The organism is Delftia sp. ASV31 (genome assembly GCF_016428765.1).
GTDB classification, from domain to species: domain Bacteria; phylum Pseudomonadota; class Gammaproteobacteria; order Burkholderiales; family Burkholderiaceae_C; genus Comamonas; species Comamonas acidovorans.
In genome coordinates, this window is sequence record NZ_JAELTK010000035.1 from 1 (window position 1) to 57,442 (window position 57,442).

43 protein-coding genes, 6 tRNA genes and 2 pseudogenes are annotated in these 57,442 nt (G+C 67.5%); 21 read left to right on the plus strand and 30 right to left on the minus strand.

Annotated features, from left to right (window positions below; genetic code table 11):
* Nucleotides 1-68 precede the first annotated feature (68 nt).
* Nucleotides 69-662 (plus strand): annotated as a pseudogene (locus JHD82_RS14335) (GntR family transcriptional regulator); the annotation flags it as partial.
* A gap of 12 nt (nt 663-674) precedes the next feature.
* Here JHD82_RS14335 and JHD82_RS14340 read toward each other — a convergent pair.
* The 9 genes from JHD82_RS14340 to JHD82_RS14380 all read right to left on the minus strand — a co-directional run bounded on the left by JHD82_RS14340 (nt 675) and on the right by JHD82_RS14380 (nt 12,656).
* The gene (locus JHD82_RS14340; RefSeq protein WP_199137090.1) at nt 675-1,829 is read right to left on the minus strand and encodes an esterase-like activity of phytase family protein; all 1,155 of its coding nucleotides are present in this window, start codon (nt 1,827-1,829) and stop codon (nt 675-677) included.
* Nucleotides 1,830-1,945: 116 nt separating this feature from the next.
* The gene (locus JHD82_RS14345) at nt 1,946-2,944 is read right to left on the minus strand and encodes a tripartite tricarboxylate transporter substrate binding protein (RefSeq protein ID WP_016445190.1); all 999 of its coding nucleotides are present in this window, start codon (nt 2,942-2,944) and stop codon (nt 1,946-1,948) included.
* Nucleotides 2,945-3,040: 96 nt separating this feature from the next.
* Complete coding sequence (locus JHD82_RS14350; RefSeq protein ID WP_043819465.1) at nt 3,041-4,486, minus strand: malonyl-CoA decarboxylase; 1,446 nt, start codon at nt 4,484-4,486, stop codon at nt 3,041-3,043.
* Nucleotides 4,487-4,714: 228 nt separating this feature from the next.
* Nucleotides 4,715-5,560, minus strand: a complete 846-nt coding sequence (gene lgt, locus JHD82_RS14355) for a prolipoprotein diacylglyceryl transferase (RefSeq protein ID WP_225614206.1) — start codon at nt 5,558-5,560, stop codon at nt 4,715-4,717.
* Nucleotides 5,561-5,621: 61 nt separating this feature from the next.
* Entirely contained in the window at nt 5,622-6,086 is a 465-nt protein-coding gene (locus JHD82_RS14360; protein ID WP_034391791.1) for a MarR family winged helix-turn-helix transcriptional regulator, read from the minus strand.
* 109 nt (nt 6,087-6,195) lie between these two features.
* Nucleotides 6,196-7,986 (minus strand): acyl-CoA dehydrogenase, encoded by a 1,791-nt coding sequence (locus JHD82_RS14365; protein ID WP_199137092.1) that lies wholly within the window; start codon nt 7,984-7,986, stop codon nt 6,196-6,198.
* Complete coding sequence (locus JHD82_RS14370) at nt 7,983-9,353, minus strand: MFS transporter (RefSeq protein WP_199137094.1); 1,371 nt, start codon at nt 9,351-9,353, stop codon at nt 7,983-7,985. Before JHD82_RS14370 ends, JHD82_RS14365 begins: the two co-directional genes overlap by 4 nt.
* A 106-nt stretch (nt 9,354-9,459) precedes the next feature.
* Nucleotides 9,460-11,649, minus strand: coding sequence for an acetate--CoA ligase family protein (locus JHD82_RS14375; protein ID WP_199137095.1), 2,190 nt, complete (start codon nt 11,647-11,649; stop codon nt 9,460-9,462).
* 164 nt (nt 11,650-11,813) lie between these two features.
* The gene (locus JHD82_RS14380; protein ID WP_192368107.1) at nt 11,814-12,656 is read right to left on the minus strand and encodes a p-hydroxycinnamoyl CoA hydratase/lyase; all 843 of its coding nucleotides are present in this window, start codon (nt 12,654-12,656) and stop codon (nt 11,814-11,816) included.
* A gap of 262 nt (nt 12,657-12,918) precedes the next feature.
* On the opposite strand from JHD82_RS14380, the gene bfr reads away from it, so the two are divergent.
* The gene (gene bfr, locus JHD82_RS14385; RefSeq protein ID WP_012204605.1) at nt 12,919-13,395 is read left to right on the plus strand and encodes a bacterioferritin; all 477 of its coding nucleotides are present in this window, start codon (nt 12,919-12,921) and stop codon (nt 13,393-13,395) included.
* 353 nt (nt 13,396-13,748) lie between these two features.
* Here bfr and ilvD read toward each other — a convergent pair whose 3' ends face one another.
* Nucleotides 13,749-15,608, minus strand: coding sequence for a dihydroxy-acid dehydratase (gene ilvD / locus JHD82_RS14390; RefSeq protein ID WP_043781438.1), 1,860 nt, complete (start codon nt 15,606-15,608; stop codon nt 13,749-13,751).
* Nucleotides 15,609-15,779: 171 nt separating this feature from the next.
* Between ilvD and JHD82_RS14395 the strand changes: the two genes are divergently transcribed.
* The 5 genes from JHD82_RS14395 to JHD82_RS14415 all read left to right on the plus strand — a co-directional run bounded on the left by JHD82_RS14395 (nt 15,780) and on the right by JHD82_RS14415 (nt 23,887).
* A complete protein-coding gene (locus JHD82_RS14395; RefSeq protein WP_012204603.1) occupies nt 15,780-16,445 on the plus strand; it encodes a response regulator transcription factor in 666 nt (221 codons plus the stop codon).
* Nucleotides 16,442-17,917: a sensor histidine kinase gene (locus JHD82_RS14400; RefSeq protein ID WP_199137096.1), complete on the plus strand. Its 1,476-nt coding sequence runs from the start codon at nt 16,442-16,444 to the stop codon at nt 17,915-17,917. Before JHD82_RS14395 ends, JHD82_RS14400 begins: the two co-directional genes overlap by 4 nt.
* Nucleotides 17,918-18,005: 88 nt before the next feature.
* Nucleotides 18,006-19,256 (plus strand): efflux RND transporter periplasmic adaptor subunit, encoded by a 1,251-nt coding sequence (locus tag JHD82_RS14405; RefSeq protein WP_199137097.1) that lies wholly within the window; start codon nt 18,006-18,008, stop codon nt 19,254-19,256.
* Nucleotides 19,257-19,266: 10 nt separating this feature from the next.
* Entirely contained in the window at nt 19,267-22,458 is a 3,192-nt protein-coding gene (locus JHD82_RS14410; protein ID WP_199137098.1) for an efflux RND transporter permease subunit, read from the plus strand.
* Nucleotides 22,445-23,887 carry an efflux transporter outer membrane subunit gene (locus JHD82_RS14415; protein ID WP_199137099.1) on the plus strand — a complete coding sequence of 481 codons (1,443 nt, stop codon included), beginning with the start codon at nt 22,445-22,447 and terminating at the stop codon, nt 23,885-23,887. The genes JHD82_RS14410 and JHD82_RS14415 overlap by 14 nt, the downstream gene beginning before the upstream one ends.
* Before the next feature lies 1 nt (nt 23,888).
* Here the strand turns inward: JHD82_RS14415 and JHD82_RS14420 are convergent, their stop codons facing one another.
* A complete protein-coding gene (locus tag JHD82_RS14420) occupies nt 23,889-24,137 on the minus strand; it encodes a TIGR04438 family Trp-rich protein (RefSeq protein WP_180317577.1) in 249 nt (82 codons plus the stop codon).
* A 106-nt stretch (nt 24,138-24,243) separates the two neighbouring features.
* Between JHD82_RS14420 and JHD82_RS14425 the strand changes: the two genes are divergently transcribed.
* Nucleotides 24,244-24,549 (plus strand): c-type cytochrome, encoded by a 306-nt coding sequence (locus JHD82_RS14425; protein ID WP_099752378.1) that lies wholly within the window; start codon nt 24,244-24,246, stop codon nt 24,547-24,549.
* A gap of 101 nt (nt 24,550-24,650) precedes the next feature.
* Here JHD82_RS14425 and JHD82_RS14430 read toward each other — a convergent pair whose 3' ends face one another.
* Nucleotides 24,651-25,133: a hypothetical protein gene (locus tag JHD82_RS14430; protein ID WP_012204596.1), complete on the minus strand. Its 483-nt coding sequence runs from the start codon at nt 25,131-25,133 to the stop codon at nt 24,651-24,653.
* Between the two features lie 175 nt (nt 25,134-25,308).
* Nucleotides 25,309-27,309, minus strand: coding sequence for an acetate--CoA ligase (gene acs / locus JHD82_RS14435; RefSeq protein ID WP_012204595.1), 2,001 nt, complete (start codon nt 27,307-27,309; stop codon nt 25,309-25,311).
* A gap of 231 nt (nt 27,310-27,540) precedes the next feature.
* Between acs and JHD82_RS14440 the strand changes: the two genes are divergently transcribed.
* The 4 genes from JHD82_RS14440 to proX all read left to right on the plus strand — a co-directional run bounded on the left by JHD82_RS14440 (nt 27,541) and on the right by proX (nt 32,594).
* On the plus strand, nt 27,541-28,149 hold the full coding sequence (locus JHD82_RS14440) for a TIGR00645 family protein (RefSeq protein WP_012204594.1): 609 nt from the start codon (nt 27,541-27,543) through the stop codon (nt 28,147-28,149).
* Nucleotides 28,150-28,891: 742 nt separating this feature from the next.
* Nucleotides 28,892-30,226, plus strand: coding sequence for a glycine betaine/L-proline ABC transporter ATP-binding protein ProV (gene proV, locus JHD82_RS14445; protein ID WP_199137100.1), 1,335 nt, complete (start codon nt 28,892-28,894; stop codon nt 30,224-30,226).
* Nucleotides 30,223-31,437, plus strand: coding sequence for a glycine betaine/L-proline ABC transporter permease ProW (proW, locus tag JHD82_RS14450; RefSeq protein WP_199137102.1), 1,215 nt, complete (start codon nt 30,223-30,225; stop codon nt 31,435-31,437). The genes proV and proW overlap by 4 nt, the downstream gene beginning before the upstream one ends.
* Before the next feature lie 110 nt (nt 31,438-31,547).
* A complete protein-coding gene (proX, locus tag JHD82_RS14455; protein WP_012204550.1) occupies nt 31,548-32,594 on the plus strand; it encodes a glycine betaine/L-proline ABC transporter substrate-binding protein ProX in 1,047 nt (348 codons plus the stop codon).
* 57 nt (nt 32,595-32,651) lie between these two features.
* Here proX and JHD82_RS14460 read toward each other — a convergent pair whose 3' ends face one another.
* From JHD82_RS14460 to ptsP, 3 genes are read right to left on the minus strand one after another with little or no spacing between them, the layout of a single operon-like run.
* Nucleotides 32,652-34,382, minus strand: coding sequence for a PTS fructose transporter subunit IIC (locus tag JHD82_RS14460; protein WP_199137104.1), 1,731 nt, complete (start codon nt 34,380-34,382; stop codon nt 32,652-32,654).
* A gap of 23 nt (nt 34,383-34,405) precedes the next feature.
* A complete protein-coding gene (locus JHD82_RS14465; protein WP_199137106.1) occupies nt 34,406-35,371 on the minus strand; it encodes a 1-phosphofructokinase family hexose kinase in 966 nt (321 codons plus the stop codon).
* Entirely contained in the window at nt 35,368-37,911 is a 2,544-nt protein-coding gene (gene ptsP / locus JHD82_RS14470; protein ID WP_199137108.1) for a phosphoenolpyruvate--protein phosphotransferase, read from the minus strand. The genes JHD82_RS14465 and ptsP overlap by 4 nt, the downstream gene beginning before the upstream one ends.
* A 135-nt stretch (nt 37,912-38,046) precedes the next feature.
* On the opposite strand from ptsP, the gene JHD82_RS14475 reads away from it, so the two are divergent.
* A complete protein-coding gene (locus JHD82_RS14475) occupies nt 38,047-39,033 on the plus strand; it encodes a LacI family DNA-binding transcriptional regulator (protein ID WP_199137110.1) in 987 nt (328 codons plus the stop codon).
* A 21-nt stretch (nt 39,034-39,054) separates the two neighbouring features.
* On the opposite strand, the gene JHD82_RS14480 is transcribed toward JHD82_RS14475, so the two are convergent.
* Both JHD82_RS14480 and JHD82_RS14485 read right to left on the minus strand, forming a co-directional pair.
* Nucleotides 39,055-40,680: a SulP family inorganic anion transporter gene (locus JHD82_RS14480; RefSeq protein ID WP_199137112.1), complete on the minus strand. Its 1,626-nt coding sequence runs from the start codon at nt 40,678-40,680 to the stop codon at nt 39,055-39,057.
* Nucleotides 40,680-41,318: a ParB-like protein gene (locus JHD82_RS14485; protein WP_199137114.1), complete on the minus strand. Its 639-nt coding sequence runs from the start codon at nt 41,316-41,318 to the stop codon at nt 40,680-40,682. The genes JHD82_RS14480 and JHD82_RS14485 overlap by 1 nt, the downstream gene beginning before the upstream one ends.
* Nucleotides 41,319-41,457: 139 nt before the next feature.
* Between JHD82_RS14485 and JHD82_RS14490 the strand changes: the two genes are divergently transcribed.
* The 4 genes from JHD82_RS14490 to JHD82_RS14505 all read left to right on the plus strand — a co-directional run bounded on the left by JHD82_RS14490 (nt 41,458) and on the right by JHD82_RS14505 (nt 45,050).
* Nucleotides 41,458-42,144, plus strand: coding sequence for a DUF3334 family protein (locus tag JHD82_RS14490; RefSeq protein ID WP_088165317.1), 687 nt, complete (start codon nt 41,458-41,460; stop codon nt 42,142-42,144).
* A gap of 138 nt (nt 42,145-42,282) precedes the next feature.
* A complete protein-coding gene (locus JHD82_RS14495) occupies nt 42,283-42,792 on the plus strand; it encodes a MarR family winged helix-turn-helix transcriptional regulator (RefSeq protein WP_199137116.1) in 510 nt (169 codons plus the stop codon).
* A gap of 1 nt (nt 42,793) precedes the next feature.
* Nucleotides 42,794-44,020, plus strand: a complete 1,227-nt coding sequence (locus JHD82_RS14500; RefSeq protein ID WP_199137118.1) for a multidrug effflux MFS transporter — start codon at nt 42,794-42,796, stop codon at nt 44,018-44,020.
* A 130-nt stretch (nt 44,021-44,150) separates the two neighbouring features.
* On the plus strand, nt 44,151-45,050 hold the full coding sequence (locus JHD82_RS14505) for an alpha/beta hydrolase family protein (protein WP_199137120.1): 900 nt from the start codon (nt 44,151-44,153) through the stop codon (nt 45,048-45,050).
* A 67-nt stretch (nt 45,051-45,117) separates the two neighbouring features.
* On the opposite strand, the gene fumC is transcribed toward JHD82_RS14505, so the two are convergent.
* Nucleotides 45,118-46,509, minus strand: a complete 1,392-nt coding sequence (gene fumC, locus JHD82_RS14510) for a class II fumarate hydratase (RefSeq protein WP_199137122.1) — start codon at nt 46,507-46,509, stop codon at nt 45,118-45,120.
* A gap of 313 nt (nt 46,510-46,822) precedes the next feature.
* Between fumC and JHD82_RS14515 the strand changes: the two genes are divergently transcribed.
* From JHD82_RS14515 to murI, 4 genes are all read left to right on the plus strand, one after another.
* Entirely contained in the window at nt 46,823-48,376 is a 1,554-nt protein-coding gene (locus JHD82_RS14515) for a fumarate hydratase (protein ID WP_034391754.1), read from the plus strand.
* A gap of 100 nt (nt 48,377-48,476) precedes the next feature.
* On the plus strand, nt 48,477-49,109 hold the full coding sequence (locus JHD82_RS14520) for a class I SAM-dependent methyltransferase (protein WP_199137124.1): 633 nt from the start codon (nt 48,477-48,479) through the stop codon (nt 49,107-49,109).
* Nucleotides 49,106-49,693: a GNAT family N-acetyltransferase gene (locus tag JHD82_RS14525; protein ID WP_199137125.1), complete on the plus strand. Its 588-nt coding sequence runs from the start codon at nt 49,106-49,108 to the stop codon at nt 49,691-49,693. Before JHD82_RS14520 ends, JHD82_RS14525 begins: the two co-directional genes overlap by 4 nt.
* A gap of 58 nt (nt 49,694-49,751) precedes the next feature.
* On the plus strand, nt 49,752-50,642 hold the full coding sequence (gene murI / locus JHD82_RS14530) for a glutamate racemase (protein WP_199137126.1): 891 nt from the start codon (nt 49,752-49,754) through the stop codon (nt 50,640-50,642).
* A gap of 1 nt (nt 50,643) precedes the next feature.
* Here the strand turns inward: murI and JHD82_RS14535 are convergent, their stop codons facing one another.
* The 11 genes and pseudogenes from JHD82_RS14535 to JHD82_RS14585 form a co-directional block, all read right to left on the minus strand.
* Nucleotides 50,644-51,255 carry a M48 family metallopeptidase gene (locus JHD82_RS14535; protein ID WP_013803264.1) on the minus strand — a complete coding sequence of 204 codons (612 nt, stop codon included), beginning with the start codon at nt 51,253-51,255 and terminating at the stop codon, nt 50,644-50,646.
* Between the two features lie 32 nt (nt 51,256-51,287).
* Nucleotides 51,288-51,914, minus strand: a complete 627-nt coding sequence (locus tag JHD82_RS14540; protein ID WP_013803265.1) for a DUF6806 family protein — start codon at nt 51,912-51,914, stop codon at nt 51,288-51,290.
* A gap of 329 nt (nt 51,915-52,243) precedes the next feature.
* Nucleotides 52,244-52,334: transfer RNA gene (locus tag JHD82_RS14545), tRNA-Leu, on the minus strand.
* A gap of 98 nt (nt 52,335-52,432) precedes the next feature.
* Nucleotides 52,433-52,508, minus strand: a tRNA-Gly gene (locus JHD82_RS14550).
* A gap of 233 nt (nt 52,509-52,741) precedes the next feature.
* The gene (locus JHD82_RS14555) at nt 52,742-53,506 is read right to left on the minus strand and encodes a M48 family metalloprotease (RefSeq protein WP_199137127.1); all 765 of its coding nucleotides are present in this window, start codon (nt 53,504-53,506) and stop codon (nt 52,742-52,744) included.
* 382 nt (nt 53,507-53,888) lie between these two features.
* Nucleotides 53,889-53,962, minus strand: a tRNA-Cys gene (locus JHD82_RS14560).
* A gap of 43 nt (nt 53,963-54,005) precedes the next feature.
* Nucleotides 54,006-54,081 (minus strand) — tRNA-Gly (locus JHD82_RS14565).
* A gap of 59 nt (nt 54,082-54,140) precedes the next feature.
* Nucleotides 54,141-54,216 (minus strand) — tRNA-Gly (locus JHD82_RS14570).
* A gap of 67 nt (nt 54,217-54,283) precedes the next feature.
* Nucleotides 54,284-54,359: transfer RNA gene (locus JHD82_RS14575), tRNA-Gly, on the minus strand.
* 103 nt (nt 54,360-54,462) lie between these two features.
* Nucleotides 54,463-56,877, minus strand: coding sequence for an endopeptidase La (gene lon, locus JHD82_RS14580; RefSeq protein WP_012204531.1), 2,415 nt, complete (start codon nt 56,875-56,877; stop codon nt 54,463-54,465).
* A 120-nt stretch (nt 56,878-56,997) separates the two neighbouring features.
* Nucleotides 56,998-57,442: pseudogene (locus JHD82_RS14585) on the minus strand (ATP-dependent Clp protease ATP-binding subunit ClpX); the annotation flags it as partial.

Below are 57,442 nucleotides of genomic sequence, written 5' to 3' on the forward strand. Positions count from 1 at the left end.
CCCCCCCCCACCCCCGAGACCTACACTGTTCGCATTTCGTCGGCAGCGTCAGATGTGTATAAGAGACAGAGCCGGCCCTGTGCGAACGCTTCGGCGCCTCGCGCACCCCCGTGCGCGAGGCGCTGCTGCTGCTGGTGGCCAAGGGGCTGGTGGAGATCGTTCCGCGCTCGGGCATCTATGTGCGGCGGCTGGATGCGCGCGAGCTGGTGGCCATGATGGAAGGCCTGGCCGAGCTGGAAGGTGTGCTGGCCCGGCTGGCTGCCACGCGCATCCATGCGCAGCTGCGCGAGCGGCTGCAGGCGGCGCTGGCGCACACCGCCGCCTGCGCCCAGGCGCAGGATGCCGAGGGCTATGTGCAGGCCAACATGCAGCTGCACGAACTGATATACGAGGCCAGCGGCAACGACTTCATCGTGGAGCAGACGCGGCTGCTGCGGCTGCGCATCACGCCCTACCGGGGCCGCATGTTCGAGAAGCCCGGCCGGCTTGCGCGCTCGCAGCAGGAGCACGCCACCGTGGTGGCCGCCATCTGTGCAGGCCAGGCGGAGGTGGCCGCCGAGGCCATGCGCCAGCACATCTGCGCAGGCGGCAGCGCCTTCACCGACATGGTGCTGGGCGCGCCCGCGCAGGCGGGCTACGAACGCCCGCGCAAGTCAAGGTAGCCCGAAGAGGGCTCAGGGCCGCACTTCAAAGGCCAGGAACTGCGTGACCTGGTTGTCCGCGAAGTTGTTGTCGGCCACCAGCACCAGGGTGCGGTTGCCGTTGGCCAGGCGCGGACCCCAGGAGATGCCTTCGATGTTGTCGAGCTTGACGCCCTGGTAGGTCACGGGCATTTCCAGCAGCAGCTCGCGCTTCATGGGCTTGTAGCTGGCGCCCACCAGGCTCTTGAAGCTGCGCACGTCGGTGGTGTCCGGCTCGATGGTGGCGCGCGTCAGGCGGATGGTGTTGCCCACGCCATCGGCAAAGGCGCGCTCGATGGCGATGAACTCGTTGTTGGAGACCGCCAGCAGCTCGGGCAGGCCGTTGTCCGGCGGAAAGCTGCCGCTGGCGGCCTTGTCCAGGGGAATCTTCGGCAATGCGTAGGCATACTGCGCGCCCGACTTGCCCGTGGCCGGATCGAGCTTGAGGACGCGGATGACGCTGCCCGCCGCCAGCGTGGTGAGGGGGCCGTCTTCCACCAGCGCATCCTCGTTGGCCGTGAACACGCTGCCGTCGGGCGTGACGGCCAGGGCCTCGAACAGCTTGTTGTTGCGCCCTCCGCTGGTGGTGTTGTCCACATAGTTGAAGGCTGCAGGCGTCTCGAAGTCGCGCACGAAGCTGCCGTCGACCCTGATCTCGCGCACAAAGGGCTGGAACAGGCTGGCGGGGTCGGTGCTGAAGTTGCCCTCGCTGGACACGTAGAGGTTGCCGTTGGGCGCCACGCGGATGCCTTCGGGGTCCACGGTGCGGCGTGTGCCGGGCAGCGGCTGGCCGTCGCGGCCCTTGAGCGTGACCATCTTGCGGATGGTCACGGCCTGGATGGCCTTGTCATCGAACTGAATGCCCAGGTTGTAGAAGCGCGGCGTGCCACGCTCGCCGCCGCGCTCATCGGAGATGGCCCAGTAGCTGCCATCGGGCGCGCGGTCCAGGCCGGAGATGCCGCCGAACTCCACGCCGTCGAACAGTGTCTTGGTCTTGATGCTGTAGTCGCCGATCAGCCGCAGCGAGCCGATGGTCTCGGGGCCGTCGTCGCTGCCGCCGCAGCCTGCCAGGCCCGTGGCCGTGCCGAAAGCCAGGACCAGCGCGAGCAGCACGGATGCGGGCGAGCGGACCTTGTCTGCCTTGTTCATATTCCCTCCCAGGATGGATCTCAGAAGGGATGGACCGTAGCCAAGGCCCGTGACAGGGTGGTGACATGCACGCGCATGCCGCCGCCCTGCCCCTGCCCTGAGCGGCCCCTCGTCCGCTACTCCAGCTTGGCGCCCGACGCCTTGACCACCTGCGCCCAGCGCGCGATCTCGCCATGCACCATGGCCGCGAACTGCTGCTGGTTCATGCCGCCGTAGTCGGCGCCGTTGCGCGCCCAGATGGACTTGATCTCTTCGGCCGAGCCTATGCGCTGCACCTGGTCGATGACCTGGGCCTGCACGGCCTGCGGCGTGCCCTTGGGCGCCCACAGGCCGTACCAGGTCGTGACCGTGTAGTCGGGCAGGCCGGACTCGGCCGCGCAGGGCACGTCGGGGAAGGCGGGGTTGCGCTTGTCCCCCGAGACCATCAGCGCGCGGATGCGACCGCTCTTGATGTGCTGGGCCGACGAGCCCAGGCCGTCGAACATCATGTCCACATTGCCGGCGATCAGGTCCTGCAGCGCCGGGCCCGCGCCCCGATAGGGAATGTGGGTGATGAAGGTATTGGTCTGCAGCTTGAACAGCTCGCCGGCCAGGTGGTGCGAGGTGCCCGCGCCCGCCGAGGCGTAGTTGAGCTTGCCCGGCCGCTTGCGCAGGTCGGACAGCAGCTCCTGCACGGTCTTGTGCGGCACGTTGCGCGGGTTGACCACCAGCACCTGGGGCACGCTGGCCAGCAGGGCCAGTGGGATGAAGTCGCGCTCCAGGTCATAGTCCAGGCGCGGGTACATGGACGGCGCAATCACATGGTGGGTGCCGCCCATGAAGAAGTTGTAGCCGTCCGGCGCCAGCTTGGCCGCGTAGCTGGCGCCCAGGGTGCCGCCTGCGCCGCCGCGGTTGTCGATCACCAGGGTCTTGCCCGCGCTCTTGGCGAACTGGGCCGAGAACGGCCGGGCAAAGGCATCGGTGCCCCCGCCGGCCGGAAACGGCACGACCAGGTTCACGGGTTTGGACGGCCAGTCCGCCGCCGCGCGGGCTGCCATGGGCAGGGCCAGCGCGGCCATCGAGGCCCCGGCTGCGCGCAACACCGCGCGCCGCCCCGTGGGGTGGGAAGCTTGCATGACTTGTCTCCTTGTCGCCTCTTTGAGGCTGTCTTCGTTGTCAGGCGCAGCAGTCCCTGTGCAAGAAAAGGGGCACGGCCTGCGCCGCGCCCCTTTTCATTTGCACAGGGCTTCGATGTCCGAGGACACCGGTATGCGGCCCTGCGCCAGCAGGCCGCGATGCTTGTCCAGGCGCTTGAGGTCGTAGAGGTAGTTGACCATCAGCCCCAGCGACTGCTTGAGTCCCTTGGCCGACAGGTCGGCCGCCCAGTTGAGCCGCTCCACGCGCGCGCCGTTGCCCAGGTGAAAGCGCGCCACCGGGTCCAGCGGCCGGCCCTTGGCCGTCTCGCGCCCAAGATAGTGGGCGGCGCAGAACAGCAGGGCGCGGCGCACGGGTGCGTCGGGCTTGAGATCCTGCGGCGCATCCAGCGCCGCCAGCAGGTGCTCGGCGCCCATGCCGCCGGCCTTGAGCTCGAAGGCCTTGCGCTGGCGCTCGTCCATCTTCTCCAGGATGGCATCGCCGTGCTTGGCGATCCAGGCACGCAGGCCCGGAATGGGAGACAGCGTGGCGAAATGGCGCAGCCGGGGGAACTCGCCCGTCAGCGTCTCCACCACATGCTTGATCAGCGAGTCGCCGAAGCTCACGCCGCGCAGGCCGGCCTGGGTGTTGCTGATGGAGTAGAAGATGGCCGTGGTGGCGCGGCCCAGGTCGGCGGCCGCAGCCGTCTCGTCCAGCAGCGGGGCAATGCTGTCGGACATCCGGTCCACCAGCGCCACCTCCACGAAGATCAGCGGCACGGTGGGCATGCGCGGGTGGAAGAACCCGTAGCAGCGCCGGTCGCTGTCAAGGCGGTTCTTGAGGTCGGCCCAGCTGCGGATGTCGTGCACGGCCTCGTACTGGATGAGCTTTTCGATCAGCGAGGCCGGCGAGTCCCAGCTCAGGCGGCGCAGCTCCAGCAGGGCCACGTCGAACCAGTTGGCAAACAGATGCTCCAGCTCGGCGTCCAGCGCGGAAAAGCGCTGCTGCTCCGCCTTGGGCAGGGCCAGCAGTTCGGCGCGCAGGTCCACCAGAAAGCCCATGCCGCCCTGGGGCTGGGCAAAGCGCTGCAGCAGCCGCGTGCGCGGCGACATCAGCGCGCGGCGCAGGTCCATCTCGGCCTGGCCGCGCTCGGCATCGCTGGCCGCCGTGTCATAGCGCTTGCGCGCGGCCATCAGGGCTTCGGTATCGGGGCCGAACTGCTCGACGATCAGCGCCCAGAAATCCTTGTGCGCGGGCAGCTCGGCCTGGGCGTACCAGTCCATGAGCAGTTGCGCATGGCGGCCGCCCTCGACATCGCTCAGGCCGGCGTCGGCGGCAGCCTGCAGGTCTTCCATGAGCTTGCGCAGCTCGCGCGGGGACAGCACTTCCTGGCCGCGCCGCAGGGTGGCCTGCAGGCGCTGGGCCGTGCCGCGCGGCGCGGGTCCCTTGGCTGCCTCGCCCTCGGACTTTGTTGCAGGCGCAGCCGCATCGGTGCTGCGAAAGCGGGACACATTGCGGGCAATCCAGTCAGTAGCCAGACCCATTCAGAAGTTCCTCCATGTCAAGCGGTCACGGGACTGTCATGCCGCCAATCGGCCAATGACAATCTTTTGCTGCTCACATTATGAGAGTCTGCACGGCAGACCGTGTACGCCGATGTCGCGTTCTTGTCTTCGGGCTATCCCCATGCATGCCCCTGTCCCCTCTCGCGCCAACCTTGCACAAAAAAAGCGGGCACCAGGCCCGCTTCGTATCCGTGCGTACCGCCGGCCTCAGGCCGGCTTGCCCGCCTGGGCTGGATAGGCCGGGCGCCCCGCGGCCCAGAACCACATGGCGATGCCGCCGATCACCATGGGCACGCACAGCCACTGGCCCATGCTCATGCCCAGCGACAGCAGGCCCAGGAAGTCATCGGGCTCGCGGAAGTACTCGGCAATGAATCGGAAGGCGCCGTAGCCGACGAGGAAGACCGCCGCCACCTGGCCCGGCTTGTGCTCCTTGCGCGCATACAGCCACAGCAGCACGAACAGCAGCAGGCCTTCCAGCAGGAACTGGTAGACCTGCGAGGGGTGGCGCGGCAGCATGGAGCCGCTTTGCGGGAAGACCATGGCCCAGGGCAGCTCGGGGCTGGCGAAGCGGCCCCACAGTTCCCCGTTGATGAAGTTGCCGACGCGGCCGGCCGCCAGGCCCGTGGGCACGCAGGGCGCGACGAAGTCGGCCACCTCCAGCCAGGAGCGGGCCCGCGAGCGCGCGAACCAGACCATGGAGGCGATCACGCCCACCAGGCCGCCATGAAAGCTCATGCCGCCCTGCCAGACATAGAAGATCTCCAGCGGGTGGCTCAGGTAGTAGCCCGGCTTGTAGAACAGGCAGTAGCCCAGCCGGCCGCCGACGACCACGCCGAGCACGCCCAGGAAAAGAATGTCTTCCACGTCCTTGCGCGTCCAGGCGCGGTCGCCCTGCATGCGCACGAAGGGCGGGTGGCGCAGCCTGCGCGTTCCCAGCCAGAGGAAGAGGCCGAAAGCGGCCAGATAGGTCAGGCCGTACCAGTGCACGGCGAGGGGCCCGATCTGCAGGGCCACGGGATCGATCTGCGGGTACATCAGCATGGTCGGCATTGTGCCGCAGCGCCGCATGGCCGGCGCCGGCCAGGGGTTGGAAAGCGGGCGGCGCGGCGGTTCAGCCCGGCTGGCTTTCCTGGATGGCCATGAGCTTGTCCAGGGCCGCGAACAGATGGCGCTGCTCGGTGGAGGTCAGCAGCTGCTCCAGCTCGTCTTCCAGTTGCACCACCACGCCCTCGGCCCGCGCCTGCAGCGCGCTGCCTTCGGCCGTCATGTGCAGCTGCTGCAGCCGGCGGTCGCGCGGATCGGGCTGGCGCCCGATGAGCCCGCGCTGCACCAGGCGCTCGACCACCGGCACCAGGTTGGAGGGCGAGATGTCCAGCGCCTCGCCCAGCTGGCGCAGGTAGATGCCGGGATTGGAGTGGATCAGCACCAGGATGGAGAACTCGCTGGGCTTGAGGTCCAGTTCGGCCACGCGCCGCGCGAACAGCTTGTGGATGTGGATTTCCGCACGCGTGAGGCGGTAGCCCAGGAAACGCTGCAGGCGCGACTGATCGACGGCGGGTTCGGAGGAGCTGTCCATGGACACGGATCTGGAAGAGGAAGAAGGCACACCGAGGCAAAGCCGCCCCGGCGCCTGCGGATCTTCAGGGCCGGTGCGGCGTTCCATCATAAAAGCCCCGGCTGCCCGCTCAGGCCACGGCGGCCGGCAGCGGCGTGCGGGCGGCGGACTCGGTGCGGCGCAGCCAGTGCTCCGCATCCAGCAGCCCATGCGCGAAGAACCAGGCCGCGCTGTCCGCCTTGGAGCGGCGCAGCGCCGGATCGGCCAGCGGCTGGCTGACGCGCGCCGCGCGCGCCCAGGCAAAGGCCATGCACAGCGTGCCGACCAGGCGCAGATAGTCCTCGGCGCAGCGCACCAGCAACGGGGCGTCGCCTGCGGCGCGGGCGCACAGCGCGCCCGTCAGCGCTTCGGTGCGATCGCTCCAGCTGCGCAGCGCGCCGGCCAGGCCGGGCTCCATGCCCGCCGCCTCGCAGGCAGCGGCCTCCTCGCGCAGTGCCGCCAGCAGCGGCGCCAGCGCGGCCCCGCCGCTGGCGGCCACCTTGCGCTGCAGCAGGTCCAGCGCCTGGATCTGGTTCGTGCCCTCGTAGATCATGGCGATGCGGGCATCGCGCAGCGTCTGCTCGATGCGGTACTCGTGCACATAGCCGTAGCCGCCGAAGACCTGCAGCGCCTCGCTGGCCAGCGCAAAGCCCCGCTCGGTGAAGAAGGACTTGACCACGGGTGTGAGCAGCGAGGCCAGCGCATGGGCCTGGGCGCGCTCCGCGGCATCCGGCGCCTGTTCGGCCAGGTCCAGCTGGTGCGCCACCCAGCCTGCAATGGCGCGCATGCCTTCGGTCCACACACGCAGGTCGGCCAGCATGCGCTGCACGGCCGGCTGCAGGGCGATGGGGTCGGCGGGGCCCTGCGCATCGGCGGGCCGGGGCTGGGCGCGCATCTGGCGGCGCTCGGCCGCATAGGCGCGCGCCAGTTGCCAGGCCATCTCGGCATGGCCCAGGCCCTGCAGGCCCACGTGCAGGCGGGCGGAATTCATCATCACGAACATGGCGGCCAGGCCCTGGTGGGGCTGGCCCACCAGCCAGGCCTGCGCACCCTCGAAGCGCATGGCGCAGGTGGCGCTGCCCTTGATGCCCATCTTCTTTTCGATGCCGTCGCAGTGGATGGCATTGGGCAGGAACCCGCCGCCGTCCTGGGGAATACCGCGCGGCGCCAGGAACAGCGACAGCCCGCGCGTGCCTGCGGGAGCATCGGGCAGGCGCGCCAGCACCAGGTGCACGATGTTCTCGCTCATGTCCTGGTCGCCGCCCGAGATGAAGATCTTGCTGCCGTCCAGGCTGTAGCTGCCATCGCCCCGGGGCCGGGCCTGGCTGCGCAGCAGGCCCAGGTCGGAGCCGGCCTGGGGCTCGGTCAGGCACATGGTGGCCAGCCAGCGCCCGCTGACGATGTGCGGCAGGTAGGTAGCGCGCAGGTGCGCGTCGCCATGGGCGTGCAGGCAGGCATAGGCGCCGTGCAGGATGCCCGGGTACATGGTCCAGCCATGGTTGGCCGAGGCCAGCATTTCGTGCAGCGCGGCATCCAGCAGCTGGGGCAGGCCCTGGCCGCCGGACTCGGGCGCGCAGGCCAGGGCCGGCCAGCCGGCTTGCACGAAAGCCGCATAGGCCTCGGGAAAGCCGTCGGGCGTGCGCACCCTGCCCTCTTCCAGTCGGCAGCCCTGCAGGTCGGCAGGGCCGTTGAGCGGCGCCAGCACGTCGGCGCAAAAGCGCCCGGCCGCCTCGACCACCATGTCGGCCGTCTCCTGGTCCAGGGCGTCATGGGCCGGCATGCGGTGCCAGTCGGCCTCTGCGCCCAGCCAGTGCTGCTGCACGAAGCGGATGTCCTGCAGCGGCGGCTGGTAATGCGAGCAATGTGATGCCTGCGCGCTCATGCCCGGCCCTCCATGGCCGCGACCAGGCGGCGGTAGGGGCCGATGGCGCTGGCCAGGCACAGCACGGACAGCAGCGCGGCCAGGGCGGACACCAGGCCCAGCGACAGGCCCACGAGCTTTTCGTCATGGAAGACGAAGTCCGTGAAAAAGGCCACGAGGAAGGGACCAAGCCCCAGGCCGATCAGGTTGATCAGCAGCAGGTAGATGGAAGTCACCTGGCCGCGCAGCTGGTTGGGCGTGACCGCCTGCAGGATGGGCGGCGCCAGCGCCACCGGCATGCCCAGAAAGAAGGTGGTGACCGCCACGGCCACCAGGGCCACGGTGGGCGAAGGCGCAAAGGCCAGCACCAGGCCGCTGGCGATGAGCACGCCGGTGGCCACCAGCGAGATGACGATCGAGCCCACCTGCTTGCCGCGCGCCGTGAGGTAGTCGGCCAGGAAGCCGCTGAGCAGCATGCCGCCAATGCCGAAGGTCAGGATGATGACGCCGTAGGCGGGACCGATCTCGCCGGGCGTCCAGCCCCACTGGCGGATGAAGGTGGCCGGCAGCCAGGCCGTGACGCCGAAGGTGATCATGGCCGTGATGCCCGGCGCCAGCAGCAGCGGCAGGAAGGCGCGCTTGTTGCGGAACACATGGGACAGATCGGGCGCGGGGCCTGCTGCAGCGGCGGCCCTGGCGGAGGCGCCTGCCGCCTGCAGGCCGCGGCGCACCGGCTCGCGCACGGTGTACATCAGCGCCACCAGCGGAATGCCGGGCAGGGCCACGAAGATGAAGGCCGCCTGCCAGGGCTTGAAGCTGCCCAGCAGCGGGAACACCACCTCGCCGGCCTGGCTGGCGGCCTGGATGACCAGGCCGCCCACGATGAAGGCCGTGGCCGAGCCGATGTACACGCCCGAGGTGTAGATGCTCATGGCGCGCGCGCGGCGCTCGGGCGGGAAGTAGTCGGCCAGCATGGAATAGGCAGCCGGCGACAGCGCCGCCTCGCCCACGCCCACGAACATGCGCGCCACGAACAGCGAGACAAAGCCCGTGACATAGCCACCGGCCGCCGTGGCCACCACCCAGATCGCCATGCCGATGACGATGAGGTTGCGGCGGTTCCAGCGATCGGCCAGGCGCCCCAGGAAGATGCCGACGAAGGTGTAGAAGATGGCGAAGGCAAAGCCGTGGACGATGCTGAACACCCAGTCCGACAGCTGCAGATCCTTCTTGATGGGCTGCACCAGCAGGCCCAGGATCTGCCGGTCCACGAAGGACAGGGTGTAGGCCAGCAGCAGGCTGATGGTGACGTAGTAGGCATAGCCGAGTCCGTTCGACTCGGCCGGCGCGGGCGTGGACACGCGGCCCGGCGGGTAAGGCAGGCTCATGGAGACCTCCTGTGGAGGAAGGGGAAGCGGAAAAAAGAAAGCGGGAAAGCGAGACAGGGCTGCGCATGAAAAGGGCCGGCGCACCGCGCCAGCCCTTGCGCGATCATCAGCCCGCGCTGTGCTCGACCAGCATCAGCGCATCGAGCGCGACCACGCCCTGCCCTTCGGGCAGCACGATGACCGGGTTCAGGTCGATCTCGCGGATGGCCGGCGTGCCGCGCAGCACCTGGCCCAGGCGCACGATGAGTTCGGCCAGCGCCTGGCGGTCCAGCGCCGGGGCGCCACGGTAGCCGCGCAGCAGCGGCGCACCCTGCAGGCGGTCCAGCTCGCGCAGCACCTCGCCGGTGGACAGGTCGGCGTCCAGCAGGCGCGCATCGCGCATGATCTCGGCCGTCACGCCGCCCAGGCCGGCCAGGATCACCGGGCCCCACTGCGGATCGTTGCGCGCGCCGATGATCATCTCCAGGCCACGCCGGCCCATGGCCTCGATCAGCACGCCGTCCAGCGCAATGGCGCTGTCATAGGCCGCCACGTTGGCATGCAGCCGCCCCCAGGCCTCGCCCATGGCCTGCGCGTCGGCAATGTTCAGGATCACGCCGCCCGCATCGCTCTTGTGGCTGAGGTCGGCGGACTGCGCCTTGAGCGCCACGGGCCAGCCGATCTCCGACGCAATCGCCATGGCCTGCTCGGCCGAGGTGGCCAGCCGGCCGCGCGCAAAGGGTATGCCGGCCTGTGCCAGCACGGCCTTGGATTCGTACTCGGGCACCACCGTGCGGCCTGCGGGCAGGGTCAGCGCGACGGGCTGTGCATCGGTGCGCTCGAAACTGCGCTGGCTGAAGGCGGTCAGGCGCTGCACGGCGCGCAGGGCACGCTCGGTGCTGGGGAAGTACGGCACGCCCAGCGCACGCATCTCGGCGATGAACTCGGCAGGCACGGCAGCACCCTCGTCCAGGCCCGCCACGATGACGGGCTTGGCCGGCCGCAGCTCGCGCACGGCGCGCAGCACGGGCGGCATCTTGATGCCGCAGGTCACCGGATCGCCCTGGATCAGGCCGACCAGGACGGTGGAAAAGCGCGCATCGCCAAACAGCGCGTCCAGCGTGCGGAAATACAGATCCGGCTCCACCAGGCCCTGGGCCGTGAGGTCCAGCGGGTTGCTCACGCCCACGAACTCGGGCAGTGCCGCGCGCAGCGCGGGTGAGTCGTCGTCGCCGATGGCGGGCAGGGCCAGGCCCAGCTCCTCGGCCCAGTCCAGCGTCAGCGCCTTGAAGGCGCCGGACTCGCCCAGCACGGCAACTCCCGCTGCACCGGCTGCACCGGCTGCACCGGCCGCACCAGCCGCACCAGCTGATGGCAGCACCGGGCAGCGGATGGCGATCTCGGCGATGTCGCCCAGCTCCTCCAGTGTCTCGGCAAACACGGCACCTGCGCGCTCCAGCTTGGTGCGCATCAGCGCATAGTCGCCGGCCATGGCACCAGTGTGCGTGGCGGCCGAGGCGCGCGCCGCGCTGCTCTTGCCCGGATGCAGCAGCACCACCGACTTGCCCAGGCTGCGCGCACGGGCCACGGCGGCCAGGATGCGCGCGGGCTGGCGGAACTGCTCGACGATCATGGCGACCACGCGCGTGGAGGGCTGCTCCAGCAGGAAGTCCACATAGTCCTCGGCATGGCTGGCGGCCTCGTTGCCCGTGGAGATGGCGTGCGACAGCGGCAGCGCGCGGCTGGCCAGCGTGGTGCACAGCACGGTCATCATGGCGCCGCTTTGCGAGACCACGCCGATCGCGGGCCGCGCGGCATCGGCCTGCTGCGCGTCGATATTCACCTCGACAAAGGTCAGCGGCACGCGCTGCAGGTAGTTGATGCAGCCCAGGCAGTTGGGGCCTTCCACCACCATGCCGGCCTCGGCGGCAATGCGTGCGATCTCGCGCTGCTCGGCCATGCCGCGCTCGCCCGCCTCGGCAAAGCCTGCCGAGAAGATCACCGCCGCGCCCACGCGGCGCGCCGCCAGTGCGCGCACCGTGTCCAGCACAAAGGGCTGGGGGATGGCCAGCACGGCCACATCCACGCCTTCGGGCAGCTGATCGACCGAAGCCAGGCAGGCCCGCCCGGCGATCTCGCTGCGCTTGGGATTGATCAGGTGGATGTCGCCGGCGAAGCCGTTGCGCTCCAGATTGCCCAGCACCGATGCGCCCAGCGCACCCGGCGTGGCCGAGGCGCCGACGATGGCGATGGAACGCGGCCTCAGCAGCCTGCCGATGTCGGGCCGCAGGGCGGCCGCCATCTCTGTCGTTGTCATTCTTGTCTCCAATGATTAAAGCTGGGAGGCCTACCGCGCGTGGTGGACGCTGCCCAAGCGAGGGACACCGAGGAAGGGCCTAAGCCGGCCGCGCCGCCCCGCACTGAGGGTGTCGTCCCCCTCCCTCGCGAAGCGAGTTAGAGAGGGGGAAGGCGCGAAGCGCCTCAGGGGGTGACTTGCTTGCTCAAGTCGTAGGTTCCGAGACCTGGCTTGTAGGTCTTGTCGTCCAGGAACTGGCGCATGCCTTCCTTGCGGCCTTCGTTGTCGAAGCTGTTGGCGGCTTCCTGGGCACGCACCAGGTAGTCCTCGGCGTTGTCGTAGCTCATGTCGCGCACGCGGCGGATGGCGTCCTTGGTGGCCTTCAGGGCGCTGGGGTTCTTCTGCAGCAGGGCCTCGGCCACTTCGGTGACGCGGGCCTGCAGGCGATCGGCCGGCAGCGACTCGTTGACCAGGCCCCACTCGGCGGCCGTGCGGCCGTCGATGTTCTCGCCCAGCATGGCGTGGTACATGGCACGGCGGAAGGACAGCAGTTCCACCGCCACCTTGGAGGCGCCGCCACCGGGCAGGATGCCCCAGTTGATTTCGGACAGGCCGAACTTGGCGTCATCCGAGGCAAAGGCCAGGTCGCAGGCGAACAGGGGGCCGTAGCCGCCGCCGAAGCACCAGCCGTTGACCATGGCAATGGTCGGCTTCTGGAACCAGCGCAGGCGGCGCCACCAGCCATAGCTCTCGCGCTGGGCCTTGCGGGTTCCGGCCAGGCCGGTGGCCTCGGTCTCGCGGAAGTATTCCTTCAGGTCCATGCCGGCCGTCCAGGCCGTGCCTTCGCCTGCAAGCACGACCACGCCCACGTCGTCACGGAACTCCAGGTCGTCGAGCACACGCATCATCTGGCGGTTGAGCTGGGGGCTCATGGCGTTGCGCTTTTCGGGGCGGTTGAATTTCACCCAGGCCACGCGGCCTGTGACGGTGCAGGACACGGTCTGTTCTTCGGTACGTTCGGTGCTCATTGCGCTTCCTTGTGCAAAGGGGAAATGGGGTTTTGGACACCGATGCTTCGGCTCCATAATCGTTATGATAAATAACTATTATTGAAGCCCGCAATACAGCGTTTACCCTAGCCCCATCCCCCGCCCGCCTGCCGCGATGCGAATGCTTCTGCGTCGCGCATGCATGCAATGCGCCGTCCACGGGGAATTGCAGCGCGCGCTTTGGCCCGAGGGCCGGTTCACGCGATACTTGCGGCGTTCACACAGTCAGGAGAAGAAGAACATGCAAGGCCAACCAGAAGTCATCGAATGCCTCATAGAGTTGCTGCGCGGCGAGCTTGCCGCGCGCGACCAGTACTTCATCCACTCGCGCCAGTACGAAGACCAGGGCCTGCTGCGCCTGTTCGAGCGCATCGGCCATGAGATGGAAGAGGAAACCCAGCACGCCGACGCCATCCTGCGCCGCATCCTGTTCCTGGGCGGCCGCCCCGACATGCGCCCGCACGAGTTCACGCCCGGCGAGACCGTCGAAGAGATGCTGCGCAAGGACCTGGCCACCGAATACCGCGTGCGTGACAGCCTGCGCTCGGCCATGGCCCTGTGCGAGCGCCACAGCGACTACAACAGCCGTGACCTGCTGCTGGCCCAGCTGCGCGACACGGAAGAAGACCACGCCTACTGGCTGGAGAAGCAACTGGGCCTGATCGAGAAGATCGGTCTGCCCAACTATCTGCAAAGCAAGATGGGCGAGCCGGCCTGAATGAAGCTCCCCCTGAGACGCTTCGCGCCGTCCCCCTCTCTCGCTTCGCGGGAGGGGGACGACAGCCTCGCGGCGGGGCGGCCCTTGCTCGCTGTCCCTTGTTTTGGCCGCGCCAGTTTTTCAGGCACTTCCCATAAATGAGAGTGGGCTGTTTGCTCCACGATGAAAACCCGAACCGGCAGCCACGATGAAACGGCAAGCCGGTCGCCCCGCGGTGGGCCGCCCCGCGATGAAACAAGAGCCCTCAAGGGCCTGAGAGAAGAGAAAAGAAAAAGGGATGGAAAGCCGCAAGGCCTTCCATCCCTTTTCATTTTCATCGGGTGCGCACCGCCGGGCGGCGGTGCTGCCCGGTGTCAGTCGTCCAGCAGGGACAGGTCGCGCACAGCGCCCTTGTCGGCCGACATCACCAGCTTGGCATAGGCCTTGAGCGCGGCCGAGACCTTGCGCGGGCGCGGCTCGGCGGGCTTCCAGCCCTTGGCATCCTGCTCGGCACGGCGGCGGGCCAGTTCCTCGTCGGAGACCAGCACGTTGATGCTGCGGTTGGGAATGTCGATGCGGATGCGGTCGCCGTTGCGCACCAGGCCGATGGCGCCGCCAGCGGCAGCTTCCGGCGAGCAGTGGCCGATGGACAGGCCCGAGGTGCCGCCCGAGAAGCGTCCGTCGGTCAGCAGCGCGCACTCCTTGCCCAGGCCCTTGGACTTGATGTAGCTGGTCGGGTAGAGCATTTCCTGCATGCCGGGGCCGCCCTTGGGACCTTCATAGCGCACGACGACGATGTCGCCGGCCTTGACCTTGTCGTCCAGGATGTTCTGCACGGCCTCGTCCTGCGACTCGGTCACGTGGGCCGTGCCTTCGAACACGTGGATGCTTTCGTCCACGCCGGCCGACTTGACCACGCAGCCGTCCAGGGCGATGTTGCCCGTCAGCACGGCCAGGCCGCCTTCCTTGGAGAAGGCGTGCTCGTAGGAGCGGATGCAGCCTTCTGCACGGTCCAGGTCCAGGCTGGGCCAGCGCGTGTTCTGGCTGAAGGCCACCTGGGTGGGAATGCCGGCCGGGCCTGCCAGGTAGAAGTGCCTGACGGCCTCGTCCTGGGTGGTGGTGATGTCCCACTGCGCCAGGCCTTCGCCCAGGGTCTTGGCGTGCACGGTGGGCACGTCGGTGTGCAGCTTGCCCGCGCGGGCCAGCTCGCCGAGGATGGCGAAGATGCCGCCGGCGCGGTGCACATCCTCGATGTGGTATTTCTGCGTGTTGGGCGCCACCTTGCACAGCTGGGGCACGGAGCGCGAGAGGCGGTCGATGTCGGCCATGGTGAAGTCGATCTCGGCTTCACGGGCAATGGCCAGCAGGTGCAGGATGGTGTTGGTGGAGCCGCCCATGGCGATGTCCAGCGTCATCGCGTTCTCGAAGGCCTTGAAGCCCACGGAGCGCGGCAGCACGGAGGCGTCTTCCTGCTCGTAGTACTCGCGGGCCAGCTCGACGATGCGGCGGCCGGCGCGCTTGAACAGTTCCTCGCGGTCGGCATGCGTGGCCAGCACCGTGCCGTTGCCGGGCAGGGACAGGCCCAGCGCCTCGGTCAGGCAGTTCATGGAGTTGGCGGTGAACATGCCCGAGCAGGAACCGCAGGTCGGGCAGGCCGAGCGCTCGACCTGGGCGACCTGCTCGTCGGTGTAGTTGGAGTCGGCCGCGATCACCATGGCATCGACCAGGTCCAGCTTCTTGAACTCCAGCTTGTGCGTGTTGGGATTGGCCAGCTTGGTCTTGCCCGCTTCCATGGGGCCGCCGGAGACGAAGATCACCGGAATGTTCAGCCGCATGGCGGCCATCAGCATGCCGGGGGTGATCTTGTCGCAGTTGGAGATGCACACCAGCGCGTCGGCGCAGTGGGCGTTGACCATGTACTCCACCGAGTCCGCGATGATGTCGCGGCTGGGCAGCGAGTACAGCATGCCGTCATGGCCCATGGCGATGCCGTCGTCCACGGCAATGGTGTTGAATTCCTTGGCCACGCCGCCTGCGGCCTCGATCTCGCGCGCCACCAGCTGGCCCAGGTCCTTGAGGTGGACGTGGCCCGGAACGAACTGCGTGAAGGAGTTGGCGATGGCGATGATGGGCTTGTCGAAGTCGCCATCCTTCATGCCGGTGGCACGCCACAGGGCGCGCGCACCAGCCATGTTGCGGCCGCCGGTGGAAGTCTTGGAACGGTATGTAGGCATCGTGGGATCGTCAAAAGTAGCGAGCAACCGGCAGGCTCGGCTCCCGGGGTGGCAATTATGTCCCACACCGGGGCAAAGCATGTACCACACTCTCCAGATGGCTATCATCTGCTGCGCCGACGCCAGTGCACGCGGCTGGCGTGCCCTCCCGCTTCCACCGCCCTTTGCCCTATGCGCGTTCTTGTCGTAGAAGATGATCCCGCCCTGAGACTGGGCATCTGCCGCAGGCTCCAGGCCGAGGGCTGGCAGGTCGATGCCGTCACCGACGGCGAGTATGCGCTGACCGCCACCGCCACCCAGGACTACGACATCGCCGTGCTGGACCTGGGCCTGCCCCGGCGCCCCGGCATCGAGGTGCTGCGTGCCTGGCGCGCGCAGCGCAAGGCCCTGGCCGTGCTGATCCTCACCGCCAGCGACGGACTGCAAAACCGCCTGCTGGGCCTCAATGAAGGCGCCGACGACTACCTGGCCAAGCCCTTCGAGCCCGAGGAACTGGTGGCCAGGATGCGCGCCATCGTGCGCCGCAGCCACGGCGGCGCCAGCAACCTGCTGACGGTGGGCGCGCTGAGCTTCAACACGGACACGCGCGAGCTGTTCCTGCAGGGCGAGCGCCTGGCGCTCAGCCCCCGGGAAGCCGCCCTGCTGGAGCTGCTCATCAGTGCGCCCGGCGCGGCCGTGCCCAAGAGCCGCATCATCTCGACCATGTCCAGCTGGGAGGCCAACTTCAGCGCCAATGCCGTGGAAATCTACATCCTCAAGCTGCGCCGCAAGCTGGCCGGCGCGGGCGTGCGCATCGTGACGCTGCGCGGCATAGGCTACGTGCTGGAGGCCGCTTGACCGAGTCCAGCCCCCACTTGCCCGGCTGGCGGCGCTGGTTTCGCCTGAGCCTGAAGCGCCAGGTGCTGATGCCCATCGCCGCCCTCTGGGTGGTGTCCTTCTTCATCGCCACCGGGGCCGCCTACTGGCTTGCGGGACGCAGCACCAGCGACGCCTTCGACCGGCTGCTGGCCGATGACGCCCGCGCCCTGGCCGCGCAGTTGCGCTGGAAGGAGGGGCAGGCCTATTTCGACGCCAGCCGCGAAATGGCCGACGCCCTGGTCTTCGACTCCCTGTCGCAGAACCACTACGGCGTGGTCACGGCCTCCGGCAGGCAGCTCATCGGAAGCCTTCCCCTGCCTCCTTTGCTGCAGCAGGAGTCGGCTGCCGACGCAAGCCCCATGTTCTTCGGCCACCAGGCCGCCTCGGGCGCCGCCCTGCGCGCCGTGGCGATCCTGGTCCGGCCCCAGGGCGGCGGCGAGCCCGTGTGGGTGGTGGTGGCCGAGTCCAAGACCAAGCGGCGCCAGGTCAAGGACCAGATTGCCACGGCCATCTTCGTGCCTGCAGGGCTGGCCGGCTTCATCATCCTGCCGCTGATCTACCACGGCATCCGCCGCGGCCTGGCGCCTGCACGGCGCGTCAGCGCCCTGGTCGTGCAGCATGGCGAGAACGAGCTGTCCCCGCTGTCCGTGGAAGACGTGCCCGAGGAGCTGCGCGACCTGGTCGCCCACACCAATGCGCTGCTGCTGAGGCTCAAGGCCTCCGTGGACGAGCAGCGCCGCTTCATCGCCGATGCGGCCCACCAGTTGCAAACGCCCATGGCGGGCATACGCCTGCTGGTGGGCGACATGCGGCGTACGCAGCATGCGGACCCGCAGCAGCCCATGGATGCCGAGGTGCTGGCCCATCTCGACGAAGTCGCTGCACGCGGCGCACGCATGGTGCGCCAGTTGCTGGCCTATGCGCGCGCCGAGGAAGAGTCCGTGGTCGAGGACCAGCTCTTCGACGCGGCACAGGTCGCCCGGCAGGCGGCCCTGCGCTGGCAGGACCGTGCCGATGCTGCCGGCCGCTCGCTCCGGATCGAGGGGCCGGAGCCGGCTGCAACAGGCGGCGCCAGCACCGTGCGCGGCTCGCCCACCCTGCTGGGCGAGGTGGTCTCCAACCTGGTGGACAACGCGCTGCGCTATGGCGGCCCCCATGTCGCCGTGCAAACCCGGGTGCAGGCGCACGAGGACCTGGTCCGCATCCAGGTCAGCGACGACGGCCCCGCGCTGGATGCGCAGACCCGTGCGCAGATGCTGCTGCCCTTTTGGCGCGGCGACCATGGCCAGCCGGAAGGCTCGGGCCTGGGCCTGTCCATCGCCCTGCGCGTGGTCCAGCGCATGGGCGGCCGGCTGGCCGTGCACAGCGGCCCCGGCAGCAGGGGAACCTGCGTCCAGATCGATCTGCCACGCCAGCACGGCCCCAGCTTGGCCGACGTAAAGCCAACTTAAAGCCTGGGCTGCCTAGACTGCCGCACAGCACGGCCAGGCCCACTGGGAGTGGGCCGCCCTGCATGCAACCAGCAAGGAACGTGGTCCCATGGCAGCTGAACAACAATCCCCACCGGCATCGGCACCGGCACCGGCACCGTCCCGCGCGCGCGCCCTGCTTTGGTTGGCCGTGGCCGCCGCCTGCACCGCCGCAGCCATCGGCATATGGACACTGGGCCCGCACCACGCGAGCGCCGAGACCGAGGACCCGCCCCCCTCGGTGGCCGGCAAGGTCCAGGCCGACGTGGTGCGCGTGGCCCCCGATCAGGCCGCCGCGCTGGACGTGGGCCCTTCCCAGGAGCGCCCGTTCGAGAACCTGCGCAGCACCATCGGCATCATCGACTTCAATCAGGACCACACCACGCGCGTGTACTCCGCACAGCAGGGCCGCATCGTGAAGGTCCTGGTCAAGGCCGGCGATGACGTGAAAGCGGGCCAGACGCTCTACACGGTGGCCGTGCCCGAGATGGCCCAGGCTGCCTCGGCGCTGATCTCCAGCGCGGCCACGCTGCGCTCGGCCAACGAAACGCTGCACCGCGCCGAAGCGCTTGCGCAGGAAAACAGCATCCCGCAAAAGGAACTGCAGCAGGCCCAGACGGACCAGCAGACGGCCCAGGCCGCCCACGATGCCGCACGCCAGGGCCTGCGCCTGTTCGAGTTGAGCGATGCGGAGATCGCCCGCATGGAGCGCGAGCGGCAGGTTGGCAAGGAAGTTGCCGTGAAAAGCCCCATGGACGGGCGCGTCACCGCGCGCTCGGCCCAGCCCGGACTGCTGGTGCAGCCCGGCAGCGACCCGGCCCCCGTCACCGTTTCGGACCTGCGCACGCTGTGGATGGTGGCCAGCGTACCGGAGTCGCAGTTCAGCGCCTACCGCACGGGCCAGGCCGTGCAGGTGCGCGTGCAGGCATGGCCGGGCAAGGTGTTCGAGGGCAAGGTCTCGTATGTCGGCGACAGCGTGGATGCCGACAGCCGGCGCCTCGTGGTGCGCGCCGAGGTGGCCGATCCGCGGCACGAACTGCGCCCGCAGATGACGGCCGACTTCAGCATCACCGTCGCTGCCCCGCAGACCTCGGTGGCCGTGCCCGCCGAGGCCGTGGTGCGCGAGGGCAGCGGTGCCGACGTGGTGTGGGTCGCCTCGGACAGCGACGAGAAGGGGCCGCGCTTCGAGCGCCGCAAGGTCGTGCGCGGGCAGACCGCCGACGGCCTCGTGCAGATCACGGACGGCCTGGCCGGCACCGAACGCATCGCACGCCGCAACGCGCTGTTCCTGAGCGGCCTCTACGAAACCGACGCACAGTAAGGAGGCCGCCGTGTTCCGATCCTTGCTGGCCTTCGTGCTTTCGCGCAGGCCCATCGTCCTGCTGGCCCTGCTGGCCTTCCTCGGCCTGGGGCTGCTGGCCTTCGCCAGGCTCAATGTCGAGGCCTATCCCAACCCCGCCCCCGTGATCATTGAAATCACGGCCCAGGTGCCGGGCATGTCCTCCGAGGAGATGGAGCGCTACTACACCCGTCCCATGGAAGTGGGCCTGGCGACCACGCCCGATGTGGAGAACATCCGCTCGACCTCGTTCTACGGCCTGTCCTTCGTGCGCGTGACCTTCAAGTACGGCACGGACTACTACTTCGCACTGACCCAGATCGCCAACAACCTGCAGGCCAACGTGAACCTGCCCGGGGGCGTGCAGCCGCAGATCCAGGCGTCCAGCCTGGTGGGCGAGATCCTGCGCTACCAGGTCAAGGGCCCGTCCACCTACAGCCTCACCGACCTGCGCACCCTGCAGGACTGGGTGATTCAGCGCCGCCTGCTCACGGTGCCCGGCGTGGTGCAGGTCGTGACCTGGGGCGGTACCACCAAGGAGTACCACGTCGAGGCGGACCCCAAGCGCCTGGAAGCCCACGGGGTGACGCTGCGCAATCTCATCGAGGCCATAGGCAACGCCAACCTCAACGTGGGCGGCCGCGCCATCAGCGTGGGCGACCAGTCGGTCAACATCCGTGGCCTGGGCCTGGTGCGCAATGTCGACGATGTGGCCAACATCGTCGTGGGCCAGAAGAATGGCCTTCCCACGCAGGTCAAGGACGTGGCGCGCATCGTCGAAGGCACGGTGCCGCGCCTGGGCGAGGCCGGCCGCGATCTGCAGAACGATGTGGTCACGGGCGTGGTCATCATGAACCGCACGCTGCACACCAGCGACGTGATCGGACGCGTGAAGGCCGCCGTGGAAAAGATCAACGCCGACGGCTCGCTGCCGGCCGGCGTCAGGCTGGAGCCCTACTACGACCGCGCCGTGCTGGTGAACGTCACCACGCACACCGTGCTGCACAACCTCATCTTCGGCTGCCTGCTGGTGTTCCTCATCCAGTGGATCTTCCTGGGCGACCTGCGCAGCGCCGTGATCGTGAGCGTGAACATTCCGTTCGCGCTGTTCTTCAGCATCATGATGCTGGTGATCACGGGGGAATCGGCCAACCTGCTCTCCCTGGGGGCGGTGGACTTCGGGATCATCGTCGATGCGGCGGTGATCCTGGTCGAGAACATCTTCCGCAACTTCCAGCGGCCCACGCCCATACGCGCCTCCATGCTGCGCGCCATGGCCCAGGGGCCGGACGGCGCGCGCACCAGTCCCGGCAAGGGATGGACCTCGCGGCTGCGCATGATCTACCTGAGCGCCACCCAGGTGGACAGCTCGGTGCTGTTCTCCACCTTCATCACCATTGCCGCCTTCACGCCGCTGTTTGCCATGCAGGGCGTGGAGGGCCAGATCTTCGGCCCCATGGCGCGCACCTACGGCTACGCCCTGGCCGGCGCGCTGCTGGCCACCTTCACCATCACGCCCGTGCTGGCCAGCTACCTGCTGCCGGCCAAGGTGCAGGAGAAGGAAACCTTCATCGTCCACGCCATCCAGCGTGCCTACCAGCCGGCGCTGCACTGGGTGCTGCACCATGTGCGGGCCGTCCTGGTGATGGGCCTGGTCGCCCTGGTCGCCGGTGGATTCATGGCCAGCCGCCTGGGCAGCGAGTTCCTGCCCGCGCTGGAGGAAGGCAACCTGTGGATACGCGCCTCGATGCCGCCCACGATCTCGCTGGAGGCCGGCCGCGACAAGGCCAACCGCATGCGGCAGATGATCAAGGAGTACCCCGAGGTCATCACCGTGGTGTCCCAGCATGGCAGGCCCGATGACGGCAGCGATGCCTCGGGCTTCAACAATGTGGAACTGTTCGCGCCGCTGCAGCCCTTCGACAAATGGCGCCCCGGCATGACCAAGGAACGCCTGGTGCGCGAGCTGCAGGGCCGCTTCGAGGCCGAGTTCCCCGGCGTGAGCTTCAACTTCTCGCAGTACATCCAGGACAACGTCCAGGAAGGCCTGTCGGGCGTGAAGGGGGCCAACTCGGTCAAGATCGTCGGCCCCGACCTCGCCACCCTCGAAAAGCTGGCCAGCCAGGTCTACGAGGTGATGTCGCACATCGACGGCGTGGCCGACCTCGGGGTGTTCCACATCCTGGGCCAGCCCAACATGAACATCCAGATCGACCGTGCACGGGCCGCGCGCTACGGGCTCAACACGGGCGACGTGGCCAGCGCCATCCAGGCGTCGCTCGGCGGCGTGGAGGCGACCACGGTGCTGGAGGACGACCGCCGCTTCGCGCTGACCGTGCGCTTCGCACAGGATGCCCGCGCCACGCCCGAGGCCGTGCGGGCCCTGCGCGTGGGCTACACCACGGCGGGGGGCAGCACCTCGTACATCCCGCTGGAGGACGTGGCCACCATCACCCTGGACACCGGCGCCACCTACATCTACCGCGAAAGCAACGAGCGCTACATCCCCATCAAGTTCAGCGCACGCAACCGCGACCTGGGCAGCACCGTCTCCGAAGTGCAGCACCGCCTGGGGCAGGAGATCCATCTGCCCCAGGGCTACCGGCTGGTCTATGCCGGCGAGTTCGAGGCCCTGCAGCAGGCCAAGGCCCGCATGCTGATCGCCATTCCCGTGGCCGTGGTGCTGATCCTCGCCCTGCTCTACGCGCTGTTCAACAACTTCACCTACTGCCTGCTGACCCTGGCCTCCGTGCCGTTCACCGTCTTCGGCGGCATCCTGGCGCTGTATGCGACAGGCCAGGTGCTCAGCATCTCGGCCGTGATCGGCTTCATCTCGCTGCTGGGCGTCTCGGTCATGGATGGCATCCTCATCCTGTCGTACTTCCAGGAGATGCGCGCCCACGGCCACGGCCACCTGCAGGCCATGGAGGAGGCTTACCGAAGCCGCATGCGCCCGCTGCTCATGACGGCCCTGTCCGCCTGCATCGGCCTGCTGCCTGCGGCCATGTCGCACAGCATCGGCAGCGAGGTGCAGCGGCCGCTGGCCACGGTCGTGGTCGGCGGCATGCTCATCGGGCCGATTTTCCTGCTGCTGCTGCTGCCGGCGCTGCGCCTGGCCGTGCTGCGGCGCGTCAAGTTCGCCAAGAAGCGTGAAGGCCTGGGAGGCAAACGTGTACACGCATGACCTGAAAGCGCCGCATCGGCGCCTGTTCCTGGGCCTGGCGGGCGCCTGCGTGCTGTCCCTCGCAGGCTGCGCCGTGGGCCCCGACTATGCACGCCCTGCCGTGCCCCGGGCCGACGCCCTGACCCGTGAGCCCCTGGCGACCGCCGGCCACAGCGGCCCGGTCCAGCACCAGTGGTGGAAGGCCTATGGATCGCCCGAACTCGATGCACTGGTCCAGGAGGCGCTGGAGCGCAGCCCCACCATCGAGGCCGCAACTGCGACATTGCGCGCCGCCAGGCAGAACGTCATCGCCCAGCGCGGCTTCTTCTATCCCACCGTGCAGCTGGGCTACAACCGCACGCGCCAGAACACGGGCCAGTCGATGTCGCCTGCGCTCAACAGCGGCGAAACCCTCTACAGCTACAACACGGCCCAGTTGAGCATCAACTACACGCCCGATATCTTCGGCGGCAACCGCCGCCAGGTGGAGGGACTGATGGCCAGCGAAGAAGGCCAGCGCCTGCAACTGCAGGCCGCACGGCTGACCCTGGCGAGCAACGTGGCGGGCGGCATGCTCCAGGCGGCCATGCTTGCAGAGCAGGCGCACCTCATCGAGCAGGCCATTGCCGCTGCCCAGGAACAGTTGCGCCACATGCGGCTGCAGCAGCGCAACGGCTATGCCAGCGGGCTGGACGTGGCCACGCAGCAGACCCTGTTGGTGCAGATGCAGCAGGCCCTGCCGCCGCTGCGCAAGGAACTGGAGCAGACACGCAACCTGTTGGCCACGCTGGCCGGGCGCACGCCCGACCAGGCCCCGGAGGTGCCGCCGCTGTCCTCCTTCTCGCAGCCGCAGCTCCCGCAGGCCGTGGCCTCGGCGCTGGTGGAGCAGCGCCCCGACGTACGCATTGCAGAGACGGATGTGCAGCAGGCCAGCGCCGCCATAGGCGTGGCCAGGGCAGCCCGCCTGCCGCAGTTGAGCATCACTGCGGCCCTGGGCGGCGGCGCCACGAGCTTTGCCAGAATGTTTGCGGCGGGCAATCCCACCTGGGCCCTGGGCGCCGGACTGCTGCAGCCCCTGTTCGCGGGCGGCACGCTGCAGGCCCGTGAACGCGCAGCACAGGCCGAGTTCGATGCCGCCGCGGCCCGGTACCGGGGCGCCGTGCTCTCATCCTTCCAGGATGTGGCCAATGCCCTCTATGCGCTGGACATCGATGCCAAGGCCGTGGAGATGGCGCAGGAAGGAGAAAAGGCCAGCCAGTCCACGCTGGACCTCACGCGCACCCAACTGCGCAACGGCTACAGCGCCCAACCGGCCGCGCTGGCGGCCGAACAATCCTGGCTCCAGGCCCGTGCCGCCCACGTCGCCGCGCGCGGCGCCTTGCTGGGCGACACCGTGGCCCTGTACCAGGCCCTGGGCGGCGGCGTGCTGGCCGAGCCGCCGGCGGACTGACTCAGCGGCGCGAGCGCGAACGCGTGCCCGTGCCCATGGCTTCCTTGTTCTTTTCGATGCGCTTCAAGCGCCGCTGCTCGATCTTGTCGGCCGCGCGCCGCTTGGTGTAGCCAGAGGCGTCGGCCCAGGCCCACCAGGCTGCCGTCACGCCATAGGCGCCCAGGATGACGTACCAGGACCAGGAGGCCACAGGCTCGATATCGGCCAACTTCAGCAGGGTGAGCAAGACCGCGATTCCCAACAGATACATAACTTCTCCTTCACCAGACGGTGCTTCACACGAGGTAACGCATCAGGCATGCGCGCCTACTACAATGTTTCGCATAATTATTCCCGACAACCCCCAGGAACTCATGATGAAGCAGACATTGATCGCATTGGCCTTGACCGTCGTCACCGTGGCTCCCGCCATGGCCGACCAGGCTCTTGCCACCTCCAAGAACTGCATGGCCTGCCACGCCGTGGACAAGAAGCTGGTGGGCCCGTCCTACAAGGATGTGGCCTCCAAGTACGCAGGCCAGAAGGACGCGGTGGACAAGCTGGCCGCCAAGATCATGAAGGGCGGCAGCGGCGTCTGGGGTCCGGTTCCCATGCCCGCCAACCCCCAGGTCAACGATGCCGACGCCAAGAAGCTGGCCGCCTGGGTGCTGTCGCTGAAGTAAGTTCCGCAGGCCTCCCGCCTCGGGGCCCGCAACGAAAAAACCGCGCAACGCAAGTCGCGCGGTTTTTTCATGGTCCGCCCGTGAATCCGGGCGCGGGCCGCCTACCTGTAGTCCGGAGCGCCTGCGCCGGGCTGCTGGTACAGGCGAACCTGCTGCTCCAGCTGCCCCACATAGGCGGCCGTGCTGTTGTCCGACTCCTGGGCACGCTGCACCAGATGCGCCTCCAGCCCGTCCAGCCGCGCCAGCAGCACTTCCTTGTCACGCGCATGCAGGTCCTCCAGCACGGTGCGCAGCTCGGTGAAGCGCGAGGCCTCGGCCTTGTCGGCCAGGTCCCGCTGGGCCTGCATTTCCTTGGCGTGGCGGCGCGCCTCCATCAGTACCGAGCCCTGCAGCCACAGCACATAGGCGACGAAGAACACGCCCAGCAGGCAGGTCAGCGCCAGCATCAGCACACCCAGCGGCGCCTGGACTTCGGTCACGCCCAGCGACACGACGGACGGCGCGGCCAGCGTGTTCCAGTTGAATGCCGCCAGCAGCGCAATCAGGGCCACGGTGATCAGCAGCGACAGGGTTCTCAGATTCATGGTGCAACGCCTCCCTCGGCAGTGGTGAAAACAACAGCTTCGGTTGTACTGCAGCCATCATGCCTGAGCTGTCGGCCCACACAAAATAGGACTGCAAGACAGCGCGCCGCCCGCAGTCCAGCCAAGAAAAAACCGGAGCCTGTGCTCCGGTTCTTCATGGCGGGCGTGTCCGCCCTCAGTTCGTCTCGGCCAGTTGATCGAGGATGGCCGGGTTCTCCAGCGTGCTCGTGTCCTGGGTGATGGCCTCGCCCTTGGCAATCGAGCGCAGCAGGCGGCGCATGATCTTGCCGCTGCGCGTCTTGGGCAGGTTGTCGCCAAAGCGGATGTCCTTGGGCTTGGCGATGGGGCCGATTTCCTTGGCCACCCAGTCGCGCAGCTCCTTGGCGATCTGCTTGGCCTCCTCGCCCGTGGGACGCGAGCGCTTGAGCACCACGAAGGCGCAGATGGCCTCGCCTGTCATGTCATCGGGGCGGCCCACCACGGCGGCCTCGGCCACCAGGTCGGTCTTGGACACCAGGGCCGACTCGATCTCCATCGTGCCCATGCGGTGGCCCGAGACATTGAGCACATCGTCGATGCGGCCCGTGATGCGGAAGTAGCCCCGATCCTCGCTGCGCACCGCGCCGTCGCCGGCCAGGTAGGTCTGCCCGCCCAGCTCGGCCGGGAAGTAGCTCTTCTTGAAGCGCTCGGGGTCGCCCCAGATGGTGCGGATCATGCTGGGCCAGGGCTTGGTGACGACCAGCAGGCCGCCTGCGCCGTTGGGCAGTTCATGGCCGGTCTCATCGACGATGGCGGCCATGATGCCCGGCAGCGGCAGCGTGCACGAGCCCGGCACCAGCGGCGTGGCGCCCGGCATGGGGGCGATCACGTGGCCGCCGTTCTCGGTCTGCCAGAAGGTATCCACGATGGGGCAGCGCTCGCCGCCCACATTGCGGTGGTACCACATCCAGGCCTCGGGATTGATGGGCTCGCCCACGCTGCCCAGCAGGCGCAGGCTGGACAGGTCCGAGTTCTTCGGATGCACGGCGGCATCGCCGTCGGCGGCCTTGATCAGCGAGCGGATGGCCGTGGGCGCCGTGTAGAAGATGGTACAGCCGTGGCGCTCGATCATCTGCCAGAAGCGGCCCGCGTTGGGGAAGGTGGGCACGCCCTCGAACACGATCTGCGTGGCGCCAGCGGCCAGCGGACCATAGGCCACGTAGGTGTGGCCCGTGATCCAGCCGATGTCGGCCGTGCACCAGAACACGTCGCTGGGCTTGAGGTCGAAGGTCCACTCCATGGTCTGCCTGGCCCACAGCACATAGCCGCCCGTGCAGTGCTGCACGCCCTTGGGCTTGCCCGTGGAGCCGCTGGTGTAGAGGATGAACAGCGGGTGTTCGGAATCCACGGCCACGGGCGCGCACTCCGTGCTCTGGCCGGCCAGGATCTCGCCGAAGGTCTTGTCGCGGCCTGCCGTCATGGCGCAGGCGGTGGCCGTGCGCTCGTAGACGAAGACATGGCGCACGGCCTCGCAGCCGCCCAGCGCCAGCGCATCGTCCACGATGGCCTTGAGCGGCAGTTCCTTGCCGCCGCGCATCTGGTAGTTGGCGGTGATCACGGCCACGGCGCCCACGTCCACGATGCGCTCCTGCACCGCCTTGGCCGAGAAGCCGCCGAACACCACGCTGTGCGTGGCGCCGATGCGCGCGCAGGCCTGCATGGCCACCACGCCCTCGATGGTCATGGGCATGTAGATCAGGACGCGATCACCCTTTTGCACGCCCTGCGCCTTGAGCGCGTTGGCGAACTGCGAGACGCGCTCCAGCAGTTCGCGGTAGCTGACCTTGGTGACCTCGCCGCCATCGGCCTCGAAGATGATGGCCGTCTTGTGCTCGACGTCCGTGCCCATGTGCTTGTCCAGGCAATTGGCGCTGGCATTGAGTTCGCCGTCGGCGAACCAGCGGAAGAACGGCGGGTTGCTGTCGTCCAGCACCTGGGTGAAGGGCTTGGACCAGACCACGTTCTCGCGCGCCAGGCGGGCCCAGAAGCCCTGGTAGTCGTTCTCTGCCTCGGCGCACAGCGCCTTGTACTGCTCCATTCCGGAGATGCGGGCCTTGGCGGCAAAGTCTGCCGGCGGCGGGAAGACCCGGTTCTCCACCAGTACCGATTCAATGGGGGATGCTGTTGCGGTGCTCATGCTTGCTTGTCTCCTGGGCTGGCCAAATAAAAATTGTGGTGTGACTGTCGGGGGCCGGTCTTACATGCCACTGACTGAAACCCCCTTGGGCGCGTCTACCTGGGGATTCCCCGCAGTTCCCGGCCGTCACTGGCAATGGCCTGTTTCGCCGCTAAAATCGCGCGCCCGTTTTCCACGGCCATTGTCCCCTCCCATCCACGCTCCCACACCAGACAAGCGCGACCGACCACCATGGCCCGCCAGCAAAACTCCAATCGAGCCCCCGGCTCCCCCCTGCGTCCCCTGCCTTCCCTGATCTTCGCCAGCCGCTGGCTGCAGCTGCCGCTGTACCTGGGCCTGATCGCCGCCCAGGGGGTCTACGTCTGGCACTTCCTGCTGGAGCTGTGGCACCTGATCGAGGCCGCCTTCGGCAACCAGGAAGCGCTGCAGGCGCTGATCACCAGCATCGGCTACAAGCACGATGCGCCCATCGGCGCGCTCAACGAAACCATCATCATGCTGGTGGTGCTGGCGCTGATCGACGTGGTGATGATCTCCAACCTGCTGATCATGGTCATCGTGGGCGGCTACGAGACCTTCGTCAGCCGCCTGGGCCTGGACAGCCACCCCGACCAGCCCGAGTGGCTGGGCCACGTGAACGCCTCCATCCTCAAGGTCAAGCTGGCCCTGTCCATCATCGGCATCAGCTCCATCCATCTGCTCAAGACCTTCATCAACGCGGGCAGCTACGACGTCAAGGTGCTGATGTGGCAGACCATCATCCACGTCACCTTCCTGGCCAGCGCCCTGGCCATCGCCTATACCGACAAGCTGATCAACAGCACGGCCAGCAACCACTGAGCCGGCGGCATCCCGCACCGAAGCCCCGCAGCGCCAGCCGCTACGGGGCTTTTTTCATGGGCGGGCGCAGGCAACGGGTCGGACACCTGCTGGCGCCCGACCTGCCAGCGCGCCGGGCACGCTTTTTGCCGCAGATCGGGCCTGAAGCTTTCCTCAAGCTGACGCTTGACCGATTTTATTCATCGATGACAGCATATGCCTTGTGAATCATGGGCTACACGCTCTCATTAAGTGAGCAAATCCCAGCTGGATTGCAGTCCTCAAGGGCGTGAAAAAGGCCAAAACAGGCCTTCTTCGGCTCATGCGTTTTGACGCAGTAAAACCTGTTTTATATAATTTCGGCTTCTTTACAACCTGCCAAGCAGGTCATCGGCACCGTCTTCACGGCCTGCCGATACACCCCGGCGGATCGCTGTGCTTCCGGTACAGCCCCGTCAACCGGGCCGAAACTCGGCCCTGATGTTGTGGGGCATCGCGCTGGCTGATCTTCAGCCACGATGCCCGCCTGAGACACCGCGCGCCTCGCCGCCGGCTGCTCTCGCCTTCTGGCTCTTGCGCACCGCTTCGCGTGCCATCCGAGCCGCCTCGGGTGCTTTCGCACCTGTTTGAATCCCAGCAACGGGGGACGGCAGTCCCCTGCAGCGAACGGCATCAGGGCTTCATTTTTGGCTTGCGCGCCAGCGTCTTCGCCCGTCGAGGACGCTGGACTGTGTTCCATCTCACCCAAAAGGAGAACGCCACAGTGGCCAAGCAGATCATCATCGATCATGTGTTCAAGGTGTTCGGGGACGACCCCAAGACCGCACTCGACCTCGTCCAACAGGGCCTGAGCAAACAGGAGATCCTGGAGCGCACGGGCCAGTCCATCGGCGTGTTCGACGCCAATTTCACCATCGAGGCCGGCGAGATCTTCGTCGTCATGGGCCTGTCGGGCTCGGGCAAGTCCACCCTGGTGCGCATGCTCAACCGCCTCATCGAGCCCACGGCCGGGCGCATCGTGGTCGATGGCCAGGACATCAATGCCCTGAGCGAGCGCGATCTGCGCGCGCTGCGCCGCAAGGACATTTCCATGGTGTTCCAGTCCTTTGCGCTGATGCCGCACATGACGGTACTGGACAACACGGCCTTCGGCCTGGAGCTGGCCGGCGCCGACAAGGCCGAGCGCCAGACACAGGCCCAGGCCGCGCTGGAGCAGGTGGGCCTGGGCGCCTGGGGCGCCAGCTACCCCGACGAGCTGTCGGGCGGCATGCAGCAGCGCGTGGGCCTGGCCCGGGCGCTGGCGTCCGATCCGTCCATCCTGCTGATGGATGAGGCCTTCTCGGCCCTGGACCCCATCATCCGCACCGAGATGCAGTCCGAGCTGCTGCGCCTGCAGCAGATCCAGCGCCGCACCATCGTCTTCATCTCGCATGACCTGGACGAGGCCATGCGCATCGGCGACCGCATCGCCATCATGAAGGACGGCCAGGTGATCCAGGTCGGCACGCCCGACGAGATCCTGCGCAGCCCCGCCGACGACTATGTGCGCAGCTTCGTGCGCGGCGTGGACGCGGCCTCGGTCTTCAAGGCCGGCGACATCGCGCGCCAGGCGCTGACCGTGGTGTCCGAGCACAGCGACCGCGGCTGCCGCGCAGCCCAGCGCCTGCTGGAAGACTCCGACCGCGACTACGCCTATGTGGTCAACGCGCGCCGCCGCTTCCTGGGCGTGGTGTCCTCTCAATCGCTGCGCGACGCACTGCACGGCCGCCCGGGCATGCTGGGCCTGAGCCACGCCTTCCTGCCCAACGTCGAGCCGCTGTCTGCAGGCACGCCGGTGGCCGAGCTGTTCGGCCCCGTGGCCGCCGCGCCCTGCGCGCTGCCGGTGACCAGCGACGACGGCCAGTTCATGGGCGTGGTCAGCCGCACCACCATGCTGCGCTTCCTGGACCGCGACACGCCGCCCGTGCCACCGCCGCAGGAGATCGTGCCGCCGGTCACGCTCAACCCGCATTTCCCGGCCTCCAACGCCCCCACCGTCGCCCCCACCATCGCGCCGACCGTGGAGCCGATCGAACAACGACAAGGAGATGCCGCATGAGCGATGCAACCAACAGCCTGAACCCGAACACCGCCGCTGCCGCCACCGATCCCTGGGCCGATGCGAGCGCAGCCCCTGCTTCCACCGATTCCGCGGCCTCTGCTTCCACCGATTCCGCGGCCTCTGCAAGCGCCGATCCCTGGGCAACCGCCGCCACGCCGGCGCCCGATGCCTCGGCCGATCCCTGGGGCGCCGCCAGCGGCGGTGATGCCGCAGGCGGTGACTGGCTGGGCGCCTCGGCCGGCTCGGGCGTTCCCGACGACGCCCATGCCAGCCTCTGGCACCAATTGACCACCGACGGCCTGCCCGTGCAGGGCTGGATCAACAGCGGCCTGGAATGGGTGGTCCACCATTTCCGCCCCTTCTTCCAGGCCGTGCGCACGCCCATCGACGGCACGCTGTCGGGCATCACCGATGCCATGCTGGCCCTGCCCTGGCCGCTGCTGATCCTGATCCTGACCCTGGTGGCCTGGCAGTTCGCGGGCCGCGCCATGGCCATTGGCGCCGCCGTCTCGCTGGTGGTGGTCGCCATGCTGGGCATCTGGCCCGAGGCCATGGTGACGCTGTCCCTGGTGCTGACCTCGCTGGTTTTCTGCATGGTCATCGGCTTGCCCGCGGGGATTTTGCTGGCCTCCAGCGACCGTGCGCAGCGCTGGACACGCCCGCTGCTCGACGCCATGCAGACCACGCCGGCCTTCGTCTACCTGGTGCCCGTGGTGATGCTGTTCGGCATCGGCAACGTGCCCGGCGTGATCGTGACCATCATCTTCGCGCTGCCGCCGCTGATCCGACTGACCAACCTGGGCATCCGCCAGGTGCGCCCCGACCTGATCGAGGCCAGCCGCGCCTATGGCGCATCGCCCTGGCAGTTGCTGTGGAAGGTGCAGCTGCCGCTGGCCATGCCGTCCATCATGGCGGGCGTGAACCAGGCGCTGATGCTGTCGCTGTCCATGGTGGTGATCGCCTCCATGATCGCCGTGGGCGGCCTGGGCCAGATGGTGCTGCGCGGCATCGGCCGCCTGGACATGGGCCTGGCCACCGTGGGCGGACTGGGCATCGTGCTGCTGGCCATCGTGCTGGACCGCATCACCCAGGCCATGGGGCAGACGACCCGTGGCGGTGCGCGCTGGTGGCACAGCGGCCCCGCCGGCTGCATTGCCCGCCTGCTGGGCGCCGGCAACAAGCCGGTCCATCGCGGCAGCACCAGCTGAATGCCTTCACTGCGGCGCGGATGGGCCCACTGCCGCGCCGCCTTCCCGAAAAGCGGCCAGCCACGCTGGCCGCCCACTCCCCTTTCATCACACAACGGAGGAACCCGAGGATGAACCAAGCCCTGAACCACAATCGACTGCCAACTGCCGCTGCCAGCCACTGGCTGCGCACCGCCACGATGGCTGCCGGCATCGCACTGGCCTGCGCAGGCGCATCGGCCGCCAGCGACCAGCCCGGCAAGGGCGTGAAGGTGTCGCCGCTCAAGAGCTCCATCGCCGAAGAAAGCTTCCAGACCCTGATCGTCATGAAGGCCCTGGAGAAGCTGGGCTACGACGTGCAGCCCTTCCAGGAAGTCGAGTACCCCACGGCCCACGTGGCGATTGCCAATGGCGACGCCACTTTCCTGGCCACGCACTGGAACCCGCTGCACGCCGACTACTACAAGAACGCGGGCGGCGACGCCAAGCTGTTCCGCAAGGGCGTGTACTCGGACAACGCGGCCCAGGGCTACCTGATCGACAAGAAGACGGCCGACGAATACAAGATCACCAATATCGGCCAGTTGAAGGACCCCAAGATCGCCAAGCTGTTCGACTCGGACGGCGACGGCAAGGCCGACCTCACCGGCTGCACGCCCGGCTGGGGCTGCGAGGCCGTGATCGAGCACCACCTGACGGCCTACAAGCTGCGCGACACCGTGACCCACAAGCAGGGCACGTACTCGGCGCTGATCGCCGACACCATCTCGCGCTACAAGGCCGGCAAGCCCATCCTCTACTACACCTGGACGCCCTACTGGGTGAGCAACGTGCTCAAGCCCGGCAAGGACGTGGTGTGGCTGGAGGTGCCCTTCTCCTCGCTGCCCGGCGAGCAGGCCAAGTTCGATACCAAGCTGCCCAACGGCAAGAACTACGGCTTCGTGGTGAACAAGCAGCAGATCGTGGCCAACAAGGCCTTCACCGACAAGCATCCCGACGCTGGCAAGCTGTTCGAGCTGATGCAGCTGCCCGTGGGCGACATCAGCGCGCAGAACCACATGATGAGCCAGGGCCAGAACAAGCCCTCGGACATCAACCGCCATGTGGACGGCTGGATCAAGGCCCACCAGAAGACCTTCGACGGCTGGCTGGAACAGGCCCGCGCCGCAGCCCGCTGAACGCTGCGGGGGAGCCGCTACAGGCGTTCCCCCGGCTTCCTGCTTCAAAGGCCCTCTTCAAAGGCTCGCTTCGGCGGGCCTTTTGAACATGCGCAGGGCGATGGCCGTGACCACCACGCCCGCCACCAGCGCCACCGCATACATGGCCACGTGGGTCACGGCGTTGGGAATGGGCGCGACGAAGATGCCGCCATGCGGCACCTTCAGCTCCACACCCGCCAGCATGGACACGGCGCCGGCCACGGCCGAGCCCAGCACCAGGGCCGGAATCGTGCGCAGCGGATCGCGCGCCGCGTAGGGAATGGCCCCCTCGGTGACAAAGGCCAGGCCCAGCACGCCGGCCGAGGCGGCGCTGCCGCGCTCCTCGCGCGTGAAGCGGTCGGCAAACAGGCGCGTGGCCAGGGCCAGCCCCAGCGGCGGCGTCATGCCGGCGATCATGGCTGCAGCCATGGGCGTGTAGACCTGGCTGGCGATCATTCCCGTGGAAAACGCATAGGCGGCCTTGTTCACCGGCCCGCCCATGTCAAAGGCCATCATCGCGCCCAACAACAGGCCCAGCAGCAAGGCACTGGCACCCTGCATGCCGCGCAGCCAGGCGCTCAACCACTGCAGCAGCTCGGCCACGGGCGCACCAACCAGATAGAACATCAGCAGCCCCGTGAACAGGCTGCCCAGCACAGGCAGGATCAGCATGGGCAGCAGGCCCTTGAGCGCCTGCGGCAGCCGGATGTGCGCCGCCATGAAGGCCACGCCGTAGCCTGCGATGAACCCGGCCGCGATGCCGCCGATGAACCCCGCGCCCATGCTGGACGCGATCATCCCGCCGATCATGCCCGGCGCAATGCCGGGCCGGTCGGCAATGGAATAGGCGATATAGCCGGCCAGCGCCGGCACCATCAGCGCAAAGCCGCCCTTGGCGCCGATCTGGAACAGCGTCCAGCCCAGCGTGCCCTGGTGCGCATCGTCATGGACATAGATGCCGCCCAGCGCAAAGGCCATGGCGATCAGAATGCCGCCCGCCGTGACGAAGGGCAGCATGAAGGACACGCCGGTCATCAGGTGGCGATAGGCGCCGCCCTGGGTCCGGGCCGGCGTGGGCGCGGCGCCGCCTGCAGCAGCAGCGCCCACGGCGGCACCATGCACGGTAGCTTCGGCCAGCGCCTTGGCGATCAGCCCCGAGCCGTCGCGTATGGCCGGCTTGGTGCCGCTGCGCAGCAGCGGCTTGCCCGCGAATCGCGAAAGATCGACCTCGCGGTCGGCGGCGATGATGACCAGGTCGGCCTCGGCAATCTCCTGCGGCGTCAGCGCATCGAGCGCGCCCACCGAGCCTTGTGTCTCCACGCGCATGGCGTGGCCCAGCGCCGCCGCGCCGCGCTGCAGTCCCTCGGCCGCCATGAAGGTGTGGGCGATGCCCGTGGGGCAGGAGGTGACGGCCACGATCCGCTTGCCCGTGCGCGTTGCTGCGGGACTGGCGGCAGCGCAGCGTGCAAGCACGCCGGCCGGATCGTCGAGCGCCTCGCGCAGGCTGCAGCGCTCGACGGCGGCCTGCACGAAGCGGGAGGCATCGGCGTCGGTATCTGCATCGTCATCGGTGCCGGCATCCCCCACGATCAGCAATTGCCCGGCCTGCGCGGCGGCATCGGCCGCATGCAGCCCGATCACACCGCCGCTGGCGCGCACTTCCACGGCCAAGTGACGCTGTCCGGCCGCATGGCGCAGGGCTTCGGCGGCCAGCAGCGCTTCGGCGTCGTGCCCGGCGGCTGCGATCACCACAAAAAGAGGGTTCATGAAAGCTCCTGAAGAATGGGGGATCACGGCCACTGGCATGGCTCCAGCAGCACGCTGGCAGCCAATGCCTGGACGCGGTTGGCATCGACTTCGCGCGCGGGCGCGGCCTGCAGCCAGGCCAGCGCGCTGGCCGTGGACAGGCGTGCGGTGTCCGCCAGATCCAGTCCGCGCAGCCGCGCGGCCACCATGCCCGCGACCATGGCATCGCCCGCGCCCACGGAGCTGCCGCGCGCGCGCTGCGGCGGCCGCGCAATCACCGCGCCTTGCAAGGTGGCGAACAGCGCGCCCTCCTCGCCCATGGACACCACGGCCAGCCCCAGCCCCCTGTCCAGCAGGCGGCGCGCGGCGGCCAGAAGCGCGTCGCGGCCATCCAGGCGCTGGCCTGTGGCGGCCTGCAACTCCTCCCGGTTGGGCTTGATGGCCCAGGGCATGGCAGCATGGGGGGCCGTCGCCAGGGCGGCGGCCAGGGGGGCCTCGCTGGTGTCCAGCAGCACGTCGGCACCGGCGGCCACGGCCTGGGCCTGGAGCCGGGCCCAGCTGTCCGCAGGCAGGCCGGCCGGCAGGCTGCCCGACAGCACCACGGCCAGGCCGGGCCGCAGATACCGGGCCAGCGCGGCCATGACGGCGTGCAGATGCGCTTCGACCAACATCAGACCCGGCAAGTTGATGTCCGTGGTCTGGCGTCCGCCGTCGGCCACCAGCTTGATGTTGGTGCGCGTCTGGCCCGGCACGCGCAGGCAGGCGTCGGCAATGCCGCGCTGGGCGAACAAGGCCTCGAACATGCCGGCGTTGTCGCTGCCCAGCACGCCCAGCGCAGCCGTGGAAACGCCCAGGCCCGCCAAGGCGGCGGCAACATTGATGCCCTTGCCGCCCGGCGCCTGCATGCTGTCCAATGCGCGCTGCACCTGGCCGGGCAGCAGCGCATCCAGGGTCACGAGCTGGTCTATGGCCGGGTTCAGGGTCACGGTAATGGCTTGCGGGGCGTTCATGCCGTCACCTCCTTGGCCAGTGCCCGCACCTGCGCGGCATCCTCGCAGCCGAGCGCCCTGTCTGCGAGCGCCTGCAACTGCCGCAGGCTGGCCGCACGCAAGCCGGCCTTGACACCGGCGATGTCGTTGGGCGTCATGGACAGCTCGCCCACCCCCAGCCCGGCCAGCAGCAGCGCACCGAACGGGTCGCCGGCCAGTCCGCCACAGACGCCCACGGGGCGTGCGCGGGTGGCAGCACCCTGCACGGTGGCGCGCACCATCCGCAGCACGGCCGGATGCAGGCTGTCCGCCTCGGCCGCCAGTTGCGGGTTCTGGCGGTCCATGGCCAGCACGTACTGGGTCAGGTCGTTGGTGCCTATGGAGAAGAAATCGGCATGGCGGGCCAGTGCGTCGGCCTGCACGGCGGCGGCGGGCACCTCGATCATGATGCCCAGCGGCAGGACCGGCGCGTCCAAGTCGGCGCGCAGCCGTTCGCAGGCCGTGCGCAGCGCCAGCAGTTCCTGCACGCTGGTGACCATGGGAAACATCACGGACAGCCTTGCGCCATCGCGGGCCGCCCGGTACAGGGCGCGCATCTGGGGCTCCAGCAGGTCGGGGCGGCGCAGCAGCAGCCGCGCGCCGCGCACGCCCAGGAAGGGGTTGTCCTCGCGCGGCAGCTCCAGGTGGGCGACCTGCTTGTCGCCGCCGATGTCCAGCGCGCGAACGATCAGCGGCCGGCCCTCCAGCGCCTGCGCCATGGCGCGGTAGGTTTCGTACTGCTCGTCCTCGCCGGGCGTGCTGCCGCGCTCCAGGAACAGGAATTCCGTGCGCATCAGGCCCACGCCCTCGGCGCCCTGGGACAGGGCCAGCGGCACCTGCTCGGGCAGGTTGACATTGGCGCAGACTTCGATGCGCACGCCATCGGTGGTGATGGCAGGCAGGCTGCGCTGCGCGGACACGCGTTCCTGCAACGCCCGCTGCTCGGCCATGTGGGCACGCGCCGAAGCCAGGTCCTGCTCCGAGGGATCAAGGTAGATGCGGCCATTGGCGCCATCGACGATGGCCAGGGCCCCATCGGCCATGCCCAGCACGCCGCCGCCTGCCGCCACGGCGGCCGGCAGCCCCAGCGTGCGCGCGAGTATGGCCGTGTGCGAGGTGGGACTGCCCTGCGCCGTGACCAGCGCGGCCACGCGCGCCGTGTCCAGCTGGGCGGTTTCCGAGGGCGAAAGATCGGCCGCGACCAGGATGCAGCCGCCTTCGGGCAGGCCCTCCGGTCCCGCCGCTGCCAGCGAGGGCTGCAGTTGCACCAGCACGCGCCGGCCCACGTCGCGCAGATCGGCGGCACGCGCGGCCAGCGCAGGGTTGTCCAGCGCCTGGAGACGGGCAGCCCCCTCCTCCACGGCCTGGTCCCAGGCCCAGGCCACGCCGTGGCCCTGGACCATGAACTGGCAGGCGCGCGTGATGAGTCCGGTGTCGCCCAGCCACTGGGCCTGCGCGCTGAAGATGGCCGCATCGCCTTCGCCCAGGCGGCGGCGGGTGTCGTCATGCAGGGCGCGCAGCTGGCCCTGCGTCTCGGCCAGCGCCGCATGCAGCAGCGCACCGCCCACGCTGAGCGGCTCGGGCAGGTCGGGAATCTCGGCGGCCTCCACACGCCACTGGTGGATGCGGGCCACGGCCAGCCCCGGGCTCGCACCCAGGCCCACAAAGGCAGGCCGCGCCAGCGGCGGCAGCCAGCCCGTGGCGGGCGATTCGGCCGCCTTGCGCGCAGCGGCGTCGGCATCGACACGTTCCTGGGCCACCAGGGCCTGGGCCACGGCGCACAGCCGCTGGACCGCGGCACTGGCGTCGGGGCCCTCTGCCGAGACGGTGACCTTGTCGCCTTCGCGCAGCCCCAGCTGCAGCAGGCTGGCCATCTGCCGCGCATCGGCCACCTCGTCGCCATGGCGCACCTGGATGCGCGAGGCAAAGCCGCGCGCCGCCTCCGCCCAGCGCGTGGCAGGCCGCGCATGCAGGCCGTTGGGATAGGCAATGGTCCATTCGCGCGCCTCGGCCAGGTCCACTGCCGCCGTGCGGGCGGCAGGCGGCGCCGGGTCCGCCTGCCCCTGGAGCACATCAATGACCTGCTGCGCATCGCCGGTGTTGAACAGCGCCTGCAGCCGCGGTGTCTGCAGCAGGCCGGCCAGACGGCGCAGCAAGGTGATGTGGGCATCGGAGCGTGCCGCCACCGCCACGACCAGATGCACGTTCTGGCCGGCATTCCAATCCAGGCCCTCGCGCACCTGGAGCACGGCCACCGCGTCGCGCAGCACCAGGGCCCGGTCTTCGGCCCGGCCGTGGGGAATGGCCACGCCGTGGCCCAGAAAGGTTTCGGCCTGAGCCTCGCGCGCCTGCATGCCGGTGGCATAGCCAGGGGCCACGCAGCCAAGGTCCTGGAGCAGCCGGGCCGCCTGGGCAATGGCGTCGGCCTTGTCGCGCACCCTGGCGTCCAGGCGCACGGCGATCTGCAGGCCCGCAGGAGCGGTGGGCGCAACCGCCGGGAGGGATGAATGGGCATTGATCATGGCGCGGATTGTGGGAACGTTCCCAACCATCAGTCAATCTGCACTGCAACATAACCCGGCCATAATCCGGCCATAACACGGCATTTCTTTGGAGTTATCCTCTGCGGCACACCACAACCAACGGGAACGATTGCATTGAGCATCAGCATCAACGATGTGGCCCGTGCGGCCGGGGTTTCCAAATCGACGGTATCGCGCGCGCTGGCGGGCGGCTCGGTCAGCGAGGAGGTCCGAGCGCGGGTCTCGGCCGCCGTGCAGGCCACGGGCTACCGGCCCAATCTGATGGCGCGCCGGCTGCGCGCGCGCGACGCTGGCCCCATGGGCGTGCTGGTGGCCGACATACGCAACCCGTTTTTCACGGCCCTGATCCGCGCGGTCGAGGCCGAGGCCTATCGCCAGGGCCGGCGCGTGCTGTTGTGCAATACCGACGAAGACCCGCAGCGCGAAGCCATGTACCTGCAGCTCATGCAGGAAGAGCGCATCGCGGGGCTGATCTTTGCGCCCACCCAGGCCAGCCTGCACAAGCTCGAGCGCATGCAACTGGAGTTTCCCGTCGTCCTGGTGGACCGGGCGGGCGCCCCGGCCTTCCATGACAGCGTGGTGCTGGACAACGCCCAGGCCTGCGCCACCCTGGTCAGGCATCTGGTGGACCAGGGCCGCCGCCGCATTGCAGGCGTCTTCGGCAGCACCAGCAGCACGGCGCGCGAGCGCTGCGACGGCTATCTGGCCGCCATGCGCGATGCGGGCCTGGAGCCCGACTTGCGCCAGTTGCCTCCGACCAGCGATGCCGCCGAGGCCGAGGTCGCGCAATGGCTTCGCCAGCCGCAGCGGCCCGACGCCTTCGTGGCCAGCAACAGCCTGCTGCTGGAAGGCTGCCTGCGCGCGATACGCGCCGCAGGCCTGCGCATCCCGGGCGATGTGGCGCTCGCCGGTTTCGACAACGAGCGCTGGACAGAGCTGGTGGCCCCCGCCATCACCGTGATCGAGCAGCCGGTGGAGGCCATGGGCCGCGCCGCATTCGGCCTGCTCATGGAGCGGCTGCACGCGCCCGACCTGCCGCTGCGCAAGGTGATCATGCAGGGGCGCTGCATCGTGCGCGAGTCCACCCAGGCGGCGGCCTGAGGGGCTGCGCCGGGGCGGGGATCACGCAGGGATCTGCAACTGGCGCACGGCGTCGTCCACGCTCCAGCCCGCATAGCTGGCGCGCGGCAAGGCCGGATTGCCCACGCGCGCCAGCAGGTCGCGCACGGGGTCCTTGACGCGGGCCAGGGCCAGCGGCACGCCCAGTTGCCGCAACTGGGCCGCGAAGTCGCACAGCGCCTCGACACTGGTGGCATCTAGATCGGCCGAATCTTCCAAGCTCAGCACCACGCCGCGGGGCGAAGGCAGGGATTGAAGCCGCTCCCGGATGGCCGCAAACACGGGGTCGGCATTGCCGAAGAACAGCGGCGCCTCAGGCCGCGCGATCAGCAGGCCGGCCGGCACCACCGCGTCGGGGTGGCGTGCGGCATCGACAAAGTCATGTGTGTCCCCCAGCCTGCCCAGCCAGCTCACATGTGAGCGGGACAGCGTTTGCAGCAGCATGAGCAGGCTGGCCGCGATGGCCAGCAGGAGTCCGTCGAGCACGCCCAGCGCCAGCACGGCAAAGAAGGCCAGCACCACGATCAAGCGATCCCGCCGCCAGGCGAAGTAAGGGCGCAGCGCGGCAGGGTTCAGCGTGTGGCCCACGGCGTGGATGACGATGGCGGCCAGCAGCGGCTGCGGCGTGCGCTCTATCCAGGGCAGCAGCAGCCAGACGGCCAGGCCCACCACGGCGCAGGCCACCAGGCCTGCAGCGCGGCTTTGCGCGCCCGCCACCTCGTTGGCCGATGTGGCGGAGTAGCCCGCGCCCACGGGCATGCCATGGAACACGCTCGACAGCAGGTTGGCCGCGCCCAGCGCCATCAGGTCACGGTTGGCATCGACGCGGTCGCCGTGGCGCAGCGCAAAGCTGCGGATGGAGCCATAGGACTCGGCATAGAGGATGAGCGCCATCGCAAAGGCCAGCTCGCCCAGGCGCAGCCATTCGGCGCGCGACAGCGAGGGAATGCCGGGGTTGGAGAAATCCAGCCGTATCGGCCCCACGGCCGCAATGCCCCAGCGCGCGCACCAGCCGCCCGACTCCAGCGCAATGCCGGCCGCAATCACCAGCAAGGCCGCAGGCAGGCCACGCCAGCGGGCCAGCGCACGCATCAGCAGCAACGCCGCAACGGCCATGGCCAGGCCCGCTCCATTCCAGTGCCGCCAGCCGGCCAGCAGCTCCCAGACAAAGCGCGGCAGATCGCCATGCACGGGCTGGAAGGCGACGGCATGCGGGATCTGCTTGACCACGATGGTCAGCGCCAGCCCCAGCGCAAAGCCACGCAGCACGGGCTTGGCAATGAAATTGGAGACCGCGCCCAGCCGCGCCAGCCCCGCCACCACGAAAAACAGGCCCGTCAGCAGCACGATGCCCACGCCCAGCAGCATGCGCTGCTGCGGCGAGGTGCCGGCCATGGACGCCGTGGCCGCCAGCAGCACGGCGGCAGAGGAGGATGTGGCCGAGACGATGGCGAAGCGGCTGGTCCCCAGCAGGCCGTAGGCCAGCAGCCCGGCGAACAGCGCAATCACCCCGGCCTGCGGCGGCAGGCCGGCGATGCCGGAATAGGCCACGGCCTCGGGCAGCAGCAGGCCGGCGATGGACAGGCCGGCGCCCCAATCGGCCAAGGCAGGCAGGCTAGGCGCACGCATCAGGATTGCGGAGCAACGACGCCGGACCAGCCCGGCAGGTAGCGCGCCTCGGCGCCGTGCGCCAGGCCCAGGGCCTCATGCAGGGCCTGATCGGGCAAGGCGACATCGCTCTTGCCACTGCGCAGGTCCTTGGGTGCAAAGCGCGTGCGGAAAAAATCGGCCCAGAGGAATTCGACGAAAGGCGCCGTGTCCTTGGCATAGCCACCGGCCTTGCGCACGGCGCCGGCCAGGCTGCGGTAGGGGTCGTCGCGCAGGCGGTCCAGCTGCTCGGGCATCTTGGCCCAGTCGCATCGGCGGCCGCGCTCGTCATACGGATGGGCCCATTGGTGGAACTCCATCAGGCGCCAGAACATCAGCGGATCGGCCTCGCTGAAATCGGCCAGCTGCATGACCCAGACCTGCTCCACGGACTCCTGCGTCAGCGCCAGCCCCAGGTGGTGGTGGTCAACGATGTAGTGCAGGCCACGCGGCCCCAGCACGGCAGGAAACCAGTGCGAGGCCAGAACGCCTTCGCGCTCCTTGCGCTTGAGGCGGCTCCACTGGGCGCGCTTGGTCTGCACTTCGGCCGCGCCTATGGTCATCTGCGTGGGACGCAGTGCGTCCAGCGAAACCCGGGTCAGATGCTGCTGTGCTCTCATCGTCCAACCTCCGTTGCATCAAAGGTGAGGACCCGGCGGGCTGCCCGGTCCGGCATCCAGAATACGCCTTCGGAGTTACAAATGGTCGCAACAACGGACTTGCACCCATAATCGCTCACAATTTTGTCCCGTTGACCTCATGAACCAGCCCCAACATCCCATCGTCCATGGCACGGAAGACGTGCTGATCAGCCTCTGCAATTCGGTATCGCGCGTGCTCCAGGTGGCCACGCAGTGCCAGATCCAGTATTCGGGCATGGTGCAACGCATCACCAAGACCAGCCTCAAGCCCGACATCGGCTGCTTTGTCCTGGTGGACGGCGGCTTCTCGGGCCTGGTGATCATCAATTTCTCGGCCGCCGCCGCCATGGAGCTGTACCGCAGCTACATGCTGAGCATGGGCATGGGTGAAGAGGACCTTGCCAGCTCCTACACCTCCGACGATGTCAGCAACGTCATGGGCGAGCTGATGAACCAGGTGGTGGGCGACTTCACCAGCAAGGTCCAGCGCGAGCTTCAGACCTACATCACCCAGAGCCAGCCCAAGATGATCCGCCTGAACAAGCAGGTCAACCTCAGCGTGGACGCCAACCTCGACTCCCCCGAGGCGCGCCGCGTGACCTTCTACACGGGCAACAACAACATCTTCTATCTCGAACTGGCCATGGACCGCACGGAGTTCATCAAGGTCGTGGACTTCGAGCCCCAGGAGCGCCCTGATCCCGATGCGCTCATGGCCCAGACCGCCGCCAGCGCCCCGGCCGCAGCGCCCGCGCCGGCCGCCAGCACCGACACCGACGAACTGCTCAAGTCGCTGGGCATGTAACGGCCGGCACACAGCCTCGGCATACGGCCTCGGCACCGCGGGCAAGACCCTGATGCATGCGGATGTATCAGGGCGGCCCAGCAAACGACATCGTTGATATGCAGATAATTGGGATGCCAACTATTTGAATATCACCCGATGTCGTCCCCTTTCACCCCCTCACCGCCCACGCAGGCCGACCCCGCCGCCGTGCAAAGGCATTTCATGTTCACGCTGGGGCAGGTGAACAAGCAGTGGCGCCGCACGCTGGACCGGCTGCTGGCCCCCATGGGACTGACCCAGGCACTGTGGATGCCGCTGATGCACCTGGCGCGCTCGCCCGAGGCCATGCGCCAGAAGGATCTGGCCCACTCCCTGGCGCTGGACAGCTCCTCCGTCGTGCGCCTGGTGGACGGACTGGCCGCCCAGGGCTGGATAGAGCGCGTGGACGACAGCGACCGCCGCGTCAGAAAAATCCAGCTCACGCCAGCCGGCCATGCCCAGGTAGAAGCCGTGCAGGGCCTGCTGCAGCAGGCGCGCGCCCAGGTGCTGGGCGCCGTGCCGCCCGAGGAACTGGGCGCGGCCTATGCCACGCTGCAGCGCCTGCTGGAGGCCATGGCCGCCGAGCCCGCCTGCGACACGGACCTGCCCGACGAGCAGGCTGCCTGAGATGGCGGCCGAGCACTCTTCGCTACCACCCGCCCAGGACCATGCAGCGGCCAGCCGCAAGGCGCCGCTGTGGCTGCTGGTGATCGTGACCATCGTCGGCACGCTGGCCATGCACATGTTCCTGCCCGCCCTGCCCGATGCGGCACGCCAGCTCCAGGCCGGTGCCAGCCAGATGCAGCTGACCATCACGGTCTACATCCTGGGCCTGGGCGTGGGCCAGCTGATCTACGGCCCGCTGTCGGACAGCCTGGGTCGCCGCCCCATGCTGCTGGCCGGGCTCATCCTCTATGCGCTGGCCAGCCTGGCGGCCTTTCTCGCCCCGTCCGCCCCCTGGCTGATCGGCGCGCGGCTGCTCCAGGCGCTGGGCGGCTGCGCGGGCCTGGCCCTGGGCCGCGCCATTGCGCGCGATTCAAGCACGCCCGAGAACGCCGTGGGCAGCCTGGCGCTGCTCAACCTGATGATGATGATCGGCCCCGGCATCGCGCCGGCCATCGGCTCGGCCATCGACGACGCCCTGGGCTGGCGCGCCATCTTCGGCACGCTGGCCGTGGTCGGCGGCGTGACGGCCTTCGCCATCTGGAAGCTGCTGCCAGAAACCGGCCAGCCCACGGGCCGCCTGCACCTGGGCACCATCCGCGACGACTACCGCAGCCTGCTGCGCTCTCCTGCCTTCGTGGGCTTTGCCGTGGGCGGCGGCTGCGCCACCACGTCCATCTATGCCTTCCTGGCGGCCGCGCCCTTCGTCTTCATCGAGCAGCTGCATTCCACCAAGCATGAGGTGGCCATCTACCTGGGCCTGCTCATGGGCGGCATGGCCGTGGGCAATGCGCTGGCCCGCCAGCTGATACGCCACTGGCCCCTGGAGCGGCTGATGCTCAACGGCAATCTGCTGAGCCTGGCCAGCGCGGCCATGCTGCTGTTGCTGGCCCTGTTCAACCAGCTCACGCCGGCCATCGTGGTGGGGCTGATGGTGCTGTTCGCGCTGGGCTCGGGCCTGACCAGTCCTGCGGCGCTGGCCAGCGCGCTCAGCGTGCATCCGCGCCTCACGGGCTCGGCCGCCGGGGTCTACGGCAGCACCCAGATGGCCGTGGGCGGCCTGTGCACGCTGGGCGCCAGCCTGGGCAGCAACCCGGCGCTGTCGGCAGCGCTGGCCCTGGTGGTGGCCTGCGTGCTGGGGCAACTGGGCTTTCGCAGCGCGCTGCGCCACGTGCAGCGGGCGCCCGGCTGAGGGCCGCCCCGGCGAGGGCCACAGTCGCCCAGGCGACGGTCCGGCCGAATGCGGGCCCGAGGCGCACAGGCCCTCGATTACATTGGCGCAGCCGTGGCCAGCCGCCACGGCCCATAGGAGACAAAAAACCATGCGCCAACTTTCCTTTTCCATCGTCCTGCGCCAGGCCGCCTTCGGCACGCTGGCGGCCGCCGCGCTGCAGGCCGGCACAGCCGCCCAGGCCGGCTCCATCGAGGCCGCCGAGTTCAAGAGCGCCACGCTGCAGCGCAGCTGGACCTACAACGTCTACCTGCCCACGGGCTACGACGCCCAGTCCAGGCTGCGCTACCCCGTCATGTACCTGCTGCACGGCAACGACGGCCAGCGCAACGACTGGCCCGTCAAGGGCAACCTGCTGCGCACGGTGGACCAGCTGATCCAGAACGGGGAGATCCCGCCCGCCATCATCGTCATGCCCGACGCAGGAACAACCTGGTACGTGGACCTCAAGGAGCCCATGGAGACAGCCTTCTTCCAGGACCTCGTCCCCCATGTCGAGAAGGAGTACCGCACCCTCACCAGCCGCGATGGCCGCGTGATCGGCGGCCTGTCCATGGGCGGCTATGGCGCGCTGCGCTACGTGCTCAAGTACCCCGAGAAATTCCAGGCCGCCGCCCTGCTGAGCCCCGCCATCTACAACCCCGAGCCGCCCGCCGATTCCTCGGCACGCTCGGTCAAGGTCTTTGCCGAACCCAATACCGGCGGCCAGTACAGCACCACGGTCTGGAAGAGCTACAACTACCCTGTGCTGTGGGACAGCTTTCTCGCCCGCAAGATCAGCGTGCCCATGTACATCAACTCGGGCGACGACGATGAATTCATGATCGAGTCCGACGCCGCCCAGCTCTACGCCCAGCTGCGCAGGAACAAGCAGCCTGCCGAGCTGCGCATCGTCAACGGCAAGCATGAATGGCCGGTCTGGGAAAGCACCATCGGCGACGCGCTCAAGTACGTGTTCCGCACTGTGCGCCGCCCGCAGGCGGACAACTGAGCCAGGCCAGGCGGTGAAGAAAAAAGGGGAGCCGGCCGGCTCCCCTTTTTGTTTGCATCAGCAGGTCTTACAGATTGCCGACCATCTTGGCAGGGATCACCCAGGCGTCGAACTGTTCGCCGGTCAGGTGGCCCGATGCCACAGCCGCTTCGCGCAGGCTGGAGCCTTCCTTGTGCGCCTTCTTGGCGATGTAGGCCGCCTTGTCGTAGCCGATGTGCGGGTTCAACGCCGTCACCAGCATCAGCGAGCGCTGCACCAGCTCGGTGATGCGCTCGCGGTTGGGTTCTATGCCCACGGCGCAGTGGTCGTTGAAGCTCTTCATGCCATCGGCCAGCAGGCGCACGCTCTGCAGGAAGTTGTGCGAGACCATGGGGCGGAACACGTTCAGCTCGAAGTTGCCCGAGGCGCCGCCGAAGTTGATCGCCACGTCGTTGCCGAAGACCTGGGCCGCCAGCATGGTCACGGCTTCGCTCTGCGTGGGGTTGACCTTGCCGGGCATGATGGACGAGCCGGGCTCGTTCTCGGGGATGGAGATCTCGCCCAGGCCGCTGCGCGGGCCCGAGGCCAGCCAGCGCACGTCGTTGGCGATCTTCATCATGCTGGCGGCCAGCGTCTTGAGCGCGCCGTGGGCGTGGACCAGGCCATCGCACGAGGCCAGGGCCTCGAACTTGCTGGGCGCCGTCACGAACGGGTAGCCGGTGAGCTGGGACAGCTCGGCCGCCACGCCCTCGGCATAGCCCTTGGGCGCATTCAGGCCCGTGCCCACGGCCGTGCCGCCCAGCGCCAGCTCGTACAGGTGCGGCAGCGCGGCGCGCACATGCTTTTCGCCATGGGCCAGCTGGGCCACCCAGCCCGAGATTTCCTGGCCCAGCGTCAGCGGCGTGGCGTCCTGCAGATGGGTGCGGCCGATCTTGACGATGTCGGCATAGGCCTCGCTCTTGGCCTGCAGCGTGTTGCGCAGCAGGGCAAGGGCGGGCAGCAGCTTTTGCTCGATGGCCGTGACGGCAGCCACGTGCATGGCGGTCGGGAACACGTCGTTGCTCGACTGGCTCTTGTTCACGTCGTCATTGGGGTGGACCAGACGCGACTCGCCGCGCTCGCCGCCGAGGATTTCGCTGGCGCGGTTGGCCAGCACCTCGTTGACGTTCATGTTGGTCTGCGTGCCCGAGCCGGTCTGCCAGACCACCAGCGGGAACTCGTCCGGGTGCTTGCCGGCGATCACCTCGTCGGCGGCGGCCAGGATGGCCTGGGTCTTCTTCACGTCCAGCAGGCCCAGCTTGTGGTTGACGGTGGCCGAGGCCTTCTTGACCTGGGCCAGCGCGTGGATGATCTCGCGCGGCTGCTGCTCGCCGCTGATGTCGAAGTTCTGCAGCGAACGCTGCGTCTGCGCACCCCAGAGCTTGTCTGCGGGGACGGCTATGGGTCCGAAAGTGTCTTTTTCCTGGCGGGTCGCGGTCATTGGTATGGACTCCTTGGTGAAAACAACGCGGCGCAGTTGGCTGGAGGCAGGTCGGCGGGCCGCGCAGGACGTGGCTCGGGGATATCTGGCTGGCAGGGCCGCAATGGCAAAAACCCGCTCATGGTAACTCCGTAAATGGGAACCTCTCGCATCCGTCCCCCACTGAGGTGTCGCCGAGGCGGGCTTGTCCAGGCAAACCCCTCGACTCTTGTACAAGACTGCGCCCATTGCGTGCACTTTTCCCCCTGCAGCGCCGATAATCGCCCCCGGGATTCCCCTCCCCTGTTCCCCCGATCAAAAAGACACCCCACCGATGACCACCACGATCCGCCAGCAGGACCTGATCGATTCGATCGCAGGCGCCCTGCAGTACATCAGCTACTACCACCCCGCCGACTACATCGCCCACCTGGCCCGCGCCTACGAACGCGAGCAGAGCCCGGCGGCCAAGGACGCGATGGCCCAGATCCTGACCAACTCCAAGATGTCGGCCACCGGCCACCGCCCGATCTGCCAGGACACCGGCATCGTCAACGTGTTCCTGAAGGTGGGCATGGACGTGCGCTGGGAAGGCTTCACGGGCGGCCTGGAAGACGCCATCAACGAAGGCGTACGCCGCGGCTACAACCACCCCGAGAACACGCTGCGTGCCTCGGTCGTGGCCGATCCGCTGTTCGCGCGCAAGAACACCAAGGACAACACGCCTGCCGTCATCAACGTGCAGATCGTGCCCGGCGACAAGCTGGACGTGACTGTGGCCGCCAAGGGCGGCGGCTCGGAGAACAAGTCCAAGATGATCATGATGAACCCCAGCGACAACCTGGTGGACTGGGTTCTCAAGACCGTTCCGACCATGGGCGCGGGCTGGTGCCCGCCGGGCATGCTGGGCATCGGCATCGGCGGCACCGCCGAGAAGGCCGTGCTGCTGGCCAAGGAAAGCCTGATGGAAGACCTGGACATGTACGAGCTGCAGGCCAAGGCCGCGCGCGGCGAGAAGCTCGACCAGGTCGAGGAACTGCGCCTGGAGCTGTACGAGAAGGTCAACGCCCTGGGCATCGGCGCGCAAGGCCTGGGCGGCCTGGCCACCGTGCTGGACATCAAGATCAAGATGTACCCCACGCACGCGGCCTCCAAGCCCGTGGCCATGATCCCCAACTGCGCGGCCACGCGCCATGCGCACTTCGTGATGGACGGCTCCGGCGCGGTCTACATGGACGCGCCCTCGCTGGACCTGTGGCCCAAGATCGACTGGGAGCCTGACTACAACAAGTCGCGCCGCGTGGACCTCAACGCCCTGACCAAGGAAGAAGTGGCCAGCTGGAAGCCCGGCGACACCCTGCTGCTCAACGGCAAGATGCTCACGGGCCGCGATGCCGCCCACAAGCGCATCCAGGACATGCTGGCCAAGGGCGAGAAGCTGCCCGTGGACTTCACCAACCGCGTGATCTACTACGTCGGCCCCGTGGACCCGGTCAAGGACGAAGCCGTGGGCCCCGCAGGCCCCACGACGGCCACCCGCATGGACAAGTTCACCGACATGATGCTGGAGCAGACCGGCCTGATCGCCATGATCGGCAAGGCCGAGCGCGGCCCGGTGGCCATCGAGTCCATCAAGAACCACAAGTCGGCCTACCTGATGGCCGTGGGCGGCGCCGCCTACCTGGTGTCCAAGGCCATCAAGAACGCCAAGGTCGTGGGCTTCGAGGACCTGGGCATGGAAGCCATCTACGAATTCGACGTGGTGGACATGCCCGTGACCGTGGCCGTGGATGCCGGCGGCACCAGCGCCCACATCACCGGCCCTGCCGAATGGCAAAAGCGCATCGCCTCCGGCGAGTTCAAGACCATTGAGATCGCCTCAGCCTGAAGCCGGCGCCAAGCGCAAAGGGACCGCCTTCGGGCGGTCTTTTCATTGGTGCGGGCATTTGTGACAGACTGCCCGCTGCCTGCAACACAGCCCATTCAACATGACCATCGCGCTCGTCCTCATCGCCCTGCTGGCCGTGACCAGCCTGGCCTGGCGCCTGTCCTCCCGCCGCCATGTCCTGCCCTGCCCGTCCTGGCTGCGCTGGATGGTCGAGCTTGACAACCCCTTCGCGGCCAGCAACAAGGCCGCCTTCATCGTCAGGCAACTGCAGATCCAGCCGGGCATGAAGGTGCTGGATGCGGGCTGCGGCCCGGGCCGCGTCACCCTGCCATTGGCGCGTGCCGTTGGCGCGCAGGGACAGGTGCTGGCCGTGGACCTGCAGCCGGCCATGCTCGAACAGGTGGCGGCCAAGGCGCGTGCCCAGGGGCTGGAGAATGTGCGCACCCAGGCGGTTGCGCTGGGCCAGGGGCAGCTCGCATCCGAGCAGCACGACCGCGCCGTGATGGCCGCCGTGCTGGGAGAGATTCCGGACCGCCAGGCCGCGCTGGCCGATATCTTCCAGAGCCTGCGCCCCGGCGGCCTGCTGGCCGTGGCCGAACTGGTCTTCGACCCGCATTTCCAGCGCCGCACCAGCGTGGAAAAGCTGGCAGGCGAGGCAGGCTTCATCCCCCACTCCTTCCACGGCCATGCGGCCGCGTATCTGCTGGTACTGCAGCGCCCTCTCCAACCATGACCACCACACATTCCCCTGTAGCGACCCTGCGGACACCGCGCCTGATACTGCGCCAGTGGCAGACCGGCGACCGGCAGCCCTTTGCCGCGCTGAATGCCGACCCACAGGTCATGGAGCACTTTCCGGCACTGCTCAGCCGTGAACAAAGCGATGCCATGGCAGACAGGATCCAGGCACTGATCGAGGAACGCGGCTGGGGCTTCTGGGCGGCAGAGCACCTTGCCAGCGGCGAGTTCATGGGCTTCATCGGGCTGCATGCTCCCGCCGCGTCTTTGCCGTTCTCGCCCTGCGTGGAAATCGGCTGGCGGCTCGCCCGGCCTTTCTGGGGCCAAGGCCTGGCCAGCGAAGGCGCACGGGCGGCGCTGGAGCACGGCTTCAGCACGTTGCATCTGGAGTCCATCGTCTCGTTCACCGCGCTGTCCAACCTGCGTTCGCAGGCCGTGATGCAGCGCCTGGGCATGGAGCGCGACGCCCATGACTTCGACCATCCGGAGGTGCCGGCAGGCCATGCGCTGCGCAGGCATTGCCTGTATCGCCTGACACATGCCCAATGGCTGCAGCAGCAAGCCATGGCCGCAGCATGAACGCGCCCGAGCGGGCATACTGGGCGCCGCCTCCAAAAGCCTTTATCCGCATCTCCACATGACCTCCCCGGCCTCTCCCATCGGCGTCTTCGACAGCGGCATCGGCGGCCTCAGCGTGCTGCAGGCGCTGCGCCATGAACTGCCGCATGAGCGCTTCGTCTACCTGGCCGACAGCGGCAATGCACCCTATGGCGATGCGCGTGGCGATGCCTTCGTTCAGCAGCGCACGCGCACCATTGCGCGCCATCTGCGCGAGCAGCACCAGATCAAGGTGCTGGTGATCGCCTGCAACACGGCCACGGCAGCGGCCGTGGACATGCTGCGCGCCGAAATGCCCGAACTGCCCCTGATCGGCGTGGAGCCCGCCATCAAGCCCGCTTCGCTGTCGAGCCAGACCGGCCACGTGGGCGTGATGGCCACACGCGGCACGGTGAGCAGCGCACGCTTTGCCCGGTTGGTGGCCGACCATGGCCAGCGCGTGCAATTCCATGTCCAGCCCTGCGACGGACTGGCCAAGGCCATCGAGGAAAGCACGGAGCAACCCGTTCCCGCCGACCCCATGGCCACCGAGGTCGCGCAACTGTGCGCCAGGTACGTGAATGCCCTGGGCAGCTTCGGACAGAAGACGGGCGAGATGGATTCCCTGGTGCTGGGCTGCACCCACTACATATTCGCCAGCGAGCAGTTGCGCACGCTGCTGGGGCCGGACATCCAGTTCATCGACACCGGCGCTCCGGTGGCCCGCCAGACGCGGCGTGTGCTGGATCGCCTGGGCACCCTGGCCAGCGAATCAGGACCCTTGCCCGCAGCAGAGGGCCAGGTCCAGCTGATGACCACGGGATCGCTGCAGGCCCTGCAATCGGCCGCATCGCGCTGGCTGGAGCTGCCCGCGCAATGCTGCTCGTCCGTTCAGGTCGGCGAATCCAGCGCCGTCCCAGCGGCCGCTTGACTCAGGGCTGCGCCTGCCACAGGCGCCGGCCCGAGTGGTCCATCCAGCTCAGGTACAGGCGCAGTTCGAACTCCAGCTGGTGGTAGTCGGGCTCCATGTGGGTGCACAGCTGGTAGAAGGCCTTGTCGTGGTCGGGCTCGCGCAGATGGGCCAGCTCGTGGACGACGATCATGCGCAGGAAAGCCTCGGGCGCCTGCTTGAACAGTGCGCCGATGCGGATCTCGTGCCGTGCATTGAGGCGGCTTCCTTGCACCACGGTGCGGCGCGTGTGCAGGCCCAGGGCGTTGTGGACCACATGGATGCGGCCGTCATAGGCCACCTTGTTCAGCGTGCCGGCATTGCGCATGTGCCGGCCCTTGAGGGCGTCCACGTAGTCATAGAGGCTCTTGTCCGTGCGCACGGCATGGGCCTCGGGATGCTTGCGCAGCAGCCAGGCCTCAGCCTTGTCATCGGCCAGCCAGCCACGCACCTGTGACTGCAGCGCGGCCGGGTAGGCGGACAGGTAGGGAAGCGGCAGCACGCCACCGGCCACCTCGCGCCGCTGCTCGCGCTGGCGGCGCACGGTCTCGGTGACTGCTCCGGAGTACTTGGGCGTGCTGGCCTGTGCCGCCATGGCTGTACGCTGCGCGGGGCAGCGCCTTGCGCTCAATGCAGGTGGCGTGGGCGGCGGTTGCCGCCGTGGCCCGAACCCGATCCACCCATGCCGCGCGGCGGCTTGCCGATCTCCAGCGAGCTGACCAGGGCGTCAAAGCGCTGGGAGAACAGCTTGTCGATCTCCTGCACCACGCCACCCAGCTCGGAGCCGTCGAAATGGCGCTCCATCAGGTTGACCACGTCCTGCACCAGCAGATCGCGCTGCACCTGCATGATGGCCGCGGGCGTCGGGCCAACGAAGAGCATGACGAAGTCGTCGCGCGACTCGGCCTCTTCGGACTCCTCTTCCTCGTCGAACTCGGTGTCGTAGAAGGTCACCTCGATGGCCGCGCCCTGCTCGGCCAGCTCATTGATGCCCATGCACATGTCGTCCAGCGACTGGCGGAAATCCTCGTCACCACGCACGGTCCAGCACACCTGGAGCAGGCGCTCCTTGGTATCGAACTGGATGCCTGGCTCTTCCTCATAGACGCTGCCAGCGCCATCGGCCAGGGAACGGGCCCCCGCATACTTCCACAGCGGACCCAGCGCTTCCTGCAACTGCTCGTAGGTCGTGTCGGGGCGCAGCAGCACTTGGCCGTGCACGTGGATTTCAAATGGAGCGTTGTAATTCGACATGTTCTCGTCTGGGATGAGTTTGGCCACACCTGTCACGCCGCACCATGTGCCACGATCAACGTCAACGGAACGCATGCAGGCATCGCCATCACTGTCTGCCCGAGCCGCGCCATCCAGGCAAACAGCCCGGGGCCTGATGAATGGATTCTCGCACGTTATGCCAACGGGCAAGGACTTGGCAACGCATGGACACCGTGCAGCGCAGCAAGCGGGCAGGACCGTCGATGCACGTTGCGGCACGACGCATGAAATTGCGGAACAGCAGGCGCCCTGGCTGCTTCAATCCGCTGCCGTATAGATAGCAACAATGCCTGGTACGTATTGGGTTGTGGTGCCCCGAGCCGGGATCGAACCGGCACGCCCCTGTTCGGAAGCGGCGGATTTTAAGTCCGCAGTGTCTACCAATTTCACCATCGGGGCCCTGCACCGCAGCGTCACAGGTCAGCGCGAACTGCTCACACCTGCAACTGCAGCACCAACGAAAAAGGGAAGCGTTACCGCTTCCCTTTTTTCTGAATTGGAGCGGGAAAACGGGTTCGAACCGTCGACCTCAACCTTGGCAAGGTTGCGCTCTACCAACTGAGCTATTCCCGCGTATCTGTAAAGCTGTGCGCTTCACAGAGCAGACTTGAATTCTAGCGCAGATTTTTGGCGCTTCGGAAGAAGCCCGTAAAAAATCTGCACCAAGGCGGATCGCAGCCTGCCTTGCACCTTGCACCTTGCACCTTGCACCTTGCACCTTGCACCTTGCACCTTGCACCTTGCACCTTGCACCTTGCACCTTGCACCTTGCACCTTGCGGCGGCAGGCCGCTTCACCGTCGACGCCTACTTGCCGTCGATGCGATCCTGCATGCGCTGGGCCCGCTGTTCGGACGGCGGATGGGAGCTCAGGATGGAGCTGCCGCCGCTGCCGGCGCTGAGCTTGGCCAGCTTCTGGAACGATGTGACCAGCCCCTGGCGGCTCATCTTCTTTTCCGTGAGCAGATCGAAGGAGTAGTCATCAGCCGCCGATTCCTGCGACTGCGAGAACTGGGCATTGATGAACTTCTCACCCAGATCACCCGCCTGCGAACGCGACAGCGATGCCAGCGCCGAATTGCCGCTATTGGCCGCAATAGAGCGCGCGGCCGAAGCCGCATAGGCCGTCTGCATGCGCTTCTTGCTGTGACCCAGTGCCACGTGCCCGATTTCATGGCCAATCACGCCACGCAACTCGTCATCGTTCATCAGATCCATCAGGCCGCTGTAGACACGGATGCAGCCATTGGCCATGGCCCAGGCATTCACGTCCTGCGTCATATAGACCTTGTAGACAGCCTTCTTCCCATTGACAGCCTGCGGCATGCCGGCAACCACCTTGTTCAGCCGCAGCGTGTACTTGCTCTTTGCATCTGCCACCTTGTTCTGGGCATCCATGGCTGCGCAGGAATCATTGGACAGCGTAACCACGTCGTCATCCGTGAGCGTCATGGCCTTCATGGCCGTGGAGCCCGAATCCAGCAATCCGCCCACATCGGCAGACTCCATGGTTTTACAGCCCGCCAGCACCACGCCGCTGGCAACAATCGCCGTCAATAGCTTGATCTTCATAATCCCTCCCGATAAATGAAGCGCGCATCATATCCACGACCCGCCAATTCAATCTACCGGCAATGACAACCCATTTGCAATTTCTTGCAATTTCTCAATGGACAAGCAATGCCAAATTTCAATGACGACTGCTCATTCCAAACAAATGGAAACAATTAAATTCACCAGATCAGCAATGAATGACCAAAACAGGCATGCAGCCATGCTGTCGATGCAAAAAGCGTGAAGCACGCCATGGCACTGAATCGGAAGAGAAGAAGATGAGCCAGCCAAGTCGAGGCCGCTGCGGAGACATGGCACCAAGGACGAACAACGATCCGTGAGGCAGAAAAAGAAAAAGGCCCCGAGGGGCCTTTTGAACACTGTGTCTGCAATGAATTTTTGGAGGCGCGAACCAGAGTCGAACTGGTCTAACCGGATTTGCAATCCGGGGCATAACCGCTTTGCTATCGCGCCAAGATCACTATCAAACATGCAGCATTGCTGCAGTTTTTAAAACTGGAGCGGGAAAACGGGTTCGAACCGTCGACCTCAACCTTGGCAAGGTTGCGCTCTACCAACTGAGCTATTCCCGCAAAAAATTCAAGCAACCAACCGTCACCTGAATCGGATGCGCACCAGGCACATACAAAACTGGAGCGGGAAAACGGGTTCGAACCGTCGACCTCAACCTTGGCAAGGTTGCGCTCTACCAACTGAGCTATTCCCGCTTGAATCATCAATTCTGGCAGCCAACCGCCACCAGAACCGAACACACCCGAAAGCATGTTCAAAATCTGGAGCGGGAAAACGGGTTCGAACCGTCGACCTCAACCTTGGCAAGGTTGCGCTCTACCAACTGAGCTATTCCCGCATTTCTACCGAAGCCTGACATTCTACAACGTCGTTTGCTGCGATGGGATGAATTGTAGCGTAGTTCTTGGAGGGTTCAGGAAAAACGCTACATTTTTTCATCTTCAGTGCTTGACGGCTGGCTCCACAGGCTTGGATTCCGCTGGCGGCGGCGCTGCGGCCTCCTCCTCGGACAAGGGCTCGGGCACACGCTCCAGCGCCACCTTGAGGACCTGGTCGATCCACTTGACGGGGATGATTTCCAGGCCGCTCTTGACGTTGTCGGGGATCTCCTGGAGGTCCTTGACGTTCTCTTCGGGGATCAGCACCGTCTTGATGCCGCCACGCAGGGCCGCCAGCAGCTTTTCCTTGAGGCCGCCGATGGCGGTGACCTCACCGCGCAGCGTGATCTCGCCAGTCATGGCGACATCGGCACGCACCGGGATACCGGTCAGCGCAGAGACGAAGGCCGTCGTCATGGCCGCACCCGCGCTGGGGCCGTCCTTGGGCGTGGCGCCATCGGGCACGTGCACGTGGATGTCCTTCTTCTCGAAGGCCTCGTCCTTGATACCGAGCATGCGCGAGCGGCTGCGCACCACGGTGCGGGCGGCTTCCACGGATTCCTTCATCACATCGCCCAGGGAGCCGGTGCGCGAGATCACGCCCTTGCCCGGCATGATGGCGGCCTCGATGGTCAGCAGATCGCCACCGACCTCGGTCCATGCCAGGCCCACGACCTGGCCGACCTGGTTGTTGTGCTCGGCACGGCCATAGCTGTACTTGCGCACACCCAGGTAGTCGGTGAGGTTGTCGGCATTGACGACGACAGTGGGCTCCAGCTTCTTGAGCTGCAGTCCCTTGACCACCTTGCGGCAGATCTTGGAGAGCTCGCGTTCCAGCGAGCGCACGCCGGCTTCACGCGTGTAGTAGCGCACGATGTCGCGGATGGCGGACTCGTCGACCTGCATTTCGCCGTCCTTCACACCGTTGTTGGTGAGTTGCTTGGGCAGCAGGTAGCGGATGGCGATGTTGACCTTTTCGTCCTCGGTGTAACCCGACAGGCGGATCACTTCCATGCGGTCCAGCAGCGCGGGCGGGATGTTCATGGAGTTGGAGGTCGCCACGAACATCACGTCGCTGAGGTCGAAGTCCACCTCGACGTAGTGATCGCCGAAGGTGTGGTTCTGCTCGGGGTCCAGCACTTCCAGCAGGGCGCTCGACGGGTCGCCACGGAAGTCCATTCCGAGCTTGTCGATTTCGTCCAGCAGGAACAGCGGGTTGCGCGTGCCGACCTTGTCCAGGCTTTGCAGCACCTTGCCCGGCATGGCGCCGATGTAGGTGCGGCGGTGGCCGCGGATTTCCGCCTCGTCACGCATGCCGCCCAGCGCCATGCGCACGTACTTGCGGCCCGTGGCCTTGGCGATGGACTGGCCCAGCGAGGTCTTGCCCACGCCCGGAGGCCCGACCAGGCACAGGATGGGCGCCTTGACCTTGTCCACGCGCTGCTGCACAGCAAGATATTCAAGGATGCGGTCCTTGACCTTTTCGAGGCCGAAGTGGTCGGCATTGAGCACGTCCTCGGCATTGGCCAGGTCGTGCTTGATCTTGGTCTTCTTGCTCCAGGGCAGGCCCGTGAGCACGTCGATGTAGTTGCGCACCACGGTGGCTTCGGCCGACATGGGCGACATGAGCTTGAGCTTCTTGAGCTCGGCCTCCGCCTTCTTTCGCGCCTCGGCGGGCATGCGGGCGAGCTTGATCTTCTTTTCGATCTCTTCGATGTCGGCGCCGTCCTCGCCCTCGCCCAGTTCCTTCTGGATGGCCTTGACCTGCTCGTTCAGGTAGAAGTCGCGCTGGTTCTTCTCCATCTGGCGCTTGACGCGGCCGCGGATGCGCTTGTCGACGTTGAGGATGTCGACTTCGCGGTCCAGTTGCTCGAAGAGGTTTTCCAGGCGTTCCTTGATGTCCACCAGGTCGAGCACGGCCTGCTTGTTCTCAAGCTTGAGCGGCAGGTGCGCGGCAATGGTGTCGGCCAGGCGACCGGCATCGTCGATGCTGGCGATGGAGGTGAGGATCTCGGGCGGGATCTTCTTGTTGAGCTTGACGTACTGGTCGAACTGCTGCGTCACGGCGCGGCGCAGGGCCTCGATCTCGCTGGGCTTGTGCGTTTCGGCCTCGGGCGCCACGGGCACGACGGAGCCCACGAAGTGGGTCTCTTCGTCCATGACCTGCTTGACCAGCGCGCGCTGCTGGCCTTCGACCAGCACCTTGACCGTGCCGTCGGGCAGCTTGAGCATCTGCAGGATGGTGGACACGCAGCCGACATCGAACATGTCAGCGGCCGTGGGCTCGTCCTTGGAGGCGGTCTTCTGGGCCACCAGCATGATGCGGCGGTCGCCCTCCATGGCCAGCTCCAGCGCCTTGATGCTCTTGGCGCGCCCCACGAACAGCGGGATCACCATGTGGGGGAACACGACCACATCGCGCAGCGGCAGCAGCGCCAGGTCTAGGGGGGTGGAAGGCAAAGGGGTATGTCCTGACATGGGAATCCTCGGTTTGTCAGCGGAAGATGGTCCGCACACCGGTGTATTTCAACCCTGCGGCCCGAAAGGATTTCGGGCCGCAGGGACTTGCGCTGCCGGACCTTTGCAGGCGGCGGCGCATCAGGCCTTCTTGGCCGCTTCGCGGTAAACCAGCAGCGGCGCCTTTCCGTCTTCGATGGTGGACTCGTCCACCACTACCTTTTCGACATTGTCGGCATTGGGCAGCTCGTACATGGTGCCGATCAGCGATTGCTCCAGGATGGAGCGCAGGCCACGGGCACCCGTCTTGCGCGCCAGCGCCTTGCGGGCGATGGCCTTGAGCGCGGCAGGCCGGATCTCCAGCTCCACGCCTTCCATGGCCAGCAGCTTGCTGTACTGCTTGACCAGGGCGTTCTTGGGCTCGGTCAGGATCTGCACCAGGGCATCTTCGCCCAGTTCGGCCAGGGCCGTGACCACGGGCATGCGGCCGACCAGCTCGGGGATGATGCCGAACTTGATCAGGTCTTCAGGCTCGATCTCCTGGAACACTTCCGAGATGGAGCGCTGCTTCTTGCTCTTGACCGTG

Bases quoted from the DNA above. Each gene is read 5' to 3' on its own strand.
- JHD82_RS14340 (WP_199137090.1), bottom strand. From the start codon at position 1,829: ATGAACAAGGCAGACAAGGTCCGCTCGCCCGCATCCGTGCTGCTCGCG.
- JHD82_RS14345 (WP_016445190.1), bottom strand. From the start codon at position 2,944: ATGCAAGCTTCCCACCCCACGGGGCGGCGCGCGGTGTTGCGCGCAGCC.
- JHD82_RS14350 (WP_043819465.1), bottom strand. From the start codon at position 4,486: ATGGGTCTGGCTACTGACTGGATTGCCCGCAATGTGTCCCGCTTTCGC.
- lgt (WP_225614206.1), bottom strand. From the start codon at position 5,560: ATGCCGACCATGCTGATGTACCCGCAGATCGATCCCGTGGCCCTGCAG.
- JHD82_RS14360 (WP_034391791.1), bottom strand. From the start codon at position 6,086: ATGGACAGCTCCTCCGAACCCGCCGTCGATCAGTCGCGCCTGCAGCGT.
- JHD82_RS14365 (WP_199137092.1), bottom strand. From the start codon at position 7,986: ATGAGCGCGCAGGCATCACATTGCTCGCATTACCAGCCGCCGCTGCAG.
- JHD82_RS14370 (WP_199137094.1), bottom strand. From the start codon at position 9,353: ATGAGCCTGCCTTACCCGCCGGGCCGCGTGTCCACGCCCGCGCCGGCC.
- JHD82_RS14375 (WP_199137095.1), bottom strand. From the start codon at position 11,649: ATGACAACGACAGAGATGGCGGCCGCCCTGCGGCCCGACATCGGCAGG.
- JHD82_RS14380 (WP_192368107.1), bottom strand. From the start codon at position 12,656: ATGAGCACCGAACGTACCGAAGAACAGACCGTGTCCTGCACCGTCACA.
- bfr (WP_012204605.1), top strand. From the start codon at position 12,919: ATGCAAGGCCAACCAGAAGTCATCGAATGCCTCATAGAGTTGCTGCGC.
- ilvD (WP_043781438.1), bottom strand. From the start codon at position 15,608: ATGCCTACATACCGTTCCAAGACTTCCACCGGCGGCCGCAACATGGCT.
- JHD82_RS14395 (WP_012204603.1), top strand. From the start codon at position 15,780: ATGCGCGTTCTTGTCGTAGAAGATGATCCCGCCCTGAGACTGGGCATC.
- JHD82_RS14405 (WP_199137097.1), top strand. From the start codon at position 18,006: ATGGCAGCTGAACAACAATCCCCACCGGCATCGGCACCGGCACCGGCA.
- JHD82_RS14420 (WP_180317577.1), bottom strand. From the start codon at position 24,137: ATGTATCTGTTGGGAATCGCGGTCTTGCTCACCCTGCTGAAGTTGGCC.
- JHD82_RS14425 (WP_099752378.1), top strand. From the start codon at position 24,244: ATGAAGCAGACATTGATCGCATTGGCCTTGACCGTCGTCACCGTGGCT.
- JHD82_RS14430 (WP_012204596.1), bottom strand. From the start codon at position 25,133: ATGAATCTGAGAACCCTGTCGCTGCTGATCACCGTGGCCCTGATTGCG.
- acs (WP_012204595.1), bottom strand. From the start codon at position 27,309: ATGAGCACCGCAACAGCATCCCCCATTGAATCGGTACTGGTGGAGAAC.
- JHD82_RS14440 (WP_012204594.1), top strand. From the start codon at position 27,541: ATGGCCCGCCAGCAAAACTCCAATCGAGCCCCCGGCTCCCCCCTGCGT.
- proW (WP_199137102.1), top strand. From the start codon at position 30,223: ATGAGCGATGCAACCAACAGCCTGAACCCGAACACCGCCGCTGCCGCC.
- proX (WP_012204550.1), top strand. From the start codon at position 31,548: ATGAACCAAGCCCTGAACCACAATCGACTGCCAACTGCCGCTGCCAGC.
- JHD82_RS14460 (WP_199137104.1), bottom strand. From the start codon at position 34,382: ATGAACCCTCTTTTTGTGGTGATCGCAGCCGCCGGGCACGACGCCGAA.
- JHD82_RS14465 (WP_199137106.1), bottom strand. From the start codon at position 35,371: ATGAACGCCCCGCAAGCCATTACCGTGACCCTGAACCCGGCCATAGAC.
- ptsP (WP_199137108.1), bottom strand. From the start codon at position 37,911: ATGATCAATGCCCATTCATCCCTCCCGGCGGTTGCGCCCACCGCTCCT.
- JHD82_RS14480 (WP_199137112.1), bottom strand. From the start codon at position 40,680: ATGCGTGCGCCTAGCCTGCCTGCCTTGGCCGATTGGGGCGCCGGCCTG.
- JHD82_RS14485 (WP_199137114.1), bottom strand. From the start codon at position 41,318: ATGAGAGCACAGCAGCATCTGACCCGGGTTTCGCTGGACGCACTGCGT.
- JHD82_RS14490 (WP_088165317.1), top strand. From the start codon at position 41,458: ATGAACCAGCCCCAACATCCCATCGTCCATGGCACGGAAGACGTGCTG.
- JHD82_RS14495 (WP_199137116.1), top strand. From the start codon at position 42,283: ATGTCGTCCCCTTTCACCCCCTCACCGCCCACGCAGGCCGACCCCGCC.
- JHD82_RS14500 (WP_199137118.1), top strand. From the start codon at position 42,794: ATGGCGGCCGAGCACTCTTCGCTACCACCCGCCCAGGACCATGCAGCG.
- JHD82_RS14505 (WP_199137120.1), top strand. From the start codon at position 44,151: ATGCGCCAACTTTCCTTTTCCATCGTCCTGCGCCAGGCCGCCTTCGGC.
- fumC (WP_199137122.1), bottom strand. From the start codon at position 46,509: ATGACCGCGACCCGCCAGGAAAAAGACACTTTCGGACCCATAGCCGTC.
- JHD82_RS14515 (WP_034391754.1), top strand. From the start codon at position 46,823: ATGACCACCACGATCCGCCAGCAGGACCTGATCGATTCGATCGCAGGC.
- JHD82_RS14520 (WP_199137124.1), top strand. From the start codon at position 48,477: ATGACCATCGCGCTCGTCCTCATCGCCCTGCTGGCCGTGACCAGCCTG.
- JHD82_RS14525 (WP_199137125.1), top strand. From the start codon at position 49,106: ATGACCACCACACATTCCCCTGTAGCGACCCTGCGGACACCGCGCCTG.
- murI (WP_199137126.1), top strand. From the start codon at position 49,752: ATGACCTCCCCGGCCTCTCCCATCGGCGTCTTCGACAGCGGCATCGGC.
- JHD82_RS14535 (WP_013803264.1), bottom strand. From the start codon at position 51,255: ATGGCGGCACAGGCCAGCACGCCCAAGTACTCCGGAGCAGTCACCGAG.
- JHD82_RS14540 (WP_013803265.1), bottom strand. From the start codon at position 51,914: ATGTCGAATTACAACGCTCCATTTGAAATCCACGTGCACGGCCAAGTG.
- JHD82_RS14555 (WP_199137127.1), bottom strand. From the start codon at position 53,506: ATGAAGATCAAGCTATTGACGGCGATTGTTGCCAGCGGCGTGGTGCTG.
- lon (WP_012204531.1), bottom strand. From the start codon at position 56,877: ATGTCAGGACATACCCCTTTGCCTTCCACCCCCCTAGACCTGGCGCTG.